The 55,165-nt window shown below is 62.6% G+C and carries 57 protein-coding genes and 1 tRNA gene; 26 read left to right on the forward strand and 32 right to left on the reverse strand.

Annotation, left to right across the window (positions count from 1 at the left end; all coding sequences use genetic code 11):
• Nucleotides 1-550: 550 nt before the first annotated feature.
• Nucleotides 551-1,948, reverse strand: coding sequence for a phosphomannomutase/phosphoglucomutase (locus tag RE432_RS08935; RefSeq protein WP_310933076.1), 1,398 nt, complete (start codon nt 1,946-1,948; stop codon nt 551-553).
• A 163-nt stretch (nt 1,949-2,111) separates the two neighbouring features.
• Between RE432_RS08935 and RE432_RS08940 the strand changes: the two genes are divergently transcribed.
• Entirely contained in the window at nt 2,112-3,527 is a 1,416-nt protein-coding gene (locus RE432_RS08940) for an FAD-binding oxidoreductase (RefSeq protein WP_310933078.1), read from the forward strand.
• An 83-nt stretch (nt 3,528-3,610) separates the two neighbouring features.
• On the opposite strand, the gene fahA is transcribed toward RE432_RS08940, so the two are convergent.
• From fahA to mutM, 6 genes are all read right to left on the reverse strand, one after another.
• Nucleotides 3,611-4,930 (reverse strand): fumarylacetoacetase, encoded by a 1,320-nt coding sequence (gene fahA / locus RE432_RS08945; protein WP_310933079.1) that lies wholly within the window; start codon nt 4,928-4,930, stop codon nt 3,611-3,613.
• 20 nt (nt 4,931-4,950) lie between these two features.
• On the reverse strand, nt 4,951-6,252 hold the full coding sequence (gene hmgA / locus RE432_RS08950) for a homogentisate 1,2-dioxygenase (RefSeq protein WP_310933080.1): 1,302 nt from the start codon (nt 6,250-6,252) through the stop codon (nt 4,951-4,953).
• Between the two features lie 23 nt (nt 6,253-6,275).
• Nucleotides 6,276-6,482: a DUF2783 domain-containing protein gene (locus tag RE432_RS08955; RefSeq protein WP_310933081.1), complete on the reverse strand. Its 207-nt coding sequence runs from the start codon at nt 6,480-6,482 to the stop codon at nt 6,276-6,278.
• Entirely contained in the window at nt 6,479-8,149 is a 1,671-nt protein-coding gene (locus RE432_RS08960; protein ID WP_310933083.1) for an FAD-dependent oxidoreductase, read from the reverse strand. Before RE432_RS08960 ends, RE432_RS08955 begins: the two co-directional genes overlap by 4 nt.
• A gap of 32 nt (nt 8,150-8,181) precedes the next feature.
• Nucleotides 8,182-9,135 carry an MBL fold metallo-hydrolase gene (locus RE432_RS08965; protein ID WP_310933084.1) on the reverse strand — a complete coding sequence of 318 codons (954 nt, stop codon included), beginning with the start codon at nt 9,133-9,135 and terminating at the stop codon, nt 8,182-8,184.
• 82 nt (nt 9,136-9,217) lie between these two features.
• Nucleotides 9,218-10,045, reverse strand: a complete 828-nt coding sequence (mutM, locus tag RE432_RS08970) for a bifunctional DNA-formamidopyrimidine glycosylase/DNA-(apurinic or apyrimidinic site) lyase (RefSeq protein ID WP_310933085.1) — start codon at nt 10,043-10,045, stop codon at nt 9,218-9,220.
• Between the two features lie 85 nt (nt 10,046-10,130).
• Here mutM and RE432_RS08975 point away from each other — a divergent pair, with 85 nt between their 5' ends.
• From RE432_RS08975 to RE432_RS08995, 5 genes are all read left to right on the forward strand, one after another.
• On the forward strand, nt 10,131-11,909 hold the full coding sequence (locus RE432_RS08975) for a tetratricopeptide repeat protein (protein ID WP_310933086.1): 1,779 nt from the start codon (nt 10,131-10,133) through the stop codon (nt 11,907-11,909).
• On the forward strand, nt 11,906-12,487 hold the full coding sequence (gene lolB, locus RE432_RS08980; RefSeq protein ID WP_310933087.1) for a lipoprotein insertase outer membrane protein LolB: 582 nt from the start codon (nt 11,906-11,908) through the stop codon (nt 12,485-12,487). Before RE432_RS08975 ends, lolB begins: the two co-directional genes overlap by 4 nt.
• Before the next feature lie 12 nt (nt 12,488-12,499).
• On the forward strand, nt 12,500-13,426 hold the full coding sequence (ispE, locus tag RE432_RS08985) for a 4-(cytidine 5'-diphospho)-2-C-methyl-D-erythritol kinase (RefSeq protein WP_310933088.1): 927 nt from the start codon (nt 12,500-12,502) through the stop codon (nt 13,424-13,426).
• A 1-nt stretch (nt 13,427) separates the two neighbouring features.
• Nucleotides 13,428-13,504, forward strand: a tRNA-Gln gene (locus RE432_RS08990).
• Between the two features lie 113 nt (nt 13,505-13,617).
• On the forward strand, nt 13,618-14,568 hold the full coding sequence (locus tag RE432_RS08995; RefSeq protein WP_310933089.1) for a ribose-phosphate pyrophosphokinase: 951 nt from the start codon (nt 13,618-13,620) through the stop codon (nt 14,566-14,568).
• Here the strand turns inward: RE432_RS08995 and RE432_RS09000 are convergent.
• Entirely contained in the window at nt 14,565-14,714 is a 150-nt protein-coding gene (locus tag RE432_RS09000; RefSeq protein WP_310933090.1) for a hypothetical protein, read from the reverse strand. The two genes, RE432_RS08995 and RE432_RS09000, sit on opposite strands and share 4 nt — an antisense overlap.
• Between RE432_RS09000 and RE432_RS09005 the strand changes: the two genes are divergently transcribed.
• The 5 genes from RE432_RS09005 (at nt 14,713) to RE432_RS09025 (ending at nt 18,358) form a co-directional block, all read left to right on the forward strand.
• Nucleotides 14,713-15,339 carry a 50S ribosomal protein L25/general stress protein Ctc gene (locus RE432_RS09005; protein WP_310933091.1) on the forward strand — a complete coding sequence of 209 codons (627 nt, stop codon included), beginning with the start codon at nt 14,713-14,715 and terminating at the stop codon, nt 15,337-15,339. The two genes, RE432_RS09000 and RE432_RS09005, sit on opposite strands and share 2 nt — an antisense overlap.
• 107 nt (nt 15,340-15,446) lie before the next feature.
• A complete protein-coding gene (pth, locus tag RE432_RS09010; protein WP_310933092.1) occupies nt 15,447-16,043 on the forward strand; it encodes an aminoacyl-tRNA hydrolase in 597 nt (198 codons plus the stop codon).
• Nucleotides 16,044-16,047: 4 nt separating this feature from the next.
• Nucleotides 16,048-16,830, forward strand: coding sequence for a type II CAAX prenyl endopeptidase Rce1 family protein (locus tag RE432_RS09015; protein ID WP_310933093.1), 783 nt, complete (start codon nt 16,048-16,050; stop codon nt 16,828-16,830).
• A gap of 57 nt (nt 16,831-16,887) precedes the next feature.
• Nucleotides 16,888-17,979, forward strand: coding sequence for a redox-regulated ATPase YchF (gene ychF / locus RE432_RS09020; protein ID WP_310933094.1), 1,092 nt, complete (start codon nt 16,888-16,890; stop codon nt 17,977-17,979).
• A 34-nt stretch (nt 17,980-18,013) separates the two neighbouring features.
• The gene (locus RE432_RS09025; RefSeq protein WP_310933095.1) at nt 18,014-18,358 is read left to right on the forward strand and encodes a hypothetical protein; all 345 of its coding nucleotides are present in this window, start codon (nt 18,014-18,016) and stop codon (nt 18,356-18,358) included.
• Nucleotides 18,359-18,434: 76 nt separating this feature from the next.
• On the opposite strand, the gene RE432_RS09030 is transcribed toward RE432_RS09025, so the two are convergent.
• From RE432_RS09030 to RE432_RS09040, 3 genes are all read right to left on the reverse strand, one after another.
• Nucleotides 18,435-18,875 carry a RidA family protein gene (locus RE432_RS09030; protein WP_310933096.1) on the reverse strand — a complete coding sequence of 147 codons (441 nt, stop codon included), beginning with the start codon at nt 18,873-18,875 and terminating at the stop codon, nt 18,435-18,437.
• 25 nt (nt 18,876-18,900) lie between these two features.
• On the reverse strand, nt 18,901-19,800 hold the full coding sequence (locus RE432_RS09035) for a fumarylacetoacetate hydrolase family protein (RefSeq protein WP_310933097.1): 900 nt from the start codon (nt 19,798-19,800) through the stop codon (nt 18,901-18,903).
• Nucleotides 19,801-19,885: 85 nt separating this feature from the next.
• Nucleotides 19,886-20,863 carry a tripartite tricarboxylate transporter substrate binding protein gene (locus tag RE432_RS09040; RefSeq protein ID WP_310933098.1) on the reverse strand — a complete coding sequence of 326 codons (978 nt, stop codon included), beginning with the start codon at nt 20,861-20,863 and terminating at the stop codon, nt 19,886-19,888.
• 230 nt (nt 20,864-21,093) lie between these two features.
• Here RE432_RS09040 and RE432_RS09045 point away from each other — a divergent pair, with 230 nt between their 5' ends.
• Complete coding sequence (locus RE432_RS09045; RefSeq protein WP_310933099.1) at nt 21,094-21,816, forward strand: GntR family transcriptional regulator; 723 nt, start codon at nt 21,094-21,096, stop codon at nt 21,814-21,816.
• 14 nt (nt 21,817-21,830) lie between these two features.
• On the opposite strand, the gene RE432_RS09050 is transcribed toward RE432_RS09045, so the two are convergent.
• Both RE432_RS09050 and RE432_RS09055 read right to left on the reverse strand, forming a co-directional pair.
• Nucleotides 21,831-23,111, reverse strand: coding sequence for an MFS transporter (locus RE432_RS09050; protein WP_310933100.1), 1,281 nt, complete (start codon nt 23,109-23,111; stop codon nt 21,831-21,833).
• Nucleotides 23,112-23,139: 28 nt separating this feature from the next.
• On the reverse strand, nt 23,140-24,021 hold the full coding sequence (locus RE432_RS09055) for a LysR family transcriptional regulator (protein ID WP_310933101.1): 882 nt from the start codon (nt 24,019-24,021) through the stop codon (nt 23,140-23,142).
• A gap of 100 nt (nt 24,022-24,121) precedes the next feature.
• Here RE432_RS09055 and RE432_RS09060 point away from each other — a divergent pair, with 100 nt between their 5' ends.
• The 7 genes from RE432_RS09060 (at nt 24,122) to RE432_RS09090 (ending at nt 32,858) form a co-directional block, all read left to right on the forward strand.
• Nucleotides 24,122-25,750 (forward strand): gamma-glutamyltransferase family protein, encoded by a 1,629-nt coding sequence (locus tag RE432_RS09060; protein WP_310933102.1) that lies wholly within the window; start codon nt 24,122-24,124, stop codon nt 25,748-25,750.
• A 23-nt stretch (nt 25,751-25,773) separates the two neighbouring features.
• On the forward strand, nt 25,774-27,288 hold the full coding sequence (locus RE432_RS09065; RefSeq protein WP_310933103.1) for an ABC transporter substrate-binding protein: 1,515 nt from the start codon (nt 25,774-25,776) through the stop codon (nt 27,286-27,288).
• A 93-nt stretch (nt 27,289-27,381) separates the two neighbouring features.
• On the forward strand, nt 27,382-28,326 hold the full coding sequence (locus RE432_RS09070) for an ABC transporter permease (protein WP_310933104.1): 945 nt from the start codon (nt 27,382-27,384) through the stop codon (nt 28,324-28,326).
• The gene (locus RE432_RS09075) at nt 28,323-29,201 is read left to right on the forward strand and encodes an ABC transporter permease (RefSeq protein WP_310933105.1); all 879 of its coding nucleotides are present in this window, start codon (nt 28,323-28,325) and stop codon (nt 29,199-29,201) included. The genes RE432_RS09070 and RE432_RS09075 overlap by 4 nt, the downstream gene beginning before the upstream one ends.
• A 4-nt stretch (nt 29,202-29,205) precedes the next feature.
• Nucleotides 29,206-31,065 (forward strand): dipeptide ABC transporter ATP-binding protein, encoded by a 1,860-nt coding sequence (locus tag RE432_RS09080; RefSeq protein ID WP_310933106.1) that lies wholly within the window; start codon nt 29,206-29,208, stop codon nt 31,063-31,065.
• A gap of 121 nt (nt 31,066-31,186) precedes the next feature.
• Entirely contained in the window at nt 31,187-32,395 is a 1,209-nt protein-coding gene (gene serA, locus RE432_RS09085) for a phosphoglycerate dehydrogenase (RefSeq protein ID WP_310933107.1), read from the forward strand.
• A gap of 22 nt (nt 32,396-32,417) precedes the next feature.
• Nucleotides 32,418-32,858: a MarR family transcriptional regulator gene (locus RE432_RS09090; protein ID WP_310933108.1), complete on the forward strand. Its 441-nt coding sequence runs from the start codon at nt 32,418-32,420 to the stop codon at nt 32,856-32,858.
• A gap of 59 nt (nt 32,859-32,917) precedes the next feature.
• Here RE432_RS09090 and RE432_RS09095 read toward each other — a convergent pair whose 3' ends face one another.
• The 4 genes from RE432_RS09095 to RE432_RS09110 all read right to left on the reverse strand — a co-directional run bounded on the left by RE432_RS09095 (nt 32,918) and on the right by RE432_RS09110 (nt 35,772).
• Nucleotides 32,918-33,376, reverse strand: coding sequence for an Rrf2 family transcriptional regulator (locus RE432_RS09095; protein WP_310933109.1), 459 nt, complete (start codon nt 33,374-33,376; stop codon nt 32,918-32,920).
• 13 nt (nt 33,377-33,389) lie between these two features.
• On the reverse strand, nt 33,390-34,589 hold the full coding sequence (locus RE432_RS09100) for an NnrS family protein (RefSeq protein WP_310933110.1): 1,200 nt from the start codon (nt 34,587-34,589) through the stop codon (nt 33,390-33,392).
• Nucleotides 34,582-34,986, reverse strand: coding sequence for a group III truncated hemoglobin (locus tag RE432_RS09105; RefSeq protein WP_310933111.1), 405 nt, complete (start codon nt 34,984-34,986; stop codon nt 34,582-34,584). Before RE432_RS09105 ends, RE432_RS09100 begins: the two co-directional genes overlap by 8 nt.
• A gap of 192 nt (nt 34,987-35,178) precedes the next feature.
• The gene (locus RE432_RS09110; protein WP_310933112.1) at nt 35,179-35,772 is read right to left on the reverse strand and encodes a GNAT family N-acetyltransferase; all 594 of its coding nucleotides are present in this window, start codon (nt 35,770-35,772) and stop codon (nt 35,179-35,181) included.
• A gap of 64 nt (nt 35,773-35,836) precedes the next feature.
• Here RE432_RS09110 and RE432_RS09115 point away from each other — a divergent pair, with 64 nt between their 5' ends.
• Nucleotides 35,837-36,178 (forward strand): TIGR01244 family sulfur transferase, encoded by a 342-nt coding sequence (locus RE432_RS09115; RefSeq protein ID WP_310933113.1) that lies wholly within the window; start codon nt 35,837-35,839, stop codon nt 36,176-36,178.
• 92 nt (nt 36,179-36,270) lie between these two features.
• A complete protein-coding gene (locus RE432_RS09120) occupies nt 36,271-36,732 on the forward strand; it encodes a universal stress protein (RefSeq protein WP_310933114.1) in 462 nt (153 codons plus the stop codon).
• An 85-nt stretch (nt 36,733-36,817) separates the two neighbouring features.
• Here RE432_RS09120 and RE432_RS09125 read toward each other — a convergent pair whose 3' ends face one another.
• From RE432_RS09125 to RE432_RS09155, 7 genes are all read right to left on the reverse strand, one after another.
• Nucleotides 36,818-36,958, reverse strand: a complete 141-nt coding sequence (locus RE432_RS09125) for an oxalate:formate antiporter (protein ID WP_310933115.1) — start codon at nt 36,956-36,958, stop codon at nt 36,818-36,820.
• A gap of 15 nt (nt 36,959-36,973) precedes the next feature.
• Nucleotides 36,974-38,371 (reverse strand): OFA family MFS transporter, encoded by a 1,398-nt coding sequence (locus RE432_RS09130; protein ID WP_310933116.1) that lies wholly within the window; start codon nt 38,369-38,371, stop codon nt 36,974-36,976.
• 104 nt (nt 38,372-38,475) lie between these two features.
• On the reverse strand, nt 38,476-38,739 hold the full coding sequence (locus RE432_RS09135) for a formate dehydrogenase subunit delta (RefSeq protein ID WP_310933117.1): 264 nt from the start codon (nt 38,737-38,739) through the stop codon (nt 38,476-38,478).
• Nucleotides 38,736-39,587: a formate dehydrogenase accessory sulfurtransferase FdhD gene (fdhD, locus tag RE432_RS09140; RefSeq protein ID WP_310933118.1), complete on the reverse strand. Its 852-nt coding sequence runs from the start codon at nt 39,585-39,587 to the stop codon at nt 38,736-38,738. The genes RE432_RS09135 and fdhD overlap by 4 nt, the downstream gene beginning before the upstream one ends.
• 14 nt (nt 39,588-39,601) lie before the next feature.
• Nucleotides 39,602-42,556 (reverse strand): formate dehydrogenase subunit alpha, encoded by a 2,955-nt coding sequence (gene fdhF, locus RE432_RS09145; RefSeq protein WP_310933119.1) that lies wholly within the window; start codon nt 42,554-42,556, stop codon nt 39,602-39,604.
• Nucleotides 42,557-42,567: 11 nt separating this feature from the next.
• Nucleotides 42,568-44,139: an NADH-ubiquinone oxidoreductase-F iron-sulfur binding region domain-containing protein gene (locus RE432_RS09150; protein ID WP_310933120.1), complete on the reverse strand. Its 1,572-nt coding sequence runs from the start codon at nt 44,137-44,139 to the stop codon at nt 42,568-42,570.
• Entirely contained in the window at nt 44,136-44,642 is a 507-nt protein-coding gene (locus RE432_RS09155) for a formate dehydrogenase subunit gamma (RefSeq protein WP_310933121.1), read from the reverse strand. Before RE432_RS09155 ends, RE432_RS09150 begins: the two co-directional genes overlap by 4 nt.
• Before the next feature lie 218 nt (nt 44,643-44,860).
• Between RE432_RS09155 and RE432_RS09160 the strand changes: the two genes are divergently transcribed.
• Genes RE432_RS09160 through mobA form a run of 3 tightly spaced genes read left to right on the forward strand, consistent with a single transcriptional unit; the run spans nt 44,861 to nt 47,700 of the window.
• Nucleotides 44,861-45,967, forward strand: coding sequence for a substrate-binding domain-containing protein (locus RE432_RS09160; RefSeq protein ID WP_310933122.1), 1,107 nt, complete (start codon nt 44,861-44,863; stop codon nt 45,965-45,967).
• Between the two features lie 21 nt (nt 45,968-45,988).
• Nucleotides 45,989-47,092 carry a GTP 3',8-cyclase MoaA gene (gene moaA, locus RE432_RS09165; RefSeq protein WP_310933123.1) on the forward strand — a complete coding sequence of 368 codons (1,104 nt, stop codon included), beginning with the start codon at nt 45,989-45,991 and terminating at the stop codon, nt 47,090-47,092.
• Nucleotides 47,089-47,700 carry a molybdenum cofactor guanylyltransferase MobA gene (mobA, locus tag RE432_RS09170; protein ID WP_310933124.1) on the forward strand — a complete coding sequence of 204 codons (612 nt, stop codon included), beginning with the start codon at nt 47,089-47,091 and terminating at the stop codon, nt 47,698-47,700. Before moaA ends, mobA begins: the two co-directional genes overlap by 4 nt.
• On the opposite strand, the gene glp is transcribed toward mobA, so the two are convergent.
• From glp to RE432_RS09200, 6 genes are read right to left on the reverse strand one after another with little or no spacing between them, the layout of a single operon-like run.
• Nucleotides 47,673-48,878 carry a gephyrin-like molybdotransferase Glp gene (gene glp / locus RE432_RS09175; protein WP_310933125.1) on the reverse strand — a complete coding sequence of 402 codons (1,206 nt, stop codon included), beginning with the start codon at nt 48,876-48,878 and terminating at the stop codon, nt 47,673-47,675. The genes mobA and glp overlap by 28 nt on opposite strands.
• Entirely contained in the window at nt 48,871-49,389 is a 519-nt protein-coding gene (moaB, locus tag RE432_RS09180; protein WP_310933126.1) for a molybdenum cofactor biosynthesis protein B, read from the reverse strand. Before moaB ends, glp begins: the two co-directional genes overlap by 8 nt.
• Before the next feature lie 24 nt (nt 49,390-49,413).
• Nucleotides 49,414-49,881 (reverse strand): molybdenum cofactor biosynthesis protein MoaE, encoded by a 468-nt coding sequence (locus RE432_RS09185; RefSeq protein WP_310933127.1) that lies wholly within the window; start codon nt 49,879-49,881, stop codon nt 49,414-49,416.
• A gap of 3 nt (nt 49,882-49,884) precedes the next feature.
• On the reverse strand, nt 49,885-50,139 hold the full coding sequence (locus RE432_RS09190) for a MoaD/ThiS family protein (RefSeq protein WP_310933128.1): 255 nt from the start codon (nt 50,137-50,139) through the stop codon (nt 49,885-49,887).
• The gene (moaC, locus tag RE432_RS09195; protein WP_310933129.1) at nt 50,117-50,614 is read right to left on the reverse strand and encodes a cyclic pyranopterin monophosphate synthase MoaC; all 498 of its coding nucleotides are present in this window, start codon (nt 50,612-50,614) and stop codon (nt 50,117-50,119) included. Before moaC ends, RE432_RS09190 begins: the two co-directional genes overlap by 23 nt.
• A 47-nt stretch (nt 50,615-50,661) precedes the next feature.
• A complete protein-coding gene (locus tag RE432_RS09200; protein WP_310933130.1) occupies nt 50,662-51,057 on the reverse strand; it encodes a hypothetical protein in 396 nt (131 codons plus the stop codon).
• A 171-nt stretch (nt 51,058-51,228) separates the two neighbouring features.
• On the opposite strand from RE432_RS09200, the gene RE432_RS09205 reads away from it, so the two are divergent.
• Nucleotides 51,229-51,735: a peroxiredoxin gene (locus RE432_RS09205; protein ID WP_310933131.1), complete on the forward strand. Its 507-nt coding sequence runs from the start codon at nt 51,229-51,231 to the stop codon at nt 51,733-51,735.
• An 84-nt stretch (nt 51,736-51,819) separates the two neighbouring features.
• The gene (locus RE432_RS09210) at nt 51,820-53,223 is read left to right on the forward strand and encodes an MFS transporter (RefSeq protein ID WP_310933132.1); all 1,404 of its coding nucleotides are present in this window, start codon (nt 51,820-51,822) and stop codon (nt 53,221-53,223) included.
• Here the strand turns inward: RE432_RS09210 and RE432_RS09215 are convergent.
• Both RE432_RS09215 and bioB read right to left on the reverse strand, forming a co-directional pair.
• A complete protein-coding gene (locus RE432_RS09215; RefSeq protein ID WP_310933133.1) occupies nt 53,155-54,003 on the reverse strand; it encodes a DMT family transporter in 849 nt (282 codons plus the stop codon). The genes RE432_RS09210 and RE432_RS09215 overlap by 69 nt on opposite strands.
• Nucleotides 54,004-54,042: 39 nt before the next feature.
• Nucleotides 54,043-55,077, reverse strand: coding sequence for a biotin synthase BioB (gene bioB / locus RE432_RS09220; protein WP_310933134.1), 1,035 nt, complete (start codon nt 55,075-55,077; stop codon nt 54,043-54,045).
• Nucleotides 55,078-55,165: the final 88 nt, after the last annotated feature.

Below are 55,165 nucleotides of genomic sequence, written 5' to 3' on the forward strand. Positions count from 1 at the left end.
GGATGGGTGGCCTGGGTACCTGCTCAGAAGTCAAACAATCCAGAGGTCAAACAGTCAGCATTCACCCACGCTTGAGGTCATGCAATGCAGGGCATGACCGCCCAAATACCATGTGCTTCGAGCCACGCACGTTAAATCATGGGCGTTCAATCAAGACGCCATGGCCCAGCGAAGGGTTCAGTCCATTCGCCGGGGGTGCAGTCCCATCAATGGGTTCAGCCAATCAGACGCTTTACAGGGCTGTCCGGTTGACCGGGGTGGAGGGCGGTTTTCGGAGGCGCCGGGTTTTGCCCACAGCCAGGGGTGCAAGACCGCGGCTGTCTGAGTGCGCGCTTTCGGGCCACTGGCCCGAGCGCACGAGTTCCGCGGACGCCCTGGCTGTGGGCAAAACCCGGGAAGTTCTGACCGAAGGGCAGAACCGCCTTCGACTAGCCCGAAGCCCCGGTCAACCGGACAGCCCGTGTTTAAGACCTGAACAACCCATGTCACAGCCCCCGAACAGCCAGTGTTCAAAGACCTGAAAACTTCACGTCAAAGGCCAAACAGTCCCCTAGAAAGGCAGCGAAATGCCAGGCTCAAGCGCAGTCAACGCCTGCCGGAACTCTTCCTTGATGCGTTCCACATCTTGCTCCGTATCGCCTTCGAAACGCAAGACCACCACCGGCGTGGTGTTGGATGCCCGGGCCAGCCCGAAGCCGTCGGCATATTCGGCGCGCACGCCATCGATGGTGCTGATGCTGGTGGCCGATGGGAACTGGCCTTCTTCCTGCAGGCGCGCCACCAGGGCGTGCGGCTGTCCTTCCTGCATGCTGAGCTTGATTTCCGGTGTCGAGATATCTTTGGGCAAGGCTTCCAGCACAGCGGAAGGGTCTTCGTGCTGGGATAGTATTTCGAGCAGGCGCGCGCCGGCGTACAGGCCGTCGTCGAAGCCGTACCAGCGTTCTTTGAAGAAGATATGGCCGCTCATCTCGCCTGCCAGCGGTGCGCCGGTTTCGGCCAGCTTGGCCTTGATCAGGGAATGCCCCGTTTGCCACATCTGGGGCTTGCCGCCCGCGTGCTTGATGGCGCGCGCCACGTGGCGGCTGCATTTGACGTCAAAGATGATCGTGGCGCCCTGCTGGCGTTGCAGAACGTCCTGCGCGTACAAGATAAGCTGGCGGTCGGGCCAGATGATTTCGCCGGATTTGGTGACCACGCCCAGGCGATCGGCGTCGCCGTCGAAGGCCAGGCCCAGCTCGCAGTCGCTTTCTTTGACGTGGCGGATAAGGTCCTGCAGGTTGCTGGGGTCCGCCGGATCGGGATGGTGATTGGGGAAGCTGCCGTCCACATCGCAATACAGTGCGTCGACCGAACATCCCAATGCCTGGTACAGGGCGGATGCGACCACGCCGCCCACGCCGTTGCCGCAGTCGATGGCGATTTTCATGGGGCGGGCCAACAGGACGCTGGTGCTGATTTTTTCGACGTAGGCGTCCAGCAGGCTCAATGTGCTGCTGGCGCCGGGCGTGATACCGTCCACGGGCTCTGGGTGGGCCATGATGTGCGCCAGTTTTTGTATGTCGTCGCCATGCAGGGTCCTGCCCGCCATCATCATCTTGAAGCCGTTGTACTGGGACGGATTATGGCTGCCCGTAATGGCGACCCCCGAGCCTGTGTGCTGCGTGTGGGCGGCAAAGTAGACCACGGGGGTAGGCACCATGCCCAGGTCCAGGGTGTTGATGCCGCCTTGCGTGAGCCCTTGCTGCAGGGCGCGGGACAGTTCGGGGCTGCTGCTGCGTCCGTCGTAGCCCACGACCAGAGTGCTGATGCCTTCGGCGCGCGCCTGCTGCGCCAGGGCCAGGCCAAGCTGCCGCGCAAAGCCGGCATTGAGCTGGTCGGGCACGATGCCGCGGATGTCGTAGGCCTTGAAGACGGCTTCAGGCAGATTCGGTATAGAGGTGCTGGACACGGGGCTTCCTTAACATGACAGAGGGCATTGAACATGATTATCACGGATTCCCGGGGTGAGCGTCCAATGGGGCCGGCAGCCGGCGTGTATGGGCTATCGCATGGCGTCCTGCCATCTGTCCTAAAATAAATCCTTGGCGTGATTATTTTGCAGGAAGGCAAGCATGAGTCGAGTAGACGAACTGGTTCAGTTGGTGGGACAGCAGCATGTGCTGACGGGGGCGGACACCGAGCCTTACACGGTTGACTGGCGCGGACGCTACAGCGGCGCGGCGCTGGCCGTTGTGCGGCCGGGCTCGACGGAAGAAGTGGCAAAGGTCGTGCGCTGGTGCGCCGCGAACAAGGTCCCGCTGGTGCCGCAGGGCGGCAATACCGGCCTGTGCGGCGGGGCGACCCCCGATGCCGGCGGGCAAGCCATTGTGCTGTCGCTGACGCGCCTGAACCGTATACGCAGCGTCGATACCGACAATGACACCATGGTGGTCGAAGCGGGGTGCATACTCCAGTCGGTGCAGCAGGCGGCGCGCGATGCGGATCGCCTGTTTCCCTTGAGCCTGGCGGCGGAAGGCAGCTGCACGCTGGGCGGCAACCTGGCCACCAATGCCGGCGGCACGCAAGTCCTGCGCTACGGCAACGCACGCGACCTGGTGCTGGGCCTGGAGGTCGTGACCGCGCAAGGCGACATCTGGCACGGCCTGCGCGGGCTGCGCAAAGACAACACGGGCTACGATCTGCGCAATCTGTTCATGGGCAGCGAAGGCACGCTGGGCGTCATTACCGCGGCCACGGTCAAGCTTTATCCCTTGCCCGTGGCGCAATGCACGGCCTTGCTGGCGCTGGCCTCGGTCGAGGACGCGGTCAAAGTCCTGTCGGCGGCGCGCCAGGGGTTCGGCGCGGCATTGACCGGCTTCGAGCTGATTGCCGGCAATTGCCTGCAGGGTGTTGTGCGGTGCTATCCGCAGCAGCGCATTCCCTTTGAAGGCGAGTCGGCGCAGATGCCCTGGTACGCCTTGCTTGAGCTGTCGGACAGCGAAAGCGCCGAACATGCCCGCGAACGTTTCGAAGCGGTGGTGGGTGAAACAATTGAGGCCGGTCTGGTCGCCGATGCGGTCATCGCCGAGAACATCACGCAAAGCAAGGCTTTGTGGCATTTGCGCGAAAGCATTCCTTTGGCGGAAAAGGCCTTCGGCAAAAGCATCAAGCACGATGTGTCGATTCCCGTTTCAAGGATGGCCGAATTCGTGACGACCACGAATGCCGCGCTGCAGGCCCATTTCCCCGGCATCGAGCACGTCACTTTCGGCCATCTGGGCGACGGCAACCTGCATTACAACGTTGCCCGGGGCGAAGCCTATAGCGAGGATGAGCTGCTGGCGAAACAGGCCGCGGTCTACGAACTGGTGCACGAAAGCGTCCACCAGTTCGGCGGCTCCATCAGTGCCGAGCATGGGGTGGGCCAGCTCAAGCGCGACGTGCTGCCTCGGTATAAAGACCCGGTGGAGCTGGCGCTGATGCACCGCATCAAGCAGGCTCTGGACCCGCTGGGCATCATGAACCCGGGCAAGGTACTGATCAGCTAAGCGGTTCTTGCCGCATGGGCAGTGTCCCGCTCAGGGGCAGAAAAATGGCGGCCGCCGGGGCCGCCATTTTTCTGCCGGGCGGATCAGGCTTTGGCCGGCAGCACGGTGCCTGCGGATTGGCCCAGGCTGATGGTGGGGTAGCCGGCCTTGCGGCAGGCGGCGCGCAGAATGACTTCGTCGTGATCCTGCAGGAAGAGGCGTTCTTCGCCCCACGGCAGCTTGACGGGCTGTTTGCCGCCCTGGTTCAGTTCCAGTAGCGAGCCTTCCTGCCCTTGTTCCGGGCCCGACAAGGTGCCCGTGCCGAGCATGTCGCCCGCCTGCAGATTGCAGCCATTGACGGTGTGGTGAGCCAGCAATTGCGCGATATTCCAGTAGGCGTCCTTGAAGTTGGACCGCGACAGGAGGGCGGGCTCGAGGTTCTGCGCGCGCGACTGCTGTGTGCTTAGCAAGACTTCCAGGCCGATGTCCAGGGCGCCGGCGGCCTGATTGGCGGCCGAATTCAGGTAGGGCAAGGGTTGCGGGTCGCCCGCATCGCGTTCAAAGGCGACGCGGAAGGGCGCCAGCGCTTCCAGTGTGACGATCCAGGGGGAAATGGTGCTGGCGAAATTCTTGGACAGAAAGGGCCCCAGGGGCTGGTATTCCCAGGCCTGCAGATCGCGTGCGGACCAGTCGTTCAGGATGCACAGGCCGAATACATGGGACTCGGCCTCGTCCAGGGCGATGCGGTCGCCCTGCGCGTTGCCCTGGCCCACGAAGATGCCTAGTTCAAGTTCGTAATCCAGGCGCTCGCATGGGCCGAAGCCGGGCGAGCCGCCTTCGGCGGACGGGCGTGTCTGGCCCACCGGGCGCGGGAAGGATTGGCCCGACACCTGGATGCTGGACGCGCGCCCGTGGTAGCCGATGGGTACCCATTTGTAATTGGGCAGCAAAGGGTTGTCGGGGCGGAACTGCTTGCCCACGGCGGTGGCATGATGCAGCGAGATATAGAAATCGGTGTAGTCGCCGATGGTGGCGGGCAGGCCCAGCTCGACCTTGTCCATGTCGTTGAGCAGGGGCTCCAGCGTGCCTTGCAGGGCCGAGCCGCTGCGCAGCGCGCGGGACAGCGCCAGGCGCAGAGCCGACCAGTGGGCCTGGCCCAGGCGCATCAGGCCGTTCAGGCTGCCGCCGCTGCAAGCATCCAGCGCTTCGGCGGCCTGGCCGGTAAAAGGCTGTGCGGCCGCCAGGGCGGCCAGATCGAGGACCTTGCCGCCTATGGCCACGCCGGGGCGGAAGTCTTGCGCCCCGCCTTGCGGGCGGAACACCCCGAAGGGCAGGTTCTGGATCGGAAATCCGTTATCCGGCACATTGGCCGAGTCAACCCAGCTTTGCAGCGCCGGGTCGTGGGTTTCGTTCAGATAAGACATAAGCGTTTTCTGTCCTTGCTTCAAATTTTGTTTGGATCGAAGTGTTTCTGCAGCCCGGCCCAGGCATCGTCGTAGCCGCTTTGCAGCGTGGCCGAGGCCATGGCGGCGTCGGTGGGGCGAATGACACGGCGGGTTTCGAACATGAATGCCATGGTATTACGAATATAGTCCGGGCTGCTCAAGTCGGCGTGGGAGGCTTTCTCGAAGGTGTGCGCGTCGGGGCCGTGCGGGCTCATGCAATTGTGCAGGCTGGCGCCGCCCGGCGAGAAGCCGTCGGCCTTGGCATCGTACACCCCTTGAATCAGCCCCATGAATTCGCCGGCGATGTTGCGGTGGAACCAGGGCGGGCGGAAGGTGTTTTCCATGGCCAGGATGCGGGGCGGGAAAATGGCGAAGTCCATGTTGGCGGCGCCCGGGGTGTCGGACGGCGAGGTCAGAACCGTGAAGATGCAGGGGTCCGGGTGATCGTAGCTGATGGACCCGATGGTATTGAAGCGGCGCAGGTCGTACTTATAGGGCGCGTGGGTGCCTTGCCAGGCCACCACGTCCAGCGGCGAATGCGACAGCGTCGTGCGCCAGAAGCCGCCGGTGAACTTGGCGATCAGTTCGCAGTCGCCTTCGACGTCTTCGTACCAGGCAACGGGTATCTGGAAGTCGCGTGCATTGGCCAGGCCGTTGGAGCCGATCGGGCCCAGTTCGGGCAGGCGCAGCGGCGCACCGAAGTTTTCCAGCATATAGCCCCGCGCCACGCCGTCCAGCAGTTCGGCGCGAAAGCGCACGCCGCGCGGAATCACGGCGATTTCGCAGGGCTCGATATCGATCAGGCCCAGCTCGGTGGCCAGGCGCAGGCGGCCTTCTTGCGGCACGATCAGCATTTCGCCGTCGGCGTTGTAGAAAAAGCGCCGCTCCATGGAGCGATTGGCCGCATACAGATTGATGCTGACGCCGCTCAGGTCGTCGCAATGGCCATTGCCCGCCCAGGTGTGCATGCCGTCGATGAAGTCGGTGGGCCGGGAGGGCATCTGGATGGGATTCCAGCGCAGGCGGTTCGGGCTGACCGGCCCTTGTCCGAACTGCCCCGTCCAGGCCTGGGCCCCGTCAAAGGGCTCAAAGGCTTTTTGCAGGGCGGCCGGGCGTATGCGGTACAGCCACGAGCGGCGGCTTTCGGCGCGCGGCACCGTGAAGGCCGTGCCCGACAACTGTTCGGCATACAGGCCGTAGGGGCAGACTTGGGGCGAGTTGCGCCCGATAGGCAGGGCGCCGGGCAGGGCTTCGGTGGAGCAACTGTTGCCAAAGCCGGACTGGTATTGGAGCGTAGTCATGATGAAGTGTCCTGAAAGCGTGATCAGCGGGAAGGCTGTACCGTGGCGCGCGCCTTGGCCAGGGCCTCGGCGACGACGTCAAGGTCGCCGATGTGATTCGAGAGCAGCAATACGAGCGCGGCGTTCATGGCGTGACTCTGTTCAAGGCTCAGGTCGCGGTGCGCATCGATCAGTTGTTCGTAGAACTCGTCGGGCGAGGCGAATTGCGATTGCGTATTCAAATGCTTCATGCTGCCTCCTGGCCGCAGGCGCGCCGCAGGGCGGCCGCGATGCGCGGCACGTCGATATGGCGCCAGCGTGCCGCGACATGCTGGTCGGGCCGGATCAAGTAACAGGCGTCATCGATCGCGTCGTAGCGCCTGGCCAGCGTCATTTGATGGTCTTCGACCCATGCCATGCCCGCGGGCGGCCTGTGGGCGAGTCCGGGCGACAACACCAGCACCACTTTCAGGCCGGGCTCCCGGGCCTGCAGTTGCGCCAGGGCGTCTTGTGCGCTGTCGCCGGGCAGTTGGGCGTTGCAGAACACCGCCGCCACGAACTGGCCGTCGAGCTGGTCCAGCCACCAGCCGTGCTGTCCGTTCACGGTAATGGGGCCGTCGGGCGCCACGGCGCCGGGCGGCAGTTCCGTGGAAAAGCGATCCGAGTCGGGCGTGTTCAGCGGCGATCGGGTATAGGTGGTGGGCGTGGAAAGCCGGCCGCTGTTGACCAGCTTGCGGGCGAAATCGTCATGCTTGGCCAATTGCAGGACGGTGTTGCGGAACAGCAGGCTCATTTCGCTTTTCGGCGTAATGAAATCGGTGGAGCGCGATGAGTTCAGAATGTTCTCGTCGGCCGCGTGTTCGCGCTCGGCCGCGTACGTGTCTATCAGCGTGTCGGGCGCGCGCCCCTGGCTGACGAGCGCCAGCTTCCAGCCCAGATTGTCCGCATCCTGCACGCCGCTGTTGGCGCCGCGCGCGCCGAATGGCGACACGCGATGCGCCGAGTCGCCCGCAAACACGATGCGCCCGTGGCGGAACTGATCCATGCGTTCGCACGCAAAGGTATAGATGCTGACCCATTCCAGTTCGAATTCGGTGTCGGATCCCAGCAGGGCGCGTATGCGCGGGATGACGTTTTCGGGCTTGACCTCTTCGACGGGGTCGGCGTCCCAGCCCAGTTGAAAGTCGATGCGCCAGACATTGTCGGGTTGGCTGTGCAGGAGTACGGACTGCCCGGGATGGAAGGGCGGGTCGAACCAGAACCAGCGCTCGGTGGGGAAGTCGGCCTGCATGCGGATGTCGGCGATCAGGAAGCGGTCGCGGAAGATGCGTCCGTGGCTTTCCTGGCCCAGCATTTTGCGCACCGGCGAACGGGCGCCGTCGCAGGCCAGCAGCCAATCGGCCGTCAGCGTGCAGCGGCCGTCGGGCGTATCGACGTCGACCACGACATGGTCGCCGTGCGACTGTACGGCAACGGCCTTGTGCTTCCAGCGCAGTTCGATGCCGGGGTGGCTGGCGGCCTGTTCGTACAGAAAGCCTTCGCAATAATATTGCTGCAGATTGATGAAGGCGGGCCGGCGATGGCCCTGCTCGGGCAACAGGTCGAAGCGCCATACTTCTTCGCCCTGGAAGAACACACGCCCCACATTCCAGGAAATGCCTTTTTGCACCATGCGTTCGCCCACGCCCAGCCGGTCCCAGATGTCCAGGGTGCGCTTGGCAAAGCAGATGGCGCGCGACCCGGTCGACAAACGGTAGTCGTCGTCGATGAGCAGGACCTTCAGGCCGCGCTGCGCCAGGTCCAGCGCCAGGCTCAGGCCGACCGGCCCGGCCCCGACGATGAGGACGGGATGGCGTGTATTGCCTTGCGCCGACGGCCGATAGTCGAACTCCAGGGCTTGGTAATCGATGTCTCCCACTACTTCTGCTCCTGCTTTTTTATGGTCAGGCCTTAGCCTTCAAGCTGTTTCCACATGTCGATGTCGCGCTCGGCGGTCCAGATGCGGGGATCGTCGTAGCCGGTGGCTTCGTCATAGGCGCGCGACACATCGAAAGGCATGCAGTGGTCGAAGATGACCCAGTCGGCGTAGCGCGGCTTCATGAAATCGTAGGTTTCGCGATAGATGGTCTTCAGGTCCTTGCCTTCGGCCACACCGTTATTGACGCAGGTGTACAGGTCGGTCAGGAAGGCGCGCGTACCGGCCAGGCCCTTGCGCACTTCGTCGGCCGACTTCAGCGCCGGGCCGCGTCCCGGCACCATTTTCTCGGCGTTGAATTCAACGAGCGTGTCCAGCGTATGGGGCCATTCCCGGAAGTAGCAGTCGCCGGCATAGGGGGTGGACTGGTATTCGACCAGGTCGCCAGCGAACAGAATGCGCTGTTCAGGCAGCCAGGCGATGGTGTCGCCCTTGGTGTGGCCGCGGCCCACTTGCAGGATCTGGACTTCGAGATTGCCCAGGTTGACGGTCATTTCGCCGTCGAAGGTGATGGTGGGCCAGGTCAGGCCGGGGGGCACAGATTCGACGTTGCGGAACAAGCGGGGAAAGCGGCCGATCTCGCTGGCTTTGTCCTGTTCGCCGCGTTCGACGATCAGGTCGTAGGTGTCGCGGCTGGCGATGATTTCCTGGGCGTTGTAGGCCGAGGCGCCCAGGACGCGCACTGCGTGATAGTGCGAAAGCAGAATGTACTTGATAGGTTTGTCGGTGACTTCCTTGACGCGGCGGATGACGTCTTGCGCCATGACGGGCGTGGCCTGGGTATCGATGACCATGACGGACTCATCGCCAATGATGATGCCGGTATTGGGGTCGCCTTCCGCCGTGTAGGCATAGGCGTTGTCTGACAGTTTTTCGAACGATACGACCTTGTCGTCCAGGTCGGCGTGGGATGCGAATTGCTTGCTCATGAGTGGGGTGTCTCCGGTTAGATGGTTTAAATATAGACCATTATTCGTTTATGTGCAATGCATTCGTTATAAACGAATAAGGTCAACGACGCTGGCATTTCGGGCAGAAATAGGTGGCCCGCTGGCCCTGGACGATGCGCTGAATGGCTGTGCCGCACAGCGGGCAGGGCTTGCCGGATTTCTCGTAGACGGCCGAGTGCAAGGTAAAGTAGGCGCCGGGCGCGCCGGTGGCATTGACGTAGTCGCGCAAGGTGCTGCCGCCGGAATCCAGGGCGTTTTGCAGGGTTTCGCGAATGGCCAGCGCCAGTGCCTGGCAGCGGGCGGGCGACAAGCTGCCTGCCGCGGTGCGCGGGTTGATGCGCGCCCGGAACAGGGCTTCCGAGGCGTAGATGTTGCCCACCCCGACCACAATGTCGCCGGCCAGCAGCGCCTGCTTGATGGCCTGGGTTTTGCCCCGCAGCCGGCCATGCAGGTAGCGCGGCGTGAATTGGGGATCGAAGGGCTCGATGCCCAGCTTGGCCAGCAGGGGATGCGCGGCAATGGGGCCGTCGCTGGCATCGTGCCACAGCACGGCGCCGAAGCGGCGCGGGTCGTGCAGCAGGAAGCGTGCGTGCTCGAAGACCCATTCGGCGTGATCGTGCTTGCGCCGCGGCTCAAGCAGGGGCACGCGGCGCAGCGAGCCCGACATGCCCAAATGGATGATCTGCGTTCCGTGCTCGAAATTGATCAGCAGATATTTGCCGCGGCGCTCGCACGCCAGCACGCTGCGGCCGCGGATGGCCGCAGCCAGTTCCTCGGGTATGGGCCAGCGCATGCGCGGCTCGTGAACGATAAAGCGCTGAAGCACTTGGCCGGTCATAATCGTCGCAATTCCGCGACGGGTGGTTTCCACTTCTGGCAGTTCGGGCATAAGGGGGTGATAACATCTTTAAATCTGATTATGTAATTTTGCCATCTGACGCTTATTCCGGGCGCAGCGGCGATGGTTCTCCTGAATGAAACTTTCCATTCCTTTGTTGTTTGCATTGTCGGCGACTGTATGCGCGCCCTGGTCCGCACCCGTTTACGCGGCGCCGGACAGCAATGCGCAAGAGCAGGTTGAACTGATACGCTTGCGGGCGGGCGAGCTGCCTGCGGTCAAGCTTACCGCCGATATCCTCTACAGGGTACTGGCCGCGGAAATCGCGGCCACCCGCGGGCGCTACGACATGGCCAGCCAGACCCTGCTGGACCTGACGCGCGAAACCTCGGACCCACGCCTGGCCAAGCGGGCTTTCCAGTACTCCATGGCCGATCGCGACTTGCCGCGGGCGCTTGCCGCCGCGCGCGAATGGGCCATGTTGGCGCCGCAAGACCCCGAAGCCATTGCGTCGTCGCTGGCGCTGGCGGCGTCGAACGGGCAGACCTCGGGGCTGGCTTCCGCGCTCAGCACCCGTATTGAAAAAGCCGACGATAAAGAGCAGGCCATCGCCCAGGCTTCCGCCATCGTCAACAAAATGTCCGACAAGCGCCTGGCGCTCGAGGTCCTGGAAAAAACCCTGCCGGAGTCGCTGCGCGCGCTGCCTGTGGCCCATTTGGCGCTGGCCGATGCCGCCTGGGCGGCCCAGGATGCCGACCGGGCGCTGGGCGAGGCACAGAAGGCGCAGGCGCTTGAACCCGGCTCCGAAGCCGCCGCCCAGCGCGTGCTCGAATATGGCTTGAAAGTCGATCCCGATGCCGCCATCAACCAGACACGCGCGTATCTGAACACATATCCTCAGAGCCGCAAGCTGCAGCTGATGCTGGTCAACCGCTTGATCGAGCGCCGCGAGTTCGACACCGCCCTGGACCAGGTCGGGCGCATGCGCCGGCTGGCCCCCGAGGACTTCGACCTGCTCTACACCGAGGCCGAGGTCAATATCCGGGCGGAACGCTACGAGCAGGCGCAGGCGCTGTTGAACGAATACATCAATGTGCAGACCCAGCGCAGGCAGGCCATCAGCGACAAGGCCAGCAACGCCGCCGCCGACGCCTCGGATGCCCGTTTGCTGCTGGTGCAGATCGCCGAAAAGCAGGGGCGGCTCGACGAGGCCATTGTCCAGCTGGATCTGATCGACGACGGTTCGCTGCGCTATCAGGCCCAGGTGCACAAGGCCGTCCTGCAGGCGCGCCAGGGCGATCTGGCCAGCGCAACCAAAACCATCGATGCCCTGAAGCCCCAGAACGATCACGAGCGGACGGTCGCCGCGCTGACGCTGGCGTCCATCTATCGCGAGGCCGGCCGGACCGACACCGCGGTCGAGACGCTGAAAAAGGCCGATGAAGCCATGCCCGACTCGACCGAGATCAAATACGACCTGGCCATGCTGTACGAGCGGCAGGGCAATATGGATCAGTTCGAAGCGCTCATGAAAAGAGTCATCGAGCTGGACCCCAATAATGCCAATGCCTACAACGCGCTGGGCTACACCTACGCCGATCAGAACCGGCTGCTCGACGAGGCCGAGGGCCTGCTTGAGCGGGCGCTTGAGCTCGACCCGGACAACCCTTTTATTCTCGACAGCGTGGGCTGGTATCTGTTCCGCACCGGCGACCTGGAAGCGGCCATCGAATACCTGGAGCGGTCGTACCGGCAATTGCCCAGCGCCGATGTCGCGGCGCACCTGGGCGAAGCGCTGTGGGCCAGCCAGCGCCACGACGAGGCCCGAAGCATCTGGCGCGAAGGCAAGCTTCAGGACCCCGATAACGAAACACTGCTTAAAACCCTGAAACGACTGGGAGTCACCCTGAAATGATGGCGATGTGGTTCAAGCGCGGCAGGGCATGGTGGTGCGCCGGTTTCATGGTGCTTTTGCTCGGCGCCTGCGCCGCGCCGCCACGCATCGGTTCGGGCGCCGCTGACGTCTTCGAGCGCACCGGGCGGTTCGCGCTCAACGTCCAGCACTTCGGCGGCCAGCGCGATGCGGTGCAGGGCGGTTTCGCCTGGCTTGATGATGGGCGCGATCTGATGCTTGACCTGGCCAACCCGCTGGGCAATACCCTGGCGCGCGTCGATGTGATACCGGGCCGGGCCATACTGACCCGCAGCAATGGCGAACGGGAACAAGCGGCGCATCCCGACGCGCTGGTCGAGCTTGTGCTGGGCAGCCCCATGCCGGTGGCAGGCCTGCGCGACTGGCTGCACGGCAGGACGGGCGATGCGCCTGTGCAGGGCCTGGAAAAGAATCAGGACGGCCAGATCGCCGTATTCAGCCAGGACGGCTGGCGCGTGCAACTGTCGCGCTACGACAGCCTGGGGCCTCGCTTGCTGCAGCTGCATCGCAACGACGCCAACCGGAACATCAGTCTTCGCCTGGTCGTCGACGGCGACTGAATAGAGCGCGGAATGGCTTTGTACGACGTGCCGGCGCCGGCGAAAATCAATCTTTTCCTGCATGTCACGGGGCGCCGGGACGACGGCTATCACTCCCTGGAAACTGTGTTCCGCTTCATCAGTCTGTGCGATACGCTGAATTTCGATCTGCGCAGCGACGGGCGGATTGTGCGCGAAGGCGCGGGCCATCTGCCGGGACTGGCCCAGCAGGACGACCTGGTGGTCCGCGCGGCCCGCGCCCTGCAGGCCGCCACCGGCACGCCGCTGGGGGCGCAGATCGCCTACGAGAAACGTATTCCAGCCGGCGGCGGGCTGGGCGGGGGCTCCAGCGATGCGGCGACCACGCTGATTGCGCTCAATCGCCTGTGGCAGACGGGGCTGAACCGCGATGAACTGATGGCGCTGGCGCGGCCATTGGGTGCGGATGTGCCGGTCTTCATTTATGGCCGCCCTGCGTTTGCGCGGGGCATAGGCGATGTCTTCTCGCCGGTCGAGCTTCCCGAGCGCGCCTATCTTGTTGTGCGTCCGCCGCAGCAAGTGCCCACCGCAGGGGTTTTTTCGTCCCCCGATTTGACAAGGAATTCACCTTGCGTCAAAATAACGGTCTTTGCTGATTGGCAAAAAATCAATGCGCCAGATAACGGTTTTTTCAAGAACGGTTTATTTGGCCGCAACGATCTTGAGCCAGTTGTTTTTGCAGATTATCCGCGGGTTGGGCAAGCAGCGCAGTGGCTGTCCGAACAGCGGTTAAGCGCAAGAATGAGCGGCTCCGGCGCCTGTTTTTTTGTTGAATTTGTAACGCTGGAACAGGCGGCTGTGTACCAACAGCAAATTGTCAGTAAAATATCGAGTCGTGAAAACGATGTCGTGGTTGTTCAAGATGCCTGGGCATGCCCGGGGCTGATTGATCATCCGCTTCGATACTGGATAAGCAGTTAATTGGGGAATCGCCAAGCTGGTTAAGGCACTGGATTTTGATTCCAGCATGCGAAGGTTCGAATCCTTCTTCCCCAGCCACTTTTCAAGCCTCCAGGCTTGTGCAGTTAACGTAAAGCTGTTGAGTCGGCCCCTATACAGGCGGTGCTGGTCAACAGCTTTGTTGTTTGACGCTACGCAATTCTACCTCCGCCATGGCACACGACAGATTCATGATTTTTACCGGCACGGCTAACACTCGCTTAGCGGTCGATGTTGCAAATCACCTAGACATGTCGCTTGGAAAAATGACCGTCGGCCGGTTTTCCGACGGCGAGGTCATGGTCGAGATCAATGAAAATGTGCGTGGCAAAGATGTTTTCGTCCTGCAGCCCACCTGTGCGCCCACGAACGACAACCTGATGGAAATCATGGTAATGGTCGATGCGCTGCGCCGTGCGTCGGCAGGCAAGATCACTGCCGCCATCCCTTATTTTGGCTATGCCCGCCAAGACCGCCGTCCGCGCTCCGCGCGTGTGTCCATATCGGCCAAGGTCGTCGCCAATATGCTGCAGGTGGTGGGCGTCGATCGCGTGATGACCATGGATCTGCACGCCGACCAGATCCAGGGGTTTTTCGATATTCCCGTCGACAACGTGTACGCCGGTCCCATCTTGCTGGGCGACATCTGGCGCCGCAACTATCAGAACCTGGTGGTTGTGTCGCCCGATATCGGCGGGGTGGTGCGGGCCCGTGCGCTGGCCAAGCAGCTTGAAGCCGACCTGGCCATTATCGACAAGCGCCGTCCCCGCGCCAATGTGTCGGAAGTCATGAACATCATCGGCGAAGTCGATGGCCGTACCTGCATCATCATGGACGACATGGTCGATACCGCCGGCACGCTGTGCAAGGCCGCCCAGGCGCTGAAAGAGCGCGGCGCGGTCATGGTGTATGCGTATTGCACGCATCCGGTGCTGTCCGGCGGCGCGGTGCAGCGCATTCAGGAATCCGAGCTCGACGAACTGGTCGTGACCGACACGATTCCCCTGTCGGAAGCCGCGCGCGCATGCAAGAAAATCCGCCAGCTGTCCTGCGCATCGCTTTTGGGCGAAACCATTTTACGTATTTCAAACGCCGAATCGGTCAGTTCCCTTTTCGTCGATTAATTCCCGCCGATGGCAAGCCCCTGCTTGCCGCCGAAGGAAAAAGCACACCGTTGTTTGCTGGTCGCGGCAGACAACAGTCGTTCGCAGCGCAACCGCGCTGCGTTTATCATCAAGGCCAAGCGCCTTTTGTTTTGGAGTTTTTCCATGAAATTCAACGCCACTCCGCGTAGCGATAAGGGTACGAGTGCGAGCCGCCGCCTGCGCCACGCTGGCCGTGTTCCCGCCATTGTGTACGGCGGCAAAGACGAGCCGCTCAGCATCGAGCTCGATCACAACGAAATCTACCACGCGTTGCGCAAGGAAGCCTTCCACGCTTCCATCCTCGACATGCAGCTCGAAGGCAAGGGCCAGCAAGTATTGCTGCGTGCCGTGCAATGGCACCCCTACAAGCCTCTGGTCCTGCACGTTGACTTCCAGCGCGTCGACGCCAAGCAAACCATTACGACCAAAGTGCCCCTGCACTTCATCAATGGCGATGTGTCGCCCGCCGTCAAGCTCAATGGCCAGATCATCAGCCACGTCATGACCGAGCTTGAAGTCACTTGCCTGCCCGCCAACCTGCCCCAGGCCATCGAAGTCGATCTGGCTACCCTGGTCGGCGGCGGTAACGTCTACCTGTCGGACATCACCCTGCCCAAGGGCGTGACGCATACCGTGCATGGCGCGGAAGGCGACCTGGTCCTGGCCGCGGCCCTGGCCAAGCGCGGTGGCGACGACACCGTTGAAGGGGCCGGCGACGACGCCGCTGCCGCTCCGGACGCAGCCGAGTAAACGCGGCACCAGGCAGGGCGCCGATGCTTTATTGACCGGCGCCCTGTTTGACCAAACCCCTGCCTGGCTTCGTGCCGGCAGGGGTTTTTCTTGTGTAGACTCTGACCATGACTCTTCCTGTACGCCTGATCATCGGCCTGGGCAACCCCGGCCCGGAATACGAAGCAACCCGCCATAACGCGGGCTTTTGGCTGGCCGATCACCTTGCCGACGACCTGAAAGCCAGTTTCACGCTGGAAAAAGCCTTTTCCGCATGGGTGGCCAAGGCGCGCTTTGAAGGCGAGGCCGTCATTATCGCCAAGCCCAGCACCTTCATGAATCGTTCGGGGCAGGCTGCGGGCGCGCTGTTGCGCTTCTACAAGCTGGCGCCCGAGCAGGTGCTGGTGCTGCACGACGAGCTGGATCTGCTGCCCGGCAGCGTCAAGCTGAAGCGGGGCGGCGGACATGCGGGCCATAATGGCTTGCGCGATATCCAGAGCGCTTTTTCCAGCCCCGATTTCTGGCGCTTGCGCCTGGGCATCGGCCATCCGCGCACCCTGGGCCTGGCGCAACAAGTGGCCGCCTTCGTGCTGAATCCACCCCGCCGCGACGAACTGAAGGGCATAGAAGAGGTCATAGACCGTTGCCGCGCCATTACCCCCGCCTTGCTGCGCGGCGAGTTTGCGCAGGCCACCAACCAGTTGCACGGGGCCAATGGTGGCTAAGGCCTTGCCGCAGCTTGCCGGCCGCGCGCGCGGCACGCGTTTTCGCGACGAACTGCGGGATTTCCTGCGCTTCATTGTGCGCCCGCGCTTCGGGCCGCGCCTGCCGGGCCGCCATGCCATCAGCGGCTGGTGGGAGGACTGGTTTCCCGGCCTGTCGGTGGGCCGCTTGCTGAAGTGGGCCTTGTTCCTGTGGGCGGTCAACCTGGTGTTCCTGGGGCCGATTGCCGTCGCTGCCGCGGGCGCCGGGGGCGCGACGCATCGGCTGAATATCAACAATATTCCCTGGCTGGCGGCGCTGGTCTGGGCGCCCATCGTGGAAGAATTGGTGTTCCGTTACGGGTTGCGCCGCATTGGCGCCGCCTGGTGGCTGGTGCCCGCCGCGGTGGCCGCCATGATCACGGGCGCCACATGGAGCGGTATCCTGCTGCTCGCCGGCATCCTGGTGGTGTGCTGGCTGCCTTACCTGGCACGCTTGCCTTATACGCGCCGGCCGCTGGCCTGGCGTTATCGGCTGATGTACCGGCGCTGCTTTCCCTGGGTGTTCCACCTGGCGTCCCTGCTGTTTGCCGCCGTGCACTTGTACAACTTCAACCTGCATGGCACGCCCTGGTGGCTGTTCCCGCTGCTGGTGTTGCCGCAGTGGCTGACCGGGCTGGTGCTGGGCTGGTTGCGCGTCAAGCGCGGCATCGGCGCGTCCATGCTGTTGCACGGCATGTTCAACGGCGGGCCCTTGCTGGTGGTGTGGCTCATACTGAATTTGGCGCCCGACATGGTGAACGCACTATAGCGGTGATCGCCTACAATAGCTTTCTTTTCGTTTTTTTCTTTGGATTTCAGGACTCTCATGGCTTTGCAATGTGGCATTGTTGGTTTACCCAACGTCGGAAAATCAACCCTTTTCAACGCGTTGACCAAGGCTGGCATCGCCGCCGAGAATTATCCCTTCTGCACCATCGAACCCAACGTCGGGGTGGTCGAGGTCCCGGACCAGCGCCTGGCCTCGCTGGCTGACATCGTCAAGCCCGAGCGCGTCTTGCCCGCCGTGGTCGAGTTCGTGGACATCGCCGGCCTGGTGGCGGGCGCCTCCAAAGGCGAAGGCCTGGGCAATCAGTTCCTGGCCAATATCCGCGAAACGGATGCCATTGTGCATGTGGTGCGCTGCTTCGAAGACGAGAACGTGATTCACGTTGCCGGCCGCATCGATCCGATTTCCGATATCGAAGTCATCAATACCGAGCTGGCCCTGGCCGATCTGGCCTCGGCCGAGAAAGCCCTGCAGCGCAACCAGAAAACAGCCCGGGCGGGCGACAAGGAAGCCATCAAGATGGTGGCCCTGCTTGAAAAAATCATCCCCGTGCTGAACGAGGCCCGGCCCGTGCGCTCGCTGGGGCTGGATGACGACGACCTGGCCTTGATCAAGCCCTTCTGCTTCATCACCGCCAAGCGCTGCATGTACGTGGCCAATGTCAAGGAAGACGGCTTCCACGACAACGAATACCTGACGGCCGTCCAGAAGTACGCCGAAGCCGAAAACGCCCCGGTAGTAGCCGTGTGCGCCGCCGTCGAAGCCGAAATCGCCGAGCTCGACGACGAAGACAAAACCGTTTTCCTGGCCGACATGGGCATGGACGAACCCGGCCTGAACCGCGTGATCCGGGCCGCCTACAGCCTGTTGGGCCTGCAGACCTACTTCACGGCCGGCGTGAAGGAAGTCCGCGCCTGGACCATCCATATCGGCGACACGGCGCCCAAGGCCGCCGGCGTCATCCACACTGACTTCGAACGCGGCTTCATCCGCGCGCAAACCATTGCCTACGACGACTTCATCGCCTGCAAAGGCGAGCAGGGCGCCAAGGAAGCCGGGAAAATGCGCGCGGAAGGCAAGGAATACGTGGTCAAGGATGGCGACGTGTTGAATTTCTTGTTCAACGTCTGATCAACCCAAGAACAGCGACCCTTCAAGGAAAATCATGAACGAGCTCGTCGACAACAATAGCGATCTGAAGTCCCGTAAGACCCTCACGACGGTGATCTATGCGCTGTACGCGGCCTCGTTCTTCGTAGCCATCACGGCGGTGGTGGGTATTGTCATGAATTACCTGAAGCAGGGCGAGATGCGCGGCACCTTCCTGGAAAGCCATTTCCGTTGGCAGATACGTACCTTCTGGTATGGCCTGCTGTGGGGCATTGTGGGCGCCTTGCTGTTGTTTGTGTTCGTTGGCTGGTTCGTGCTGGTGGCCAATGCAGTATGGCTGATCTACCGCATCGTCAAGGGCTGGTTGAATCTGAATGACGACAAGCCCATGTACGCCTAGCGCGGCGCGCGCCTTGGGCGCCGCCGCCTGCGCCGGCCCTATCACTGACCGGGCCGGCGATCTACTTGCCTAGCGCTCAAGATGCCTTTGGAATAAAGCCGATGGCGTCGATTTCCAGGGCGCAGTCGAAGGGCGTGCGGCCCGCCTGGATGCGGGTTCGGGTCGGCAGGGCCTCATCGCTGCTGAAGTAGCTGCGATAGATCTTGTCGAATGAGCCCATTTGGCTTTGGTCCTTGAGCCAGACCACGACTTTCAGCAGGCAGTCCATATTAGAGCCGCCGGCTTCGAGCAGGGCTTTAAGATGCTTCATGACGATATGCACCTGTGTGTCCATGTCAAGGTCGGGCATTTTGGGTAGGGGCTTGCCCAGACGGCGCGCTTCCCTAAGCTCGGTGCAGAACGCTTCTTCGAATGGCGGCAGGCCCGATATATAGATCATGCCATCGTAGCTGACCGCCAGGTTGAAAGGCCCTCCGGTTTCGGGCACGAGCGGGCTGCGTATGATTTTCTTTTGCACGGTGTTCTCCTTTGTGTGCTGAACGTTATGGGTGGACGGTGTTTTCCAGTCGTCCGATGGATTCGATTTCTATGGCGATCACATCGCCGTCTTTGAGAAAGCTGGGCGGTTTCATGGCGTAGCCTACACCGGACGGGGTCCCCGTTGCGATGATGTCGCCCGGTTCCAGCGTCAGGCCGGCGGAAAGCTGGGCGATGACCGTGGCGACGGGGAAGATCATGGACGCCGTGTTGTCGCTTTGGCGCAGTTCCCCGTTGACCCAGAGCTTGATGTCCAGCGCCTGCGGGTCCTTCACCACCGATTTGTGAACGACCCAGGGGCCCAAGGGGCAAGAGCCGTCCAAGGTCTTGCCCTTGAACCACTGCCCATGTCTGCGCTGAAGATCCCGACCGGTAATGTCGTTCACGATGGTGTAGCCGAAGATCGCCGATTCGGCTTCTGCGGCCTTGATGTCGCAGCCGCCCTGGCCGATGACTATGCCGAGCTCTGCTTCGTAGTCGAGCTGCGCGGTCAAGCCGGCATGCAGCGGGATGGCGGCGCCGTGACCGATGATTGTGCTGGAGGCTTTGGTGAAAAACTCGATATGTTCGGGAAACAGGTTTGGGTCGACGCCACGGGCGATGTTGCCTTCGATGATATGGCCGCGATAGTTGCGGCCCACGCAGAACACGTTCTTGGGCGGTCTTAATATGGGCGCCAGCAGGCGCAGCCCATGCACCGGCAATTGATGAGCATTGCCTGTCAGGATTTTCTTGGCGGTTTCCAGGCCGGCCGGCCCTTTGCCCGCCAAGCCGGCCACATCCACGGGCGCGGTGCCCGACTCCTGGGGCCAGGCCTTGGTCAGGTCGACAATATGCTCGCGGCCGGCCGACAGGGTTCCGCCCAGATGCGGGGCGCCTTCGCTTTCAAATACGCAAAAATACATGAACCTTCCTGGTGATAGTGATGCCGCCGTTCTTTATGCCGCAGCGGCGAGTTGCATGGGGGGACGCGTGCCTTGATGTTTTGGCTTAGTCAATGCGCGCGCCGGACTCTTTGATGATTTGGGCGTACTTGTCCATTTCCTTGCGCAGCCAGTCCCCGAACTCGGCGGGGGTGCTTGCAATGACTTCCAGTCCGCGCGCATCGAACGATTCACGGACTTCTTTTTCTTGCAATATGGATACCACCAGCTCGTTCAACTGTTGGATGGTGCTGTCGGGTACATTGGCGGGCGCCAGCATGCCGTACCAGGAGTTGGATTCGAATTCCGCCAAACCTTGTTCTTCCATGGTCGGGACGTCCGGGAGGCTGGCGTGCCGCTTGGGGGCGGAGATGGCCAGCGCCTTCAGCTTGCCGTCATTCACGTAAGGCAGGACGTCGGGCAGATTCCCGAACAGGACATCCACATGGCCGCCCATGAGTGAAGTCAAGGCCAGAGGCGTGCCTTTGTGCGGGACGTGGACCAGATCCGCGCCCGTGAGTTTTTTCAACATTTCGCCCGCAAGATGAGGCGAGGTTCCGTTGCCGATGGATGCATAGGTGACTGTGCCTGGGTTCTTTTTGGCCAGTTCCAGTAGTTCGCTCAGTTTGTTTGCCGGCAAGTCTTGCCGTGCCACCAGCACGTGCGGGGTGATCGTCAGCAGGGAAACCGGCGTGAAATCCTTCCTGGAGTCATAAGGCAGGTTTGATTGCAAGCTGGGATTGACGGTGAAGCTGTTCGCCATCATCAGGAGCGTATAGCCATCGGCAGGCGCTTTGGCGGCCGCGCTGGTGCCGATGACGGTACCCCCGCCAGGACGATTGTCCACAATGACGGCTTCGCCGGCGCTTGCCTGCATCCGTTGGGCCAGCGTACGCGCGACCAAGTCTATGCCTTGCCCGCCAGCGGGAAAGGGAACGATGATTTTGACAGGCTGTGCCGGGTATTTGTCGGCTGCCCCCGCAACGAGCGGGGCGGCCAGCAGCAGGGCTGCGCCGCTGGTGCGCAAATATTTTTTCCAATCCATGTCTCGCTTCCTTAAAATTATATATAAAATTGATTTTTATGTAATTTAATATATAAATATGGCGGGGTCAACAGAGATATTGACGCGGCTCGTCCGAGCAGCCGGCTTCCGTACGCCACTGCGTGACGTAAGAGCCGCTTTTCCCTTGCGCTGGCGGGACTGGGTTAAAGTGTTACGGTACATTCAATTCTTCGTCATGCAAGAACGACTATCTGTTTCGAGTGCAAACCATGCTTAACCCGCCCCCCACTTTGCCTGAAAGCACTGGCCAGGCTACGGTAGCCAGCCAGCTTTACCAGCGACTGAGGGCGGACATCTTGCTGGGTGAACTGGAGCCTGGTTCCAAATTGCGGCTCAGCGCGCTGGCACAGCAATACGACGCCGGCGCCATCCCTTTGCGGGAAGCGCTGAATCGACTGTCCGCAGAGCAACTGGTTTCACAGCATGACCGGCGGGGCTTTTATGTGTGCGATATCAGCCAGGAAGACGTCATCGATCTGACTCAGGTGCGATGCTGGTTGTATGAAGGCGCTTTACGGGCATCGATTGCCCAGGGCGGCAGTGAGTGGGAGGATGAACTCGTGCTGAGCTTTTATCGCCTCAATGAAGTTTCCCGCTACGAAAATGACGATCCGCTACGGGTCAATCGCGCCTGGATAGAGCCTCATCGGCGCTTTCACACCGCACTGATTGCCGCGTGTGGAAGCAAGCGCACCATATCGATTTCAGAGAATCTGTTCGACCAGGCCGAGCGCTACCGGAACGTCGCGCGATTGAAGGAATACAAGACCTCTGTGCACGAGGAGCATCGCAGCATCATGGAAGCCGCGTTGCGCCGGGACGGCGATACCGCTGTCCGCGAGCTGCTGGGGCATTTGCGGGCCACCTGTGACACCGTTGTAGAGACGTTGAAAAGGGGGCGCCCGAAGGCGGCCCAGATGCGTTCGGCCTGACGAGGAAAGGGGAATCAGCGTCCGCTGGCCGGCGCTGCGCTCAATAGCGTGAACCCCTGCAGCGGCAGCTTGACCGACACGGCGCTGGCGATCAGCAGCAATACGCCGGCGCTGCCGAACGACACCCAATGGGTGCCGAAGGTTTCATAGCCCCATCCGCCCAGCCAGGAACTGATGGTGCCGCCGATCTGGTGGCCCAGGTAGGTCCATCCGTACAGAATGCCCACCAGGCGCACGCCGTAGATATCGGCCAGGATGGCCGACGACAGCGCCACGCTGCCGGCCCAGACGATCCCGCCTATGGTGGCGGCCAGATACAGCTCCCAGTGGGTGCCCACCATGACCAGGGCAAAAAAGCCCAGGCCGCGTATCAGGTAGATGGCGGCCAGTATGTTCTTGCGCGGAATAATGTCCGACAGGCGCCCCAGCACCAGGGTGCTGAAAATGGCTGAAAAGCCGATCAGGCCGATGCCGAATGCGCCTGTCATGGCGTCGAAGCCGTGATCCATCAGCATGGGCACGCCGTGCGCGCCCAGCAGGTTCATGCTGTAGCCGCAGGCGAACAGGCCGAAGGCGACCTTCCAGAATGGGACGCTGCGCACGGCGTCGTTGACTTTCAGGTTGGCATAGGCCTCGACGCCGGGCAGGCGCCGCGCGGCTCGTAACGATGGCTTGGCCTGGTCGTCGGGAAGCAGGTCGGTCTCGGGGGGCGCGTCGTCGCGGATGACGAGCAGGGCAATGGGGACCGTGACCACGGTCAGGAACAGGGCGAAGCCAAGCAAGGTCATGCGCCAGTCCAGGGTCTCGATCATGAAGCTCAGGACGGGCGTCAGTATGGCAATGCCCGCCATGGAGCCGGTGGACAGGAAGAACAGGGCCATGCCGCGCCGCCGCGTGAACCAGCGGCTCAGGACAGGCGTCAGGGTGACGGGGCTGACGAATGCCAGGCCCACCGACAGCAATACGCCGAAGGACAGCAGGAAGCTGATGGGGCCGGTTGCCATGACGGCCCATGCGGCCGAGCCGAGCACCAGTGCGGTGCCCAGCAGCAGGACATAGCGCGTGCCGCGCGCGGCAACCAGGTGCCCGGCCAGCGGCATGGCGATGCCGTAAAACAGCATGCCGATGGCGACGATGCCCGCCAGAACGCTGCGGCTGAAGCCCAGGTCGTGGGCGATGGGCAGGAAGAAGGGGCCTATGCCCATGCGCAAACCGACAGTCAGCATGGTCAGTATTGCGGCGGCCGCAACAATATTCCAGCCGAAATACCAGTTGCCGATGGGTTTGCGTGTCACGAGGTGCCTCCTGTTGTTTTGCTCAATTCTACCTGAGCAGCATGGCGGCGTATTGTTCAAACAGCTCCTGCGTAATCGCCTGCTGGCGATTGTCGCGCCTTTCTATCATGCCGATGTCCCGGGTGGGCGATCCCAGGGCGGCGGGCAGGGGCACTACCCTGAGGTCGCTCAGGTCGGCGTCCTGCAGCGTATTCAGCAAGGGCAGTATGGTCACGCCTACATCGTGCCGGACCAGGCCCAGCAATTGTTCGATGGCGTTCAGTTCCAGGAAGTCATCGGGGACGATACCCATTTGCTGCAAGACGCGGTCGATCTGGCGGCCGGTGTGCTGGCTGCGGTCAAAGCGCAGGAAGGGGTGGCGCGCCAGGATGTCCTGCGGGTTGCGCGTGCGCATGGAGGCATGCGTGATGATGGCCAGGGGTTCCTGATACAGCATGGTCCAGCGCGAGCCGGGATAGCGCCGGCCGGTACCGACCACCAGGGCGGCGTCCAGCTCGCCCCGGACCACTTTGTGCGTCAGCTCGCTGGACTTGCCGGACACCAGGCGTATGCCCAGTTCCTTGTGCTCCTCTTTCAATTGCGACACGATCTTGGCCAGGATGCTCATGCTGGATACGATGGCGCCGATGGTGACCTGGCCCACGAACTGGCCGGCGGGCGGCCTGGGCTGGCGTATGCGGTCGTAATGCTCGAGCAAGGCCTTGACCTCGGGCAGCAGCTCTTGTCCGGCGGCGTTCAGCAGCGCCAGCCGGCCGCTGCGGTCGAACAGGACCCGTCCGAACTCTTCTTCCAGCGAGCGCATTTGCAGGCTGACGGCCGCTTGCGTCAAGCCCACTGATTCCGCGGCTTCCGAAAAGGAGCCCAATCGTGCGATGGCCACGAAGGTGCGCATGAAGCGAATGGAACTCATAAGAAATACTTGTTAGCGGTTTAAGAAATTAAATTGATCTAATGTGATAAAGATAGTAGCTTATAGCGCTTTGCTTTTGCTTCTACTCTGGGTCTTCGCGATGAAAAACTTTAACTGGGCCAATCCCTATCCTTCGATTCGTACGCCGCTGTTTGCGCGTAATGTGGTGTCCACATCGCATCCGCTGGCGGCGCAGGCCGGCCTGCGCATCATGCTCAAGGGGGGCAATGCGATCGACGCGGCCATTGCGGCGGCCGCCACCATTACCTTGGTCGAACCCGTTTCTTGCGGCATTGGCGGCGACTGCTTTGCCATCCTGTGGGATGGCAACAAGCTGCACGGCCTGAATTCGTCGGGCACGGCGCCAGCGGCCTGGAACGTGGATTACTTCAAGAACAAGTACGGGACGGACGGCAAGGGCCTGGCCAAACAGCCCAAAAGGGGCTGGGATACGGTCACGGTGCCAGGGGTGGTGGCTGGCTGGGCCGCCCTCCACGAAAAGTTCGGCAAGCTGCCTTTCGAAACCTTGTTCGAGCCCGCCATCGAAATCGCCGAACGCGGCTATACCGTACCGCCGGTCGTGGCCGGCAAATGGGCCAAAGCCGCTGAGGAATTGAAAGACCAGCCCGGCTTTGCCCGTACCTTCATGCCTGATGGCCGGGCCCCCGCAGTGGGCGAGCAGTTCCGCTTTACCGATGCGGCCAACACCCTCAGGCGTATTGCCCAGTCCAAGGGGCGCGATTTTTACGAGGGCGAGCTGGCCGAGAAGATTGCGGCCTTCGCCAGTGAATGCGGCGCAGCGATGACGCTGGACGACCTGCGCAGCTATCAGCCGGAGTGGGTCGAGCCCATCGCCAAGGACTACCACGGCTATACGCTGCACGAGATTCCGCCGAACGGGCAGGGCATTGCCGCGCTGATCGCGCTGGGCATTGCCGAGCGCTTCGACTTGCGCAATATACCCGTGGACTCCGTGCGCTCGCAGCACATACAGATCGAAGCCATGAAGCTGGCCTTCGCCGACGTCTACCAGTATGTGTCCGACCCCCGCAGCATGCCGGTGACGCCGCTGCAAATGCTGGACGACAACTATCTGGACAGCCGCGCCAAGCTGATTCGCCTGGACCAGGCGGTACAGCACGAAGCGGGCCGCCCGTATGCGGGCGGCACCATTTACTTATCCGCCGCCGACGAAAGCGGCATGATGATTTCCTTCATTCAGTCCAATTACATGGGCTTCGGGTCGGGCGTGGTGGTGCCGGATACGGGCATCAGCTTGCAGAACCGCGGTGTCGGTTTCTCCATGGACCCCATTTCGCCCAACGTGGTGGAAGGCGGGAAACGGCCCTTCCACACCATCATTCCGGGTTTTGTCACGCGGGCGGGCAAACCCGTCATGAGCTTCGGCGTCATGGGCGGCGACATGCAGCCGCAGGGGCATTTGCAGACCCTGATCCGCATGGTAGATTACGATCAGCAGCCCCAGGCGGCGTGCTGCGCGCCGCGCTGGAAAGTGAACCGCGACTTCACGCTCGACATCGAGCCCAACATGAACGGCGAAGTCCTTGAAGGCCTCAGGGCGCTGGGGCATCAACTGCACTCGGTCAACGATCCCTACATGGATTTCGGCGCCGGGCAGTTCATATGGCGCATGTCCGAAGACGACAACGAGCACGGCTACGTCGCGGCCAGCGACGCCCGCCGCGACGGGCAGGCGGTCGGATTTTAAATATCAATAAGCCAGGAGACAACATGAGAAGGTTAACGGTATTGTGCGGGGCCCTGCTGCTGGGCATGGCGGCGGGCGCGCATGCGCAGGAACTGCGCATTGGCATGCAGGACGACCCCGATACGCTCGACCCCCATCGCTCGCGCACTTACGCGGCGCGTATCGTATTCACCTCGATGTGCGACAAGCTGGTCGATATCGACGACAAGCTGCAGTTTGTGCCGCGGCTGGCCAAGTCGTGGTCGTGGGACGACAGCAATACCGCCCTGACCTTCAAGCTGCGCGACGATGCCGTTTTCCACGACGGCAGCAAGTTCGACGCGCAGGCGGCCAAGGCCAATCTGGAGCGCGCCATCACCTTGCCCGAAAGCCAGCGCAGAAGCGAACTGGCATCGGTGACGTCGGTGGAAGCACCCGATGCCACCACCCTGGTCATCAAGGTGAAACAGCCCGATGCGCCGCTGCTGGCGCAGTTGTCCGACCGGGCCGGCATGATGCTGTCGCCGAAAAGCTTTGCCGGTGAAGACAGCGCCTCGACCGTGGGGCGCCAGCCGGTATGTTCCGGCCCATACAAGTTTGTGCAGCGCGTGCAGAACGATCGCATCGTGCTGGAAAAATTCGATCAGTATTACGACGCCAAGGACTTCGCCTTTTCCAAGGTCGTGTTCCTGCCCATCCCCGACTCCACGGTGCGCCTGTCCAACTTGCGCTCGGGCGGCATCGATATCCTGGAGCGCGCCAACCCCAGCGACATTCCGCAAATCAAGGATGACGCCAACCTGGTGTTCAAGCCGGTCACGGGGCTGGGCTTTCGCCAGTTCATGTTCAATGTCAATAATGGCGAAAACGCCAAAAACAATCCGTTTGCCGACAAGCGCGTTCGCCAAGCGTTCCAGCTGACCATAGACCGCGCCGCCATCGGCGAAGTCATAGGCGGCGGTTTGTTCCCGCCGGCCCAGCAGCCCTTTCCCCTGGCCAGCCCCTACCTGAGCGACAAGTTCCCGGTCATCAAGCCCGATATCGCCAAGGCCAAGGCCTTGTTGAAAGAAGCGGGCATGGAAACGGTGCAGGCCCAGCTGACCTTTGCCAACAACACGGTTGAAGCGTCCACGGCGGAAATGGTGCAGGCCATGGCCGGCCAGGCGGGATTCCAGCTCAGCCTGCGTCCCACCGAATATGCCGCCATGCTGGCCGAGTCGGCCAAGGGCAATTTCCAGATGGACATGCGGGGCTGGTCGGGCCGGGTCGATCCCGACGGCAATATCTATTCCTTCGTGACCTGCAAAGGCACCCTGAACGACAGCAAGTATTGCAACCCCAAAGTCGATGAACTGCTGACCCAGGCGCGCGCTGTGTCCGATGTGGACAAGCGCAAGGACATCTACGATCAGGCGCAGGCCATCTTGCAAGAAGATCTTCCCAGCATGTATATCTACTATCAGCCCTGGCCTTTCGTGGTCGGCAAGAAAGTGCAGGGTTTTGATCCGCTGCCCGATGGCATGATCCGCCTGCGCGGCGTTTCTTTTTCAGGCAGCTAGCCCGGCAGGCCCTGGCGGCCTGTTGCCTGCGCGCCGCAACCGATAGGGTCGCGGCGCGCAGGACTGGTTTCAGGAACAGCGGAATTCCATTGCATGTTCAAGCTCATTTTGCGCCGTATCATTGTCGCCGTTCCAACACTGATACTGGTCTCTATCATTATTTTCGGCCTGCAGAAGATACTGCCGGGCGATCCCGTCCTGGCCATGGCGGGGGAAGAACGCGATCCCGCCGTGCTGGATTTCCTGCGCGAGAAATACCGGCTCAACGACCCCTTGCCCGTACAGTATTTTGCCTGGGTCAAGGAAGTGGGGCAGGGCAACCTGGGCATTTCCTTGCGTACTGACATTCCCGTCACCACGCTGATCGCCCAGAAGCTTCCGGTGACGTTCCAACTGGCGGTCATGGCCATGTTCTTCGCGCTGCTGGTGGGCATTCCCCTGGGCATACTGGCTGCGGTCCGTAAGGGTAGCCGCGTGGAGTTCGGGGCCAATCTGTTTGCGCTGTCGGGCATGTCCATTCCCAATTTCTGGTTGGGCATTATCCTGATCATGATCGTGTCGGTATGGCTCAGGTGGCTGCCGGCATCGGGTTATGTGCCGCCCAGCACGGATTTCTGGCTGTCCATGAAGACCATGCTGATGCCGGCCGTGGTGTTGTCCACCGCCCTGAGCGCCTATCTGATGCGCCATACCCGCTCGGCCATGCTCGAGGCGCTCAACGCCGACTATGTGCGGACCGCCCGGGCCAAGGGGGCTTCCGAACGGATCGTGGTGTTGCGCCATGCCTTGCGCAATGCCCTGATGCCCATCGTGACCCTGGTGACCATCCTGTTCGGCGAGCTGTTGGCCGGCGCGGTATTGACCGAGCAGATTTTCGGGATTCCCGGGTTCGGCAAGCTGCTGGTCGACGCGGTGTTCAATCGCGATTACGCCGTGGTGCAGGGGGTTGTCCTGTGCATTGCAGTAGGCTTTATCGCCTTGACGCTGCTGGCCGATATTCTTTACACCTTGATCAACCCGCGGCTGAGGTACGCATGACGACGCAAGCCATCGACGTATCGGCGGCCGTGCCCGCAAAGCGCCGCAACCGCGCCTGGTCCAAGTTCCGGCGCAGCCGTGCCGCCCTGCTGGGGGCGGCCATCGTGCTGGTGTTTGTCTTGCTGGCCATCTTCGCGCCGCTGGTTGCGGCCTACGACCCGGCCCAAGTCAGTTTTACGGCCATACGCAAGGCGCCCTCGATGGCGCACTGGTTCGGCACCGACGAGCTGGGGCGCGATATCTTCAGCCGCATGGTGTTCGGCGCGCGCGCGTCCTTGCTGGCCGGCATGTGTTCCGTGCTGATCGCCCTGGCGGTCGGGGTGCCGTTTGGCCTGCTCGCCGGTTATTTCGGCGGGCTGGTCGACGGCTGCATTTCCCGCGCCACCGAAGCGCTGCTGTCCATTCCCTTTCTTATCCTGGCGATTGCGCTGGCCGCCTTTCTTGGGCCCAGCCTGGTCAATGCCATGATCGCCATTGGCGTATCGGCGGCGCCTCTGTTCATCCGCTTGGCGCGCGGCCAGGTGCTGGCCGTCAAGAACGAGGACTATGTGCAGAGCACGCGCTCGCTGGGGGCGTCGAATACGCGGATTATCCTGCGGCACGTGCTGCCCAACGTCATGCCTGCGCTGATCGTTCAGGCGACCATCATGATCGCCAGCGCCATCATTGCCGAGGCCAGCCTGTCGTTTCTGGGGCTGGGTCTGCAGCCGCCCAATCCGTCCTGGGGCTCCATGCTCAATACGGCCAAGAACTTCATGACCCAGGCGCCCTGGATGTCTATCTTCCCCGGGTCGGCGATTTTCCTGGTGGTGTTCGGTTTCAATCTGTTGGGGGACGGGCTGCGCGACGCACTGGACCCGCGCCAGAGTCATTAATGCCATGCAAACAATAGACCATCAACGCGTCATTCAGGTCAACGGGCTGACCGTGACCTTCACGACGACCGAACGTACCGTCGAGGCCGTGCGCGATCTGTCTTTCCACGTTAATCAGGGCGAGACCCTGGCCATTGTGGGCGAATCGGGGTCGGGCAAATCCGTGACTTCGCTGTCCTTGATGCGTCTGGTCGAATTCGGCAACGGCAGGATCACCCAGGGCGAAATCCAGCTGCGCCGGGGCGACGGCCATTGGCAGGACCTGGCCGCCACGCCGGAAGCGGACATGCGCGCCATACGGGGCGCCGAGATCGCCATGATCTTCCAGGAGCCCATGACGTCCTTGAACCCCAGTTTTACCGTGGGCAGCCAGATAGCGGAAGCTTTGCGCCTGCACCAGGGGATGGACGCCGCCGCCGCGCGGGCGGAAACCTTGCGCCTGCTCGAGGTGGTGCGGATTCCCGATGCGCGTGCCATACAGGACCGCTATCCGCACCAGTTGTCGGGCGGCATGCGCCAGCGCATCATGATTGCCATGGCCTTGTCCTGCCGGCCGCAGGTGCTGATTGCCGATGAGCCGACGACGGCGCTGGATGTGACCATCCAGGCGCAGATATTGCAGCTGATACGGCAACTGCAGCAGGACATGGACATGGGGGTGATATTCATCACCCACGACATGGGCGTGGTGGCCGAAGTCGCCGACCGGGTCATGGTCATGCATCGGGGCATCAAGGTCGAGGAAAACCAGGCCGACGACCTCTTTCTTCGGCCCCGGCACCCTTATACCCGGGCCTTGCTGTCGGCGGTGCCGAAGCTGGGCGCGATGAAAGGCAGCAGCGGGCCCGCGCCCTTCACCCTGCTCGACCTGTCGGGCAAGCCGGCCGCGCCGCAAGAGGCGGCCCCGGCGGCCAGCACCGCGCGCTACGATCAGGCGCCGCTCTTGCAGGTCGACAAGCTGGTGACGCGCTTCGATATTGCCAGCGGCCTGTTCGGGCGGGTCAGGAAACGGGTCCATGCCGTCGAGCAAGTCAGCTTCGACCTGTATCCGGGCGAGACGCTGGCGGTGGTGGGGGAGTCGGGTTGCGGCAAAACCACGACGGGACGCTCGCTGGCCCAACTGGAGGCCGCCTGCGGCGGTAAAGTCATGTTCGAGGGGCAGGATGTCAGCGCGCTGCATGGCCGGGGCATGCAGGCGCTGCGCAAGCACATACAGTTCATTTTCCAGGACCCTTTCGCTTCGCTGGACCCGCGCGTGACCGTCGGCTATTCCATTATGGAGCCTTTGTTGATACACGGCGTGGCCAAAGGGCGCGAAGCCGATGAGCGGGTCCGCTGGCTGATGGAAAAATGCGGTCTGGCGCCGGACATGGCCGACCGCTATCCGCATGAGTTCTCCGGCGGGCAGCGCCAGCGTATCTGCATCGCGCGCGCCCTGGCGCTGAATCCCAAAGTCATTATTGCCGACGAGTCGGTCTCGGCGCTGGATGTGTCGATACAGGCCCAGATCGTCAATCTGCTGCTCGATCTGCAGCGCGAGCTGGGCCTGGCCATTCTGTTTATTTCGCACGACATGGCGGTGGTCGAGCGCATCAGCCATCGCGTGGTGGTCATGTATTTGGGGCAAGTGGTGGAAATCGGCCCGCGGCGCGCCATTTTCGAGCATCCCCAGCACGCCTATACCCGAAAACTGATGGCGGCGGTGCCCATTGCCGACCCGTCTTCCCGCCATCGCAGCCATTCGCTCCTGGCCGACGATATCCCCAGTGTGGTCCGCAGCGTGGACGATCAGCCGGTGGTCGAACCGCTGGTGGAGGTCGGCCCGGGGCATTTTGTTGCCCGTCATCCCATTGGCGTGTATTGAAGGGCGTTTTTTCCGGCCGCGTTACATAATTCCGTGCAGGTGGAAGGGCTACATCGGCATTTAGCCCTAAAATGGTCCACAATGTTTGTTTGTGTCTACCTTTGCACGGAGCCCTTGTTTCATGAGCCGTATTGTTCTGTTTGAAAATATTCACCCCAGCGCCAAGGAAGTCTTTACCAATGCAGGCATGGACGATGTCGTGACCCATGCCTCGTCGCTGCCGCCCGATGCCCTGCGCGAAGCCCTGCGCAGCGCGCATTTCGTCGGCATCCGTTCCCGCACGCATCTGGACGCGGCCCTGCTGGCCGAAGCCCCCGACCTCCGGGCGATCGGGTGCTTTTGCATCGGCACCAACCAGGTCGATCTGGACGCGGCCATGATGCACGGCATTCCGGTCTTCAACGCGCCGTTTTCCAATACGCGGTCGGTGGCCGAGCTGGTGCTGGGCGAAGCCATTCTCTTGCTGCGGCGCATTCCAGAGAAGAACGACAGGGTGCATCAGGGGCACTGGGACAAGTCCGCTGAAGGGGCCTTCGAGGCACGCGGTAAAACGCTGGGCATCATCGGCTATGGCAATATCGGTTCCCAGGTGGGTACGCTGGCCGAAGCCGCGGGCATGCGCGTCGTCTTTCATGACATCGAAGCCAAGCTGCCGCTGGGCAATGCGCGCGCCACCACCTCGCTGAAGAAATTGCTGGGGCAGTCCGATGTCGTCACGCTGCATGTGCCGGGCGGCAAAGTCACCAGCAACATCATGAACGCCGCCGCGATCGCCGCCATGAAACCCGGTGCCATCCTGATCAATGCGTCACGCGGCAGCGTGGTCGACATCGATGCGTTGCACGCCGCCCTGAAGTCGGGCCATTTGTCGGGCGCGGCGCTGGATGTGTTTCCGGTTGAGCCCAAAAGCGTGGACGAGCCCCTGGCCAGCCCGCTGATCGGCATGCGCAATGTGATCCTGACCCCTCATATCGGCGGCAGCACACAAGAGTCCCAGGAAAACATCGGCCGCGAAGTGGCCGAAAAGCTGCTGCGCTTTGCCCTGAGCGGCACCACCAAGGGCGCCGTCAATTTCCCCGAGATCCCCTATCAGGAAATATCGGGCACAGCGCGTATTTTGCATGTGCACCGCAATCTACCCGGCGCCATGGGGACGCTCAGCAATTTGATGGCCGAGCATGGGCTCAATATCGTCAGCCAGCAACTGCAGACGCGGGGGCAGATCGGCTATGTGATCTCGGACGTCGACGGCAAGGTCGACGACACCATCATGTCTGTCTTGCGCACGCATCCCATTACGGTTCGTTGCGATCAGGTCAGTGCCGCCTAGCGATTGCAAGCCGCCAGCCCGTATGCCTTCACGCCCATCGCCCGCCGATAATCCAGGCGCTACACCGACGCCGGCCGATTACCAGGCGCTGGCCATGTTTCGCCTGACCCTGCGCCGCTTCAACGCGTTCAGCGAGGCTGCGGCGCTGGAGGCCGGGCTCAAACCCCAGCAGCACCAGGCGCTGCTGTCCATCAAGGCACTGGGCGCGATCGACGCGCCCAGCGTGGGCGAGGTGGCCGAGCAGTTGCTGATCCGCCATCATAGTGCGGTGGAATTAATCAATCGGTTGGTGCGCATGGGGCTGGCGCGGCGCTTTAAAGACCCCGACGACGGGCGTAAAGTGCGCATTGCCCTGACGCCCTTGGCGGAAGAAAAACTGTCGGCGTTGGCCACGGTGCATCTGCAAGAACTGCGGTCCATGCGGCCCTTGCTGATGAAGCTGCTGCGCAATGTCCAGGGCTAGTGTCCCGTTTGACTAATTCGAATATAAGCGCACAAACTAATCAAACGGGACACTAGGCGTCAACCGGCCAGCGTCTTGCCCGCCTGGATGTAGGACAGCTGGGGCGTCGTGTCGCCGCAGGGCTGGGGAAGGATATCGGCCAGGGTATAGCCGTCAAGGTGCCGCATGAACTGCTGCAGGGCGCCATCGATGATGGCGGTCAGCCCGCAGCGGCCGCTCAGGGTGCAGGCGTTGCCGGGCACAAAGCACTCTACCAGGGCCAGGTCGTTTTCGGTGTCGCGCACGACGGCGCCCAGGTTGATGTCGCCGGGCGGGCGGGCCAGCCGCATGCCGCCATGCTTGCCCCGCACGGTTTCCAGCCAGCCGCGCTGGGCCAGGCGGTGGGTGATCTTCATCAGGTGCGGTTCCGATATGTCATAGGCCTGGGCGATCTCGGCGATTGTGCACAGGCGGTCGGGGTTCCGGCCAACATACATCAGCAGGCGCATCGCATAATCGGTCATGGTGGTCAGTCGCATAAGGCATCCACCATCACGAGGCGCGCGGGCGTATCAGCAGCGGAACGAATCGCCACAGGTACAGGGCCATGGAGGCGATCCAGCACAGGGCGCCGGCCTGCAGCAGCCACAGGGTGGCGCCGCTGGGCCACAGCGCCGCCAGCCGGAACACCACGGCGGCGATCATCAGGTAGTAGCTGACCAGCATGCTGTGGTCGAGCTTCAGGGGGCGGCCCAAGTGGCCCAGCGCGGTGCGCGTGACCATGCCGATGATCAGGATGGCGAAGCCGCCCATGCCAATAATATGCACATGCACGGCCGAACGCGCCAGGACGCCGCTGGCCAGCCCGCTGGTATGCCAAGCGGCGAACAGCAGGCCTATGCCCATGGCGATATAGCCCAGGTACAGTATCCACAGCATGGGTTTGTGCAGCACGGCCAGCGGTTTCCAGAGCAGGCTTTGCCACAAGCTGATCACGCCCACGATCGCCAGCAGCACCGCCATGGCCAGGTGCTGGCCGGCGATGCCCAGGGCAATGGCCAGGCCGCTGACGCCCATCTGTATCTGGCCGCTGCGCACCTGCATGGGGATTTCCAGCCCGGGCACCATGCGCATCGAGAAAAAGGGGATGACGCGCCGGGCAATCAGCAGGGCGATGACGGCCATGCAGATCATGCCCAGGTCGAAACGCTGCATCAGCAACAGATAATCGCCGCTCAGGGCGGCGCGCAGAAACAGGGCGTCGGCAATGCCCAGCCCCATCACCAGCAGGGGAAGGCCATAGTTGCGGCGGCTTTTTCCTTTGACCATGACGTTCATCAGGCAGGCCGCGCTGATGGTGAAGAAAGCCAGTTCGCTGGCGCAGGCCACATGCGTGGCGGTGTCGCCGCCGATCAGAAAGCCTGCCCGCGCAATCACCCACAGCAGACAGACCCCCGCCAGCGCACGGCCTTTCAGGGGATTGAAGCCTGTCCAGGTGGCGCTGGCCGTCAGCAGGAAAGCGACGGCGATGGTGGCGATAAAGCCCCACAGCATTTCGTGGGCATGCCAAACCGGCCCGGCCAGGGGCGGGTTGAGCCATTGCGGGGCAAAAATCCATAGTGCAATTGAAATCAGCGCCCAGCTGCAGCCGGCAATGTACAGGGGCCGGAAGCCCAGGCTAAGAAAAGCCTGCATATCGGGCCGGCTGGCGGCCTGCGCGGCCTGTTCGCGAAGGTGCAAGGCTTCAGCCATGGGTGATCTCCGTGGGGATGCGGTCGGGTTCGTTGTTCATTTGATAGCCGAACCACAGGCTGCGGGCGATGCGCTGGGCGAACTCTTCGGCGCGTTCGGCAAAGGCGCGATTGGGCAATTCCTGGGCGGTTTGGTGGAACAAGGCCAGCCATTGGGTGAACATGCCGGCTTGCAGCCCCGGCAGGGCAACGTGCTTGGGCATGGGCGTGCCGCTATAGGTGCCGCTGCCCAGCAGCAGGGACGACCAGAACTGCACCATGATGCGCAGATGCTTGTCCCAATCGTCGATATGGCCGTTGAAAACCGGGCCCAGCAAGGGGTCGGCCCGTACGCGGTCGTAAAACCCATACACCAGTGTTGCGATTTCTTCTTCGGTACAGAGTTCGGTTCGAGCCATGCGGGTTTCCAGCAAGGGAGGCGCGTGCCGGGGATGCCTGTCGGGCATGCGCATCGGGCAGGGCCGTGTTTTAAAGATTCATTTAATAGTAATCTTATAAAAAAACCGGCTGCCCGTCAATGGATCAAAGCCGGCGGCACACCGTTATAGCGCCATGGCGCCGGGCCGGGTGTAGCCCCGTGCAAGGGCGGTTCAGGCGTCGGGCGGCGTGGTACTGCCCGGGCCGAGCGCGCGCTGCATGAAAACAACATCTATCCATTGGTTGAACTTGAACCCGGTGGCAGGCTGGGTGCCGGCATGGGCGAACCCCAGGCTGCGGTGCAGCCCGATCGAGGCCAGGTTATTGTGGCCCGCGATCACGGCAATCATCTGGCGCCAGGGGCCTTGCTCGCAGCGTGCGATCAGGGCCGCCAGCAAGGCTTTGCCAAGCCCTTGGCCCGCCTGCCCCTCGGCCAGATAAATGGAGTCTTCCAGTGTGTAGCGGTAGGCCACGCGCGGGCGGTACAGCGAGGCATAGCAGTATCCCGCAATGCGGTCACGGGTCTCGGCGACCAGGTAGGGCATGCCGGCGCCCGCGATGGCGGCGTGGCGTGCCTGCATTTCCTGGACGGTGGGCGGGGTTTCTTCGAACGTCGCTGTGCCGTGCAGCACATGGTGGGCGTAGATGCCTTGTATCGCGGCCATGTCTTCCGGGGTGGCGTCGCGTATGATGACGTCATCGCCTGCGGCGGCGGGACCGGCGGTAAAGACCTGGCCGGGGGCTTGCGCGCGGGTAGCGCTGGTCATACTATTTTCCTCAAGTAAAGGCTGGGCCTGTCCGAGGCCCCAGTATAAACATCAGGAGGTCACCATGTCTGTTCCTATTAACGCGCTTACCGACAATTTTGCTGTGGCGCCGCAGCTGTCTGCCGAAGACATGCAGGCCGTTGCCGACGCGGGCTTTAAAAGCGTCATCATCAACCGCCCCGACCTGGAAGGCGGGCCGGACCAGCCCCTGTCGGCGGAAGTCATGGCGGCGGCCCGGGTGGCCGGGCTCGAGGTCGAGTACCAGCCGGTGGTCAGCGGCGCCATGACGCCGGAAGATGTCGTCCGCTTTGCCCAACTGCTCAAAGTGCTTCCCGGGCCGGTCCTGGCCTACTGCCGCACAGGCACGCGCTGCTCGCATTTGTTCCAGGCCGCCAGTGCCCTTTGATGTTGATCAAGCTTTGGTGTATGTCCCGACTATATTTTCACCGCTGTTGCGGTTAAGCTTGGCGTATTCGCTAACCCATGGGGGCTGATTTCATGTTCAAGAAAATACTTATTCCAACCGATGGTTCGACGCTGTCGGCGCAAGCGGCCAACAAAGGTGTTTGCTTCGCGCGCGAAACCGGCGCCGAAATCGTCGCACTGTATGTGACGCAACCCTTTGCGGCAACCGTGGGGTTCGATGGCATGGCGGCGGCCTATGCCATCACTGACGAAGACTACGATAAAACCGCCCAGCAGCAAGCTCAAAAATACCTCAAGGCGGTGCTTGACCGCGCCGAAACCGCAGGCGTCAAGGCCACGGGCAAGGCCGTCTCCAATTTCAACGTGGCTGACGGCCTGGTGCAGGCCGCCGAAGAAGAAGGCTGCGACCTGATCTTCATCGGCAGCCACGGGCGCAGCGGCCTGTCGCGTTTGTTGCTGGGCAGTGTCACCATCAAGGTGCTCAGCCTGGCCAAGACCGCGGTGCTGGTGTATCGCGTCAAGGAAAGCGACTAGTCCCTGGACAGCGCCGGGCGGCAAGCGCCGCCCAAAAGAAAAGAAGCCCATCGGCAACGATGGGCTTCTTGCTTATCTACCGTGTTTACTTGAACAGGGCACCGGCCTTAAGCAAGGTTTCCCAAATACCCAGGGCCAGCGGGATGCCGACGTACAGCCAGAAAACAATCAGCAAAACAGGCGATGTGGTGCTTTGCGGCGGGGTGGCGGTTGTGGTGTGTTCCATGTTCGGTCTCCTTGTTTATTTGGTGGCCATGGCCGGAACCATGCCGAGCTGTTCGTTGCTCATGTGGTGGCGCGACGCCACAGGGCGTACCAGCAGATTGCAGATAAAACCAACGATCAGCAAACCGGCCATCAGGTACATCGTGATGGTGTACGACTGCGCGGCCGGTACGCCGTGGTCGACCTGGTACTGGCGGATGTAGTTCACCAGGACCGGGCCGAAAATCCCGGCGGCGGCCCAGGCAGTCAGCAGCCGGCCGTGTATGCCGCCCACGTAGCGCGTGCCGAACAGGTCGGCCAGATAAGCGGGCACGGTCGAGAATCCGCCGCCGTACATCGACATGATGATGGCGTAGAACGCGACGAACAGGGCGACGTTGCCCGCCGAGCCCATGCCGGGCACCAGGAAATACAGCACGGCGCCCAGTGCAAAGAAGATGAAATAGGTGTTCTTGCGCCCGACATAATCGGACACCGACGACCAGAAGAAGCGGCCCAGCATATTGGCCAGCGACAGCACGCCGACGAAGCCGGCGGCCGCGGCCGGGGTGATGGCGCCCTTGAAGCTTTCCTGAATCATGACCGAGGCCTGGCCCAGCACGCCGATGCCCGCCGTGACGTTCAGGCAAAGCGCCCACCAGATCAGCCAGAACTGGGGCGTTTTGATGGCCTGGTCGATATGGACGTGGTTGCGCGAGATCATGGCGTTCTGGGTCGCCGGGGGCGTCCAGCCGTGGGGCTTCCAGTCAGCGGCGGGAATGCGGATGGCGAAGGCGCCTATCATCATCGAGACGAAATACAGGGCGCCCATGACGACAAAGGTCTGGGCAACGCCGACGGAAGTAGGCGTCTGGAAATAATTCATCAGGGCCACCGACATGGGCGACGCGATGAAAGCGCCGCCGCCAAAGCCCATGATGGCCATGCCGGTCGCCATGCCGCGTTTGTCGGGGAACCATTTGATCAGCGTAGAGACCGGCGACACATAGCCTATACCCAGGCCTATCCCGCCAAGCACGCCGTACCCCAGGTACACCAGCCATATCTGATGCAGCCCGATGCCGGCCGCCGCCACCATGAAGCCCCCGCCAAAGCAGCAGGCCGCCACGAACATGGCCTTGCGCGGACCGACTTCTTCGAGCCATTTCCCCGCGAAGGCGGCCGACAGGCCAAGAAACACGATGGCAATGCTGAAAATCCAGCCCAGCGTCGGCAGGTCCCAATCGGCGGCGGTCGATTCGGTAATCCCCAGCAGGCGGGTCATGGGGTTGTTGAAGACCGAAAAAGCATAGGCCTGCCCGATGCACAGGTGAACGGCCAGCGCAGCGGGCGGAATCATCCAGCGGTTGAAGCCGGGCGGCGCTGTGATGCGCTCCTTGCTAAAGAAACCCTTGTCTTGAATAGCTGTACTCATGTTGTCTCCTCTTGGCGCTTTGTAGCGGCCTGTATTGCTCATGGTCAGAAGCAAGAAAAACTCCCCGCAGGCAGCGCGGGACTGCTGTGCGACGGGAGGTGTTGTCAGTTGAACGTGGATGTCTTGGGAGTCAGTCGCTCCTTGTTTTGAGTGATCGCCTGCAGGGCAATGTCGCTCAGCGCGATATTGCCCGCCTGGCCATCGGGCTGCTCGTCCAGGAAACGCAGCATGGCGATGCGCATGCGCGGCTCCCAGAATTTTTGAATGTGGTTGGCGATCCCTTCCAGGCCTTCTTCGCGGATGGGCAGGGCTTCAAAAAAAGCGCCGATGCGATTGGCCAGTTTGATCAGGTGCTCGATGTTGTTCAAGACGCGATCCCCTTATTGCGTAGAAACTCGTGATGGCTGTATACGGTGAATTGCCCGCCCCGCGCAAAGCCCGCCAGCAGCAGGTTCAGCTTGTCGGCCAGGTCAATGGCGTACGAGGTCGGGGCGGAAACCGCCACCACGGCTGAAATACCGGCCGCTGCCGCTTTCTGGACCATTTCGAAGCTGGCCCGGCTGGAGATGACGGCAATCCCGTCCGGACCGTCCGCCGGGGCGTGCTGCGATTGACGCAGGCGGTGGCCAATGAGCTTGTCCAGGGCGTTATGCCGGCCGACATCTTCGCGTACGTATTCGATGGCGCCGTTGCTGTCGGCCCAGCCGGCGGCATGGGTGGCGCCCGTTGTTTGGTGCAGTGCCTGCAAGGAGCGCAATTGCTCGACGGCGGCGGCAATGGCCGCAGGTGAAAAATGACCCGGCCGTGGCGGCAGCGCGGGCAGGTCGCGCTGGACTTCGTCCAGGCTTTCAATGCCGCACAGCCCGCAACCCGTGCGTCCGGCCAGATTGCGCCGGCGCAACTTGAGTTCGTTCAGGCAGGCGCTGGCGATGGTGGCCTGTACGACCAGGCCCCCCGGCTGCTCGGCGATGTCCAGGCCGTAGATGTCGCGCGCCGAGCGGATAATCCCTTCGGTGTAAGAAAAGCCGAAGGCAAAGTCTTCCAGGTCGGCAGGGGTCAGCAGCAGGGTGGCATGGCTGATCCCATTGAACTCCAGCGCCACGGGCACTTCCTGCGCAATGCTATCGGTCTCGGCATAGCCTTCGGTGTGGGCGCCGGAGCGCCACACGCGATAGGGCCGATGTCCTGCAGGTGCCGTGGGCGAGCGTTGGTCCATAGGGCGGATGGTCCTTACTCGGTGGGGCTCAACACACGCGCCGCGGCAACGACGGGTTCAACGGGCGCTTTGGGTGTGCCGGGCTTGGCGGGCTCGGCCGGTTCCGCCGCGGCCGCGCCCTGCTTGCGCTGCGCCAGCAGCTTCATCTGGATATCGCTGAAGCGCGACCACTTGGCCTGCCATTGCGACGGTTCGGTCACCAGCCTGGCCTGCACCGCGGTGACTTTGTATTCGGGGCAGTCGGTGGCCCAGTCGGTGCTGTCGGTGGTGACCACGTTGGCGCCCGATTCCGGGAAGTGGAAGGTGGTGTACAGCACGCCGGGCTGCACCCGGGTGGTGACGTCGGCGCGCAAGACGGTTTCGCCCGAGCGGCTTTGTATGGCAACCATATCGCCGCTGCGGATGCCGCGGTCCTCGGCGTCTTGCGGGTGCATTTCCAGCAGGTCTTCGCCGTGCCACAACACGTTGGCGGTACGCCGTGTCTGTGCCCCCACGTTGTACTGCGACAGGATGCGGCCCGTGGTCAGCAGCAAGGGGAAGCGGCGCGTGCTGCGTTCGTCGCTGGGCACGTATTTGGTGATCATGAACTTGCCTTTGCCGCGCACGAATTGATCGACGTGCATGGTGGGGGTGCCCTCGGGCGCATCGGCGTTGCAGGGCCACTGGACGCTGCCGCCGAGTTCGTCGATTTTCTTGAACGAGACGCCTTCGAACGTGGGTGTCAGGCGGGCGATTTCATCCATGATTTCGCTGGGATGGCTGTAGTTCATGGGGTAGCCCAGCGCATTGGACAGCGCGCAGGTGACTTCCCAGTCGGCCATGCCGCCCTTGGGTTCCATGACTTTGCGCACGCGCGACACGCGCCGCTCGGCATTGGTAAAGGTGCCGTCCTTTTCCAGGAAGGAGGAACCGGGCAGGAAGACATGGGCATACTTGGCGGTTTCGTTCAGGAAGATGTCCTGCACGATGATGCACTCCATGGACGACAATGCCTTGGCTACATGCTGGGTGTCGGGGTCGGACTGGACGATATCCTCGCCCTGGCAGTACAGGGCCTTGAACGAGCCGCTGAGGGCGGCGTCGAACATATTGGGAATGCGCAGGCCCGGCTCGGGCTGCAGCGTCACGCCCCAGTCTTTTTCGAACTGGCCGCGGACGGTGTCGTCGGAAATGTGACGGTAGCCGGGCAGCTCATGCGGGAAGGACCCCATGTCGCAGGACCCTTGCACGTTGTTCTGGCCGCGCAGCGGATTCACCCCTACGCCTTCGCGGCCCAGATTGCCCGTGGCCATGGCCAGGTTGGCGATGGCCATGACGGTGGTGGAGCCCTGGCTGTGTTCGGTCACGCCCAAGCCATAATAGATGGCGCTGTTGCCGGGCCTGGCATACAGGCGGGCGGCGCCGCGCAGGTCGGCCGCCGGTACGCCGGTTTCGGCTTCCGTGGCTTCGGGGGAGTTCTCGGGCAGGGAAACAAAGTCGCGCCACTGCTGGAAGGCCAGCGGCTCGCAGCGTTCGGCCACATAGGCTTCGTCGATCAGCCCTTCGGTGGCGATCACGTGCGCGATGGCTGTCAGCACGGCGGTGTTGGTGCCGGGGCGCACGGGCAGATGATAGTCGGCCTTGATGTGCGGCGAGTTGACCAGCTCGATCTCGCGCGGGTCGATGACAATGAGCTTGGCGCCTTCGCGCAGGCGGCGCTTCAGGCGTGACGCGAAGACCGGGTGGGCGGCGCTGGGGTTGGCGCCCATGACGATGACCACGTCGGTGAACATGACTGAATCGAAGGTTTGCGTGCCCGCTGATTCGCCCAGCGTGGTCTTCAGGCCGTAGCCCGTCGGCGAATGGCAGACCCGGGCGCAGGTGTCGACGTTGTTGGTGCCGAAGGCGGCGCGCACCAGCTTCTGGACCAGGTAGGTTTCTTCATTGGTGCAGCGCGAGGACGTGATGCCGCCCACGGCGTTCCGCCCATATTCGGCCTGGATGCGCTTGATCTCCGACGCCGCGTAGTTCAGGGCCTCTTCCCAGCTGACCTCGCGCCATGGGTCGGCAATGTCGCTGCGTATCATGGGCTTGAGCATGCGGTCTTCGTGCGTGGCGTAGCCCCAGGCAAAGCGTCCCTTGACGCAAGAATGGCCGCGATTGGCCTGGCCGTCTTTCCAGGGCACCATGCGCACGACTTCCTGGCCTTTCATTTCGGCCTTGAAAGCGCAGCCGACCCCGCAATAGGCACAGGTGGTAATGACCGAGTGTTCGGCCTGGCCCATGTCGATCACGGACTTTTCCATCAGGGTAGAGGTGGGGCAGGCCTGCACGCAGGCGCCGCAGGACACGCAATCGCTGCCCAGGAAAGTATCGTGCTGGCCCGCTGTGACGCGCGAGTCGAAGCCGCGCCCGGTAATGGTCAGCGCAAAAGTCCCCTGGACTTCGTCGCAGGCGCGCACGCAGCGGCTGCATACGATGCACTTGCTGGGATCGTAGGTGAAGTAGGGGTTGGATTCGTCGGCGGCGTCGTTCAGGTGGTTGGCGCCTTCGAAGCCGTAGCGCACATTGCGCAGCCCCACCACGCCGGCCATGTCCTGCAGTTCGCAGTCGCCGTTGGCCGGACAGGTCAGGCAGTCCAGCGGGTGGTCGGAAATGTACAGTTCCATGACATTGCGGCGCAGCTCGTGCAGCTTAGGCGTTTCCGTCCAGATCACCATGCCGGCTTCGACGGGCGTGGTGCACGAGGCCGGATAGCCGCGCCGGCCTTCGATCTGCACCAGGCACAGGCGGCAGGAGCCGAAGGCTTCCAGGTTGTCGGATGCACACAGTTTGGGGATGTTGATGCCTGCTTCGGCCGCCGCGCGCATGACCGATGTGCCGGCGGGCACTTGCATGTCGGTGCCGTCGATGGTGACCTGCACCATGTCGGTGCTGGTCGAGGCGGGTGTGCCGAAATCGCGTTCGCGTTTAGCGATGGTCTCTAGCATGTTGAACTCCGTCAGGCGACTTGCGCGTGGGTGGTTTTGGGGGAAGGCAGGCCGAAGTCTTCGGGGAAGTGCTCGAGCGCGGACAGGACCGGATAGGGCGTCATCCCGCCCAGCGCGCACAGCGAGCCGGCCAGCATGGTGTCGCACAGCTCGCGCAGCAGGACCACCTGCGCTTCGCGCTGTTCGTTGTGGCGGATTTTGCTGATGACTTCGGTGCCGCGCACGGCACCGATGCGACAGGGCGTGCATTTGCCGCAGGACTCGACCGCGCAGAATTCCATGGCGTATTCGGCCAGGGCGGACATGTCGGCGGTTTCATCGAAGGCGACCAGCCCGCCATGCCCCACCATGGCCTTGATGGCGGCGTAGGCTTCGTAATCGATGGGGACGTCCCATTGCGATTCGGGCAGGTAGGCGCCCAGCGGACCGCCGACCTGCACGGCGCGCAGCGGCTTGCCGCTGGCGCTGCCGCCGCCGAAGTCGTACAGCAGCTCGTACAGGCTGACGCCGAAGGCTTTTTCAACCAGCCCGCCTTGCTTCAGGTTGCCGGCCAACTGGAAAGGCAGGGTGCCGGTGGAACGGCCCATGCCGTAGTCGCGATAGAAGGCCGCGCCCCGGGCCAGGATGATGGGCACGGATGCCAGCGAAATGACGTTGTTGATGACCGTGGGCTTGCCGAACAGGCCTTTGATGGCGGGCAGCGGCGGCTTGGCGCGCACCAGCCCGCGCTTGCCTTCCAGGCTTTCCAGCAGCGAGGTTTCCTCGCCGCAGATATAGGCGCCGGCGGCCGTGCGCACCTCCAGGTCGAAGGCGTGGCCGCTGTCGCGGATATTGGCGCCGAGCCAGCCCGCTGCGCGGGCGGCGTCGATGGCCGCTTCCAGGGCGGCAATGGCGTAGGGGTATTCGGAACGCACGTAGATGTAGCCGTATGTGGCCTGTACGGCCAGGCCGGCGATGGTCATGCCTTCGATCAGGGTGTAAGGGTCGCCCTCCATCAGCATGCGGTCGGAGAACGTGCCCGAGTCGCCTTCGTCGGCATTGCAGACAATGTATTTCTGGTCGGCGGGCGTGGCCAGCACGGTTTTCCATTTGATGCCGGTGGGAAAGGCGGCGCCGCCGCGCCCGCGCAGGCCTGAGTCGGTGACTTGCCCGACAATCGCGGAAGGCGTCATGGCCAGCGCTTTTTCAAGACCCTGGAAGCCCCCGTGGGCTTGATAGTCGCTGATCGACAGCGGGTCGGTGATGCCCACCCGGGCGAATGTCAGCCTTTCCTGCCGCTTCAAATAAGGGATGTCTTCGGTCAGCCCGTGCGCCAGCGCATGGGGCTTGCCGTCCAGCCAGCCGGCGTCGAACAGGCTGGCGACATCGGTGGCTTCGACCGGGCCGTAGGCCACGCGCCCGGCCGGCGTCTGGACTTCGACCAGGGTTTCCAGCCACAGCAGGCCGCGTGAGCCGTTGCGCACGATATCGACGGCCAGGCCGCGGCGTTGGGCTTCATGTTGGATGGCGCCGGCGACCGCGTCGGCGCCGACAGCGATGGCCGCGGTGTCTTTGGGGACGAAGACTTTGATGGGCGCGGTCATGCCAGGCCTCCTTCGGCCTGAAGCAGGCGATCGAGCTTTTCGGGGGTCATGCGTGCATGCGGTTGCCCGTTGACCATGACGGCCGGCGATTGCGCGCACAGGCCCAGGCAATAAACAGGCTCCAGCGTGACGGCGCCGTTGGCTGTGGTGCCGTGGAAATCGCAACCCAGGCGCTGGCGGGCATGGTCGGCCAGCGCATTGCCGCCCATGGCCTGACAGGATTCGGCCCGGCAGACTTCCAGTACGACGGCGCCGGCGGGCGTTTCGCGAAAATGCGGATAAAAGCTGATGACGCCCTGGATCTCGGCGCGCGACCGTTGCAGCGCGGTGGCCAGAACCGGCACCGCCGCTGCGGGAATACAGCCCAGCGCATGCTGTATGGCATGTAGGACCGGCAGCAGGTTGCCGGGCTGGCCGTCAAAGCGCTGCAAGGCCTGGCGGGCAACCTGCTGCACGGTCTCGTCCGAGGGACTGAATTCGCTTGAGTCTGGTGGCGTATGCATAACGCGCTCCTTCCTTGGGTGGTGCTTTTCTATTTCTGAAGTTTGTCTCTATTATGCAATCGTTTGCATATATCTTGTTTTCGTATTTGAGTTAATCTACTCGCCATAAACGAATCAATCAATAGGAAAGAATTGACATATAAAAAATTTTCGATTGATTTTTAATAGGCAATATAAAACATATTAAAGCCGTAATGACCGCGGCACGAGGTGACAACATGACGTACAAATTCAAGGCGCGCCTGAGTTCGGAATGGGTACTTGAAAAGCCGTCCGGCACGCTATTGTCTTTAAGCGAAGTCCTGCGGCTGCTGGCAGCGGTGGATGCCACCGGGCATATTGCCGGCGCCTGTAAGGCCTGTGGCATGTCGTACCGGCATGCCTGGGGTATTTTGCGCAACGCCGAAAAAGAATTCGAAGCGCCGCTGATCGAAACATCGCGGCGGCAAGGCTCCAAGCTCACCACTTTCGGGCAGCATCTGATCTGGGCCAACCGCCGTCTTGATGCGCGCTTGATGCCCACGCTGGAAAGCATGGCGTCGGAACTGCAGGAAGAACTAGAACGGCTGTATCCCGAAAGCCCGCAGCGGCTGCGCCTGCATGCCAGCCACGGCTTTGCGGTCGAGGGCCTGATGCAGCTGGCCAATGGCATGGACATGTCGCCGCTTGAATTGCGCTATCGCACGGCCATCGAGGCGCTGGCGTCGCTGGATCGCGCCGAGTGCGACCTGGCGGGCTTTCAGGTGCCGGTGGGCGAATTCGAACAGGCGATCCTGGCCCGCTATGCGCAGTGGCTCGATCCCGCCCGGCATTGCCTGATTCACTTGGCGGTGCGCAACACGGGTATGTTCGTCAAGCCCGACAACCCCAAAAAGATCACGTCGGTCGCCGATCTGGTCCATCCCGATGTGCGTTTCGTCAACCGGCAGATTGGCTCCAGCACGCGCTTCCTGGTGGGCCTGATGCTTGCGCAGCTCAAGGTGGACACGGCGCGGGTACAGGGTTTCGACAGCAGCGAATTCACGCACATGGCGATCGCCGCGCATATTGCCAGCGGTATGGCGGATGTCGGCATCGGCGTCGAGACGGCGGCCTGGCGCTGCGGCCTGGCATTCATTCCGCTGGTCAAGGAGCGTTATTTCTTCGCGGTGCATCGCGATACGCTGGAAACACCGAATATGCAGCGCCTGCTGGACCTGATGAACGGCGATCAGTATCAGGCCTATGTCACCCAACTGGTGGGCTACGATGCGCGCCACATGGGGCAGGTGCAGACGCTTGAAGAAGCGTTCGGCGCGGATTTCGCCGCCTCCCTGAAAGCCTGACGCAAGCGTTATGATTACATCATGAGCAAAGTCATCTTCCTGCAGAGCGACAGGCGTCAGACCTTGGCCAACGCCGCGCCGGCCGAGCCCCTTGCGCCCGGGGGCCAGCCATTGCTCGACACCCGGCGCCGGCCCTTGCGCGACTTGCGCATCTCTGTAACCGACCGCTGCAACTTCCGCTGTACTTACTGCATGCCGCGCGAGGTATTCGACAGCAGCTATCAATTCATGCCGCACTCGGCCTTGCTCAGCTTTGAAGAGATCGCCCGTGTCGCGGGCGTGGCTGTGCAGCTCGGCGTGCAAAAGATACGGCTTACCGGCGGCGAGCCGCTGCTGCGCAAGAACATCGAAGCGCTGGTTGACATGCTGGCGCAGTTGCGCACGCCTGACGGCTTGCCGGTCGACCTGACCCTGACGACCAACGGTACGCTGCTTGAAAAGAAAGCCCGGGCGCTCAAGCAGGCGGGGCTGACCCGTGTGACGGTCAGCCTGGATGCGCTGGACGAGCCTCTTTTCGAGCGCATGAGCGATAGCCAGGTCAGCGTCAAGACGGTGCTGCGCGGCATCGACGAAGCGGCGCGCGTCGGCCTGGCGCCTGTGAAAGTCAATATGGTCGTGCGCAAAGGCATGAACGATCAACAGATCGTTCCCATGGCGCGTCATTTTCGCCATTCCGGCCACATCCTGCGCTTCATTGAATTCATGGACGTGGGCACAACCAATGGATGGAATCTTGACGAGGTCTTGACCGGCGCGCAGATCCTGCAGCGCCTTGCCGCCGAGTTTCCCCTGGAGCCGGTGGCGTCCGGCTACCAGGGCGAGGTGGCGCGGCGCTGGCGCTATGCCGACCAGGCGGGCGAGATCGGGCTCATCACCAGCGTATCGCAGCCGTTTTGCGGAAGCTGCACCCGGGCGCGCCTGTCGCCCGAGGGCAAGTTGTTCCTGTGCCTGTTTGCGACGCAGGGCCATGACCTGCGGGCACTGATGCGCAGCGGCGGCACCGACGTGCACATTGCCGCCGCCCTGGCCGGCATCTGGTCCGGGCGCGACGACCAGTATTCAGAACTGCGCGGCCAGGAAACGGCGGGGCGGGAAAAAATCGAAATGAGCTATATCGGCGGATGACGACGGCGGCATCCATGACGGGGCTGATTCTGGCGGGCGGCCAGGCCAGGCGCATGCAGGACGGCATGGCACCCACCGTCGACAAGGGCCTGCTTGAGTTGTGCGGCGAACCGCTGGTTGCCCATGCGCGGCGCTTTCTGGCCCCGCAGGTCCAGGCGCTGTTGATCAGCGCCAACCGCAATGCCCCCCTGTATGCACGCTATGGCGATGTGGTCGGCGACGATGCGGCGTTGGGCACGCAGTTGGGGCCGCTGGCGGGCATGGAGCGTGCCTTGAGCGTCATCAAGACCCCATGGCTGATCGTGTTGCCGGTGGATGTCGTCAACGTGCCTGACGAGCTGGTGGCGCGCTTGTGGGCGGCGGTTCAGCCCGCGGGCCCGCTCGTGGCCTATGCCCGCACGCCGGAGCGCGCGCACCCGCTGTGCATGGTGCTGCATGCCAGCCTGGCAGACAGCCTGCGCCGCTATTTGCAGGCGGGCGACCGCAAGGTGCAGTTATGGCAAGCCCGGCACCAGGCCGTTGCCGTCCCGTTCGACGGCGCCGGGCTTTTCTTCAATATCAATACGCCTGAAGACCTGCGCTACGCCAGCCAGTGCCGCAGGTCGTAGTAGGGGACGGCTGCCCCCTGCGTGACCGGGGTGTTGGCCGGAATGCGCGCCAGTCCGCTGGCCCAGGACAGGGAACTGATGATGCCCGACCCCTGTTGCGGGTAGGGAGTGAGCTGCATCAGGCCCTGCGGGGTGGATTCGGCGCGTACGCGCAGGAATTCTTCGCGGCTGTCGTTGAAGTGCTTCTTGGTGACCAGGGTCCCATACTGCGGTGGCGGCATGATCTGGGCCCGGCCCTGCATGCTGCGCAGCAAGGGCGTCACCAGGACGGTAAACACGGCAAAGGCCGAGACCGGGTTGCCCGGCAGGCAGACGATGGGCTTGTCGGCGACATGCGCCAGCGCCACCGGCTTGCCCGGTTTCATGCAGACGCGCCACAAGTCCAGGGTGCCGCCGAATTGTTCGATGGCGGGTTTGACCAGGTCTTTTTCGCCCACCGACACGCCGCCGACTGTCAGGACCAGATCGCAATCCCGCAGCAATGTCTCGAAGGCCGATTGCAGCGCGTCTTCGGTGTCGAGCGCGTGCAGGACGTGTACCGCCCGGGCGCCCATGTTTTCCACCAGCGCCGCGAGCATGGCGCCGTTGGAGTTGTAGATATGTTCTTCGCCGCGCGGCTGGCCGGGGCTGACGAGCTCGTCGCCCGTAGTGAGGATGCCGACCTTCAACCGCGCATAAGTATGGACTTCGGCATAGCCCTGCGAGGCGAGCAGGGCGATTTCGGCGGCGCCCAGCAAGGTGCCTTTTGCAAACAGCTGCTCGCCGGACTGGATGTCTTCGCCCCGAAGGCGTATGTGCGCCCCTTTTGCCGGGGCCTGGCGGATGTCGAACGCGTTGTCGGTTTCGTCGCCGTCCTCTTGCATGACGACGGTGTCGGCGCCATGGGGGATGACGCTGCCGGTGAACAGCCTGATGGTGTTGCCCGGCTGCAGCGCTTCGGGCTTGACGCCGGCATAGCAGCGCTGCTGCACGGGAAAGCGCTTTCCGGGCGCGTAGTCGGCGTGCCGGATGGCGTAGCCGTCCATGGCGCTGTTGTCGGCCGGAGGCAGGTCCAGCGTCGCGAACAGGGTCTGGGCCAGCACGCGGCCGCTGGCCTGGTTCAGCGCGCAGGTTTCGGTGATGGAAGGATGGCCGCCGGCGGCGGCCAGGCGGGCCTGGGCGGTATCGAAATCAAGCATGGTAATGGCTGCCGAAGTTACAGGGGCGATGGGTGCTGTCCAGTTGTTCCTTGATGATGCCTTCCCAGGCGGTCTTGCAGGCACTGGTCGAGCCGGGCATGCAAAATATCAGCGTATTGTTGGCGGCGCCGGCGAAGGCGTCCGACTGCAATGTGGAACTGCCGATGTCCTGGTAGGACAAGTGCCGGAACAGTTCTCCGAAACCGGTAATGGTCTTGTCCAGCAGGGGGACGATGGCATCGACGGTGGACTTGCCGTGCGTAAAGCCGGTGCCGCCATTGGTCAGCACGATCTGTATGGTGTCGTCGGCAATCCAGTCGCTGATGATCTTGCGCAATTGATACAGGTTGCCGGAAGCGATGGCGCGCGTATCGCAACAATGGCCCGCCGCCCGCAGGCTGTCGACCAGATAGTCGCCGGAGGTGTCGTTGCTGCTGTCGCGGGTGTCGGAGATGGTCAGGACGGCGCAGTTCAATGAAACGGGTGGTTTGTTGGTGTTGGCTTTGCCCATTGAATACCTTGTGGTGTGAAGGCCCTATGTTGCAGGCGGGTGATCCCATTGCGATGTTTTGCTGGCATCGGATTCGCGTTGCCGCACCCAGAAGCGTTCGCCGCTGGCCAGGGTTTCGCGTTTCCAGAAGGGGGCGCGCGTCTTCAGGGCGTCGATGATGAATTCGCAGGCCTTGAAGGCGTCGCCGCGATGCGCGCTGGCGGCAGCCACGAAAACGATCTGTTCGGCATTGCGCAGTTCGCCGACCCGATGCACGACCAGGCATTCTTGCACGTCCCAGCGCGACTGTGCCGTGTTGCACAGCGCTTCGATCTCGCGTTCGCACATGCCCGGGTAATGCTCCAGAAACAGCGACTGCGTGGCGGCATCTTGCGCGTAGTCGCGCACATAGCCTGTGAACGTCACAACCGCGCCTGCCGTGCCGGCGCAGCGCTGGCGCAGCCCGGCCAGCAACTGGGCGGCATCGAAGTCGGCTTCTTGCACAATGACCACCGGTCAGCCTCCGGTGACGGGTTCGAACACGGCAACCTCGTCGCCGGGCCGGATCAGGCTGTCGTGCGGTACGTGATGCTGGTTGACGGCAAGCTTCAGGCGGGTGACCGGCGCAAGTTGCGGGTAGCGGTCGCCGAGCCCGGCCAGCCAGTCTGTGCCGCGCATGGGTTCGGACAGCGGCCACTGTTCTTCCCGCAGCTTGGTCAGCTCCGCCACTTGCGCGAAGTACAGGACTTTAATCGTTGCGCCATTCGCCACTTTTGCCTCCTGATTTATAGCGCAGCCGGATGTTTTCCAGGACGATGCCCTTGTCGGCTGCCTTGCACATATCGTAAATGGTCAATGCCGCCACGCTGCAGGCGGTCATCGCTTCCATTTCGACGCCGGTTTTATAGTCGCTGCGGCAGGTGGCCGTGATGGTGATGCTGTGCGCGGCGTCGTCCAGCGTGAATTCGATGCCCGTAAAACTGAGCGGCAGGCTGTGGCACAGCGGTATGAGTTCGGCGCAGCGCTTGGACGCCAGGACGCCGGCCACCCGGGCCGTGTTCAGGACTTCGCCCTTGGCATTGCGCTGGCTGGCCAGCAACTGGTATGCGGCGGGGCTCATGCGGACTCGGCCTTCGGCCACGGCCGTGCGCTGGGTGGTGGTTTTGCCGCTGACGTCGACCATGCGTACCTGGCCCGAGTCATCGAGATGGCTGAGAACGGGCGCCGCGGGGGATGGACTGCTCATTGCTTGCTGCTCTGCTAGGGAAATGACAGCCCTATCATATACGCAATTCAGGTCGTGTCGAGCGCGTCCTTGACGCTTTGGTAGGCGATGCGCTTGTCGCGCTGAAAGCCCGCCATGAGGGTTTGCAGCCTGTGCGGGTCGGATCCCAGCCGGCCCGCCGCGAGCTTCTTGCCTTCGATGATGCCCTGGTCGAACAGGGCGTCGAACTCGCTCAGGGTATAGCCTTGTTCAAGGGCGTAGCGCATCAGGTGGGCTTTGGCCGTCAGGCGATGTTCATGCCGGTCTTCGTCGGTGGCGCCGATCTCGTCGGCCGCGCCGTTGGCGGCGCCGCACATCATCACCCATTGGTCCAGGGAAATATCGCGTTCCAGGCTGTTTGCGGCAAACGCGCTGCCCAGCAGGGACATGGCCAGTATCGCGGCCGATAGTTTGGGTAGTATCAAAATAAACTCCCGGTGGTGCATGGCCTGTTGAAGGGCCGGATTCGTATTGTGCTGGACAATGTTTACAAGCGCATGAATAAAACGTACGGATATGTATCAATCCGTGGCGGCGCCATCACACGGAAACGTCTGGCGTCGTATGATGATGGTTTCTTTTAACCGGAGACGACAATGACGATTAAAGTGGGTGATCGGGTGCCTGACGGCACTTTGGGCGAATTTATCGAAACGGCCAGCGATACCTGTGCCGTCGGCCCCAATAATTTTCAGGTCGCCGATCTGGTCAAGGGCAAGAAGATTGCCGTCTTTGCCGTGCCGGGCGCCTTTACGCCGACATGTTCGGCCAAGCACCTGCCGGGTTATCTGGAACTGCACGACCAACTGAAAGGCAAGGGCATCGATGAAATCTGGTGCGTTGCGGTCAATGATCCCTTCGTCATGGGGGCATGGGGCCGGGACCAGGGCACTGACGGCCGCGTTCGCATGCTGGCCGATGGCAGCGCCAACTGGACGCGCGAACTCGGGCTCGAACTGGATCTGTCGGCGCGCGGCATGGGCGTGCGCTCCCAGCGCTATTCCGCATTGCTGGACGATGGCGTGGTCAAGCAACTGAATATCGAACAGGCCGGCCAGTTCGAGGTCAGCGATGCCCAGACTATGCTAGGCCAGCTCTCGTAAATAAACACGCAGGCTTCGGCCCGGGCGGGGTGCGTCCGGGCGTTTGCTTGCCTGATCACTGCTTAGAAGGTTCCGGTACCCGCAATGGTGCAAACGATCGGTGCGTTTTTTTCTCTGTATCTGGCGACAGTGCTGTTGCTGGTGGGATCGGGGCTGTTCAACACGTATCTGGGCTTGCGCCTGACGGCGCTGTCGGTATCCGAGCTGTGGGTGGGCGGCCTGATCGCCATCTATTATCTGGGGCTGGTGTTCGGCGCCCGGATCGGCCACAAGATCATTATCCAGGTCGGCCACATCCGGGCCTACGCGGCCACGGCCGCCATTGTGACGGCCACGGTCCTGGCCCTGGCGCTGGTCGACAGCCTGTGGATCTGGCTGGGGCTGCGCTTTCTCGCGGGCATTGCCATGGTGACGCAGTTCATGGTGCTGGAAAGCTGGCTCAATGAACAAACTGAAAATCATCAGCGCGGCAGGGTGTTTGCCTTTTACATGGTGTGTTCCAGCCTGGGCACGGTGCTGGGGCAACTGTCGCTGACCCTGTTTCCGCAGCTCAATTATCAGCCGCTTATCTTCGTGGCCATGTGTTCGGCCATGTGCCTGGTGCCCGTTGCGCTGACGCGGCGCCTGCACCCCGCCTTGCAGTTGCCCGCGCCCTTGCACGTTAAATATTATGTGTCGCGGGTGCCCTTGTCGCTGACGGTCTTGTTCGTTGCCGGCGCCATCACCGGGGCGTTCTACGGGCTGGCGCCCGTGTATGCCGTCAAGCAAGGCCTTTCAAGCAGCCAGGTCGCGGTGTTCCTGGCCGCATCGGTGGCGTCCGGGGTGGTCGCGCAGTGGCCTTTGGGTTGGTTGGCCGACCGCATCAACCGGGTCGCCATGATCCGTGTGAATGCGATCGTGCTGGCGGTGCTGGCCGCCCCCTTGTGGGGTTGGTGGACGTTTCCCTATTGGGCGCTGATCTTGTTTTCCTGTGGCTTCGGCGTCTTGCAGTTCACGCTGTATCCCTTGGGGGCGGCATTTGCCAACGACAATGTCGAACCCGAGCGCCGGGTGGGCCTGAGCGCCATTCTTTACATGGTGTACGGTGTGGGCGCGTGTGTCGGGCCCCTGATCGTGGGCTTGTTGATGCGCGAGCTGGAAAGCAGCGTGTACTTTGTCTTCGTATCGCTTTGCGCAGTCGTGCTGGTGGCCGTCATCCGGCCGCAGCGGGTCAAGGGCGACCACCTTAGCCAGGACGCTCCCACGCAGTTCGTGCCCATGGCCGATACGCTGCATAGTTCCGATGTGGTGGCCACGCTGGATCCGCGGGTCGATGTCGAAAGCGATATCTCGTTCGAACCGGTGGAACCCGAAACGGCCACCCCGCCCGTCGATCCTGTCGAACCCGAGCCGGTCGCGCCTGCCGGCGGGCCCGCGCCGTCAGCGGGGGATCAGGATCACGATGGCGCTGATGGCCAGGACGATGCCCAGCGCGTTGACCAGCGATAGCTTCTCTTTGAAGAAGCCGGCGCCCACCAGGGTGCCCAGCGAAATCACGCCGATATTCATCGCTGAAAACACCAGGGTGGGATTTTCGGGAAACACCTGGTGAGCCCGGATATAGAAGTAAATATTGCTGAAGTTCAGCAGTCCCAGGACCACGCCCGCCATGACGCTGCGCTGGCGCCATACGCTGCGCCGGGCAAACAGATAGATGAAAATCAGTATGCCGGCCAGCGTGAAAGCGGCCAGTAGGCTGCTGGAGAACGCGGCGCCGCTTTTGGCCATCTGCTTGAACAGAATATCGATGGTGCCGTAGCCCAGCCAAACCGCCAGCAGATAGAAAACCGTTTTTTGCGTGTCGCCCGAACCGCCCTGCGTGCGTGGCCGCAGCAGCAGGCATACCAGGGCGGTCAAGGCCACGGAGATGCCTGCCAGCTTGCTGCCCGACAGCGCTTCGCCAAACAGCACAAAGGCGGCGATCAGGGGGATGAACAAGGACAGGCGCTGGGCCGCATCGCTCAGGACGATGCCGGCGTGCCGCACGGCGCCCGCCATGGCCAGGAAGATGGTGGGCAGCAGGACGCCCAGGGCAATCAGCACCCACCATGGTGTAGTCGGATTCAACAGCGTGGCGGGCTCCGGCCGCAGAATGAGCAGGCACAGGCTGGCCGCCACGACGTAGTTCACGGCAATGGCCTGGCTGATATCTATGTTTTGCTTCCGGGCGATTTTAAGCAGGATGGAGACGGCGACACTGCAGGCAATACTGATGATCAGCGTGTACATGATAAGCAGGGAATCCTGGGGTTGGGGATAGAGGCAAGGTCAGGCGTAGGCGCTGCGATGATCCGCGGCGGGCTCAAGGCTGGGCGCGGCATCGGCGGGGGCGGGCTTCAGGCCCAGGCGTTCGAATAGTTGCTGGTCCTGGCGCACCTGCGGGTTAGCGGTGGTCAGCAACTGATCGCCGTAGAAAATCGAGTTGGCGCCCGCCATGAAGCACAGCGCCTGGATGCCGTCGCTCATGTCTTCGCGGCCTGCCGAGAGCCGGACCACCGCGCGGGGCATGGTGATGCGCGCCACGGCAATCGTGCGCACGAATTCAAACGGATCGATATCGGGTGTGTCCGCCAACGGTGTTCCGGCGACTTTGACCAAATTGTTGACGGGGACGGATTCCGGGTAGGGCGATAGATTGGCCAGTTGCGCGATCAGGCCCGCGCGTTCCTTGCGCGACTCGCCCATGCCCACGATGCCGCCGCAACAGACGTTGACGCCGGCGGCGCGCACACGTTCGAGCGTATCCAGGCGGTCCTGGTAACTGCGTGTGGTGATGATGCTGCCATAGAACTCGGGCGAGGTATCCAGGTTGTGGTTGTAGTAATCAAGCCCCGCATCGCGCAGGCGCTCCGCCTGGCCTTCCTTCAGCATGCCCAAGGTGACGCAGGTTTCCATGCCCATGGCTTTGACGGCGGCGACCATCTCGACCACGCTGTCCAGTTGGCGGGCCGTCGGCGACCGCCAGGCGGCGCCCATGCAGAAGCGCTGCGCCCCGTTCGCCTTCGCCTTTCTGGCGGCTTCCAGCACTTCCTGCACCGGCATCAGCGGTTCCTGCTTGCCGTCCGTCTCGTGGCGGGCCGATTGCGGACAATAAGCGCAATCTTCGGGGCAGGCGCCGGTCTTGATGGAGAGCAGGCTGGAAAGCTGGACGGTGTTGGCTGGATGATGCGCGCGATGCACGCTTTGAGCCTCGCACAGCAGGTCCAGAAAAGGCAGTTGATAAAGATCCAGGATGCGCGCGACGGTCCAGGCGGATGGCCGGCCGGGGGCGGCGGATGTTTGAGCAAATGTGACGGAATTCATGGCGGCCATCTTAGAAGCGGCCGCCCGGAACGGCAAGCGCCTTGAAGCCGTTAATAGGGGTGAGATTGGGCGAAATTAAGCTAATTTA

The organism is Pusillimonas sp. SM2304 (assembly GCF_031628915.1).
Taxonomy (GTDB): Bacteria; Pseudomonadota; Gammaproteobacteria; order Burkholderiales; family Burkholderiaceae_B; genus Pusillimonas_C.

What these genes read in the sequence shown, in the direction of transcription:
- RE432_RS08940 (WP_310933078.1), top strand. Translation starts at nt 2,112, where the DNA reads ATGAGTCGAGTAGACGAACTGGTTCAGTTGGTGGGACAGCAGCATGTG.
- fahA (WP_310933079.1), bottom strand. Translation starts at nt 4,930, where the DNA reads ATGTCTTATCTGAACGAAACCCACGACCCGGCGCTGCAAAGCTGGGTT.
- hmgA (WP_310933080.1), bottom strand. Translation starts at nt 6,252, where the DNA reads ATGACTACGCTCCAATACCAGTCCGGCTTTGGCAACAGTTGCTCCACC.
- RE432_RS08955 (WP_310933081.1), bottom strand. Translation starts at nt 6,482, where the DNA reads ATGAAGCATTTGAATACGCAATCGCAATTCGCCTCGCCCGACGAGTTC.
- RE432_RS08965 (WP_310933084.1), bottom strand. Translation starts at nt 9,135, where the DNA reads ATGAGCAAGCAATTCGCATCCCACGCCGACCTGGACGACAAGGTCGTA.
- mutM (WP_310933085.1), bottom strand. Translation starts at nt 10,045, where the DNA reads ATGCCCGAACTGCCAGAAGTGGAAACCACCCGTCGCGGAATTGCGACG.
- RE432_RS08975 (WP_310933086.1), top strand. Translation starts at nt 10,131, where the DNA reads ATGAAACTTTCCATTCCTTTGTTGTTTGCATTGTCGGCGACTGTATGC.
- lolB (WP_310933087.1), top strand. Translation starts at nt 11,906, where the DNA reads ATGATGGCGATGTGGTTCAAGCGCGGCAGGGCATGGTGGTGCGCCGGT.
- ispE (WP_310933088.1), top strand. Translation starts at nt 12,500, where the DNA reads ATGGCTTTGTACGACGTGCCGGCGCCGGCGAAAATCAATCTTTTCCTG.
- RE432_RS08995 (WP_310933089.1), top strand. Translation starts at nt 13,618, where the DNA reads ATGGCACACGACAGATTCATGATTTTTACCGGCACGGCTAACACTCGC.
- RE432_RS09005 (WP_310933091.1), top strand. Translation starts at nt 14,713, where the DNA reads ATGAAATTCAACGCCACTCCGCGTAGCGATAAGGGTACGAGTGCGAGC.
- RE432_RS09000 (WP_310933090.1), bottom strand. Translation starts at nt 14,714, where the DNA reads ATGGAAAAACTCCAAAACAAAAGGCGCTTGGCCTTGATGATAAACGCA.
- pth (WP_310933092.1), top strand. Translation starts at nt 15,447, where the DNA reads ATGACTCTTCCTGTACGCCTGATCATCGGCCTGGGCAACCCCGGCCCG.
- ychF (WP_310933094.1), top strand. Translation starts at nt 16,888, where the DNA reads ATGGCTTTGCAATGTGGCATTGTTGGTTTACCCAACGTCGGAAAATCA.
- RE432_RS09025 (WP_310933095.1), top strand. Translation starts at nt 18,014, where the DNA reads ATGAACGAGCTCGTCGACAACAATAGCGATCTGAAGTCCCGTAAGACC.
- RE432_RS09035 (WP_310933097.1), bottom strand. Translation starts at nt 19,800, where the DNA reads ATGTATTTTTGCGTATTTGAAAGCGAAGGCGCCCCGCATCTGGGCGGA.
- RE432_RS09040 (WP_310933098.1), bottom strand. Translation starts at nt 20,863, where the DNA reads ATGGATTGGAAAAAATATTTGCGCACCAGCGGCGCAGCCCTGCTGCTG.
- RE432_RS09045 (WP_310933099.1), top strand. Translation starts at nt 21,094, where the DNA reads ATGCTTAACCCGCCCCCCACTTTGCCTGAAAGCACTGGCCAGGCTACG.
- RE432_RS09055 (WP_310933101.1), bottom strand. Translation starts at nt 24,021, where the DNA reads ATGAGTTCCATTCGCTTCATGCGCACCTTCGTGGCCATCGCACGATTG.
- RE432_RS09060 (WP_310933102.1), top strand. Translation starts at nt 24,122, where the DNA reads ATGAAAAACTTTAACTGGGCCAATCCCTATCCTTCGATTCGTACGCCG.
- RE432_RS09065 (WP_310933103.1), top strand. Translation starts at nt 25,774, where the DNA reads ATGAGAAGGTTAACGGTATTGTGCGGGGCCCTGCTGCTGGGCATGGCG.
- RE432_RS09070 (WP_310933104.1), top strand. Translation starts at nt 27,382, where the DNA reads ATGTTCAAGCTCATTTTGCGCCGTATCATTGTCGCCGTTCCAACACTG.
- RE432_RS09075 (WP_310933105.1), top strand. Translation starts at nt 28,323, where the DNA reads ATGACGACGCAAGCCATCGACGTATCGGCGGCCGTGCCCGCAAAGCGC.
- RE432_RS09080 (WP_310933106.1), top strand. Translation starts at nt 29,206, where the DNA reads ATGCAAACAATAGACCATCAACGCGTCATTCAGGTCAACGGGCTGACC.
- serA (WP_310933107.1), top strand. Translation starts at nt 31,187, where the DNA reads ATGAGCCGTATTGTTCTGTTTGAAAATATTCACCCCAGCGCCAAGGAA.
- RE432_RS09090 (WP_310933108.1), top strand. Translation starts at nt 32,418, where the DNA reads ATGCCTTCACGCCCATCGCCCGCCGATAATCCAGGCGCTACACCGACG.
- RE432_RS09095 (WP_310933109.1), bottom strand. Translation starts at nt 33,376, where the DNA reads ATGCGACTGACCACCATGACCGATTATGCGATGCGCCTGCTGATGTAT.
- RE432_RS09100 (WP_310933110.1), bottom strand. Translation starts at nt 34,589, where the DNA reads ATGGCTGAAGCCTTGCACCTTCGCGAACAGGCCGCGCAGGCCGCCAGC.
- RE432_RS09105 (WP_310933111.1), bottom strand. Translation starts at nt 34,986, where the DNA reads ATGGCTCGAACCGAACTCTGTACCGAAGAAGAAATCGCAACACTGGTG.
- RE432_RS09110 (WP_310933112.1), bottom strand. Translation starts at nt 35,772, where the DNA reads ATGACCAGCGCTACCCGCGCGCAAGCCCCCGGCCAGGTCTTTACCGCC.
- RE432_RS09115 (WP_310933113.1), top strand. Translation starts at nt 35,837, where the DNA reads ATGTCTGTTCCTATTAACGCGCTTACCGACAATTTTGCTGTGGCGCCG.
- RE432_RS09120 (WP_310933114.1), top strand. Translation starts at nt 36,271, where the DNA reads ATGTTCAAGAAAATACTTATTCCAACCGATGGTTCGACGCTGTCGGCG.
- RE432_RS09125 (WP_310933115.1), bottom strand. Translation starts at nt 36,958, where the DNA reads ATGGAACACACCACAACCGCCACCCCGCCGCAAAGCACCACATCGCCT.
- RE432_RS09130 (WP_310933116.1), bottom strand. Translation starts at nt 38,371, where the DNA reads ATGAGTACAGCTATTCAAGACAAGGGTTTCTTTAGCAAGGAGCGCATC.
- fdhD (WP_310933118.1), bottom strand. Translation starts at nt 39,587, where the DNA reads ATGGACCAACGCTCGCCCACGGCACCTGCAGGACATCGGCCCTATCGC.
- fdhF (WP_310933119.1), bottom strand. Translation starts at nt 42,556, where the DNA reads ATGCTAGAGACCATCGCTAAACGCGAACGCGATTTCGGCACACCCGCC.
- RE432_RS09150 (WP_310933120.1), bottom strand. Translation starts at nt 44,139, where the DNA reads ATGACCGCGCCCATCAAAGTCTTCGTCCCCAAAGACACCGCGGCCATC.
- RE432_RS09155 (WP_310933121.1), bottom strand. Translation starts at nt 44,642, where the DNA reads ATGCATACGCCACCAGACTCAAGCGAATTCAGTCCCTCGGACGAGACC.
- RE432_RS09160 (WP_310933122.1), top strand. Translation starts at nt 44,861, where the DNA reads ATGACGTACAAATTCAAGGCGCGCCTGAGTTCGGAATGGGTACTTGAA.
- moaA (WP_310933123.1), top strand. Translation starts at nt 45,989, where the DNA reads ATGAGCAAAGTCATCTTCCTGCAGAGCGACAGGCGTCAGACCTTGGCC.
- mobA (WP_310933124.1), top strand. Translation starts at nt 47,089, where the DNA reads ATGACGACGGCGGCATCCATGACGGGGCTGATTCTGGCGGGCGGCCAG.
- glp (WP_310933125.1), bottom strand. Translation starts at nt 48,878, where the DNA reads ATGCTTGATTTCGATACCGCCCAGGCCCGCCTGGCCGCCGCCGGCGGC.
- moaB (WP_310933126.1), bottom strand. Translation starts at nt 49,389, where the DNA reads ATGGGCAAAGCCAACACCAACAAACCACCCGTTTCATTGAACTGCGCC.
- moaC (WP_310933129.1), bottom strand. Translation starts at nt 50,614, where the DNA reads ATGAGCAGTCCATCCCCCGCGGCGCCCGTTCTCAGCCATCTCGATGAC.
- RE432_RS09205 (WP_310933131.1), top strand. Translation starts at nt 51,229, where the DNA reads ATGACGATTAAAGTGGGTGATCGGGTGCCTGACGGCACTTTGGGCGAA.
- RE432_RS09210 (WP_310933132.1), top strand. Translation starts at nt 51,820, where the DNA reads ATGGTGCAAACGATCGGTGCGTTTTTTTCTCTGTATCTGGCGACAGTG.
- RE432_RS09215 (WP_310933133.1), bottom strand. Translation starts at nt 54,003, where the DNA reads ATGTACACGCTGATCATCAGTATTGCCTGCAGTGTCGCCGTCTCCATC.
- bioB (WP_310933134.1), bottom strand. Translation starts at nt 55,077, where the DNA reads ATGAATTCCGTCACATTTGCTCAAACATCCGCCGCCCCCGGCCGGCCA.